Genomic DNA, 57671 nt, shown 5'->3' on the forward strand with positions numbered 1-57671 from the left:
TCAAGAATGCCTTTGATGACCATCGGGCCGTCCCAGAAGTCACGGATCCACTCTAGGTCTTTCCATGAAATCGACGGGTCGAAGTTGTCACCCAACCAACCGATGTAGTCTTCCAGTTTGGTTGGAGATCCGCGGTAAGTAGAGATATTGCCAAGATCGTGTGGTTTACCCAAAAGGCCAACATCAACGGCCCAACTAGGATGACGCATAGATTGAAATACACGACGAATTGCTGCATTTGGACCACTCATTCCTGAGTGCATGTCACGGTAGCGAGCGCCGGGTACTGGCATATCCACCGTGAAGACCAGTGTTGTTACGCCAGCCGCTTTGGCACGTTCCAATACGTTCTTCATGAAGCCACGATCTTTTAGTACGTAAAGTTGGAACCACATGGGGCGCTCAATCTTAGGTGCGACTTCTTCGATCGGGCATACCGATACGGTCGACATGGTAAAAGGGATGCCTTTATTGTCTGCGGCTTTAGCAGCTTGTACTTCGCCACGTCGTGCGTACATGCCTGTTAGACCAACGGGTGCTAAGGCAATCGGCATCGCTAGCTTTTCGCCAAACAGCTCAGTTTCCAAATTCAGATCTGACATGTCATTGAGGACACGCTGCTTGAGCGCGATCTCTGCAAGATCGGCCGTGTTGCGGCGTAGGGTATGTTCACCGTAAGAACCGCCGTCAATGTAGTGGAAAAGAAACGGTGGTAATTTCGCTTTTGCTGCGGCGCGGTAATCAGTCGATGCGGATATGATCATAATTTCAGTCCTAAATTCTTGGGATGTTGCCCTTCTATGAGAGCTTGGCTTGGGCTGCTTTAATTCTTGAAAAAGTAAGCGTTGGTTGTTTCTTAAACAGTGAAACAGATAAGCAATAAAATGGCGTTAATACCCGAGGGTGTTGATGTGTTTTAGTATCCATTCCGAAACTCATCAACTGTCTTATTAGACGGTGTTGCAGTCGGGGAATTGAGTATTAACGCCAAGTGCTTTTGTAACGACTTATGGTTTACATAAGCGCGTCTGTCATTTTGAAGCCGTAGATAACCACTAGGCCGATGATTCCTGTCATCACCAAGTAGTAGAACGTTGGGATGATTGTCTTACGTAGGGTTGCGCCTTCGCGTCCTAGTAAGCCCACGGTTGCTGAAGCGGCTACCACGTTGTGAATCGCAATCATGTTACCTGCTGCTGCACCAACGGCTTGAAGAGCAACAACCACCGCACTAGAGATAGTCAGAGTTTGCGCTACTTCGAATTGGAACTGGCTGAACATCATGTTTGAAACCGTGTTCGAACCTGCAATGAAGGCACCTAGCGCACCCACCGTGGCACTCAATGCTGGGAATGCGCCGCCAACGAGGTCTGCTGCAAAGTTTGCCGTCGTTACTGGCATACTTGCCAAATCTGCACCGTTTACACCAGAGTTAATGAAGATACGTACCATTGGGATGGTGAACACCAACACAAAGCCTGCACCAATCAGTGTCTTGCTCGACTCACCAAAGGCTTTAGCCAGTGGAGCTGCGCTGCGAGATTGCATTAGAACAGCAACCAGCGCGACGAAGACTAAGATGCCGCCCGGTAGGTACAGAGGTTGAATCGCTGTGCTGACGCCTGTCTCACCAAGGATGTTGCTGAATGAAAGGCTAACGCTCTTGAGTAGGCCTTTGAACTCAGGACTCACACGGCTAGCAACCAGAGTTACAGCTAGCAGCACGTAAGGTGCCCATGCCATCGCCATGCTCATCTTCTTATGATTGTGGTTGTTGTCGTCAAGGTCGATTTTCAGCGAACCTAGCCATTCTGCTGGCCACTTGTCTTCGCTTTCAAAATCCCATTTTGATTTAGGAACTAGGAAGCCACGTTTTGCCGCAGTAACCACAATCGCTAAGCCAACTAGACCACCAATCAGTGATGGGAATTCAGCACCTAGGAAGACACCCGTTAGTGCGTAAGGAATAGTGAAAGCCGCACCTGCGAACAGTGCGAACGGTAGGATATCTAAACCTTCAGTCCAGCTTTTGTTCTTACCGAAGAAACGAGTCAGCATCATTGCCATCAGCACAGGCATCATTACACCGACAGAAGCGTGAATCAGCGCGACACTTGACGTGATTTGTTGTAGGTAAGCATCCCAAGTAGAGCCGTGAGCAATCAAGCTTTCACCGATGTTGTGTGTATCCAAGCCTTTGTTCACACCTACGATAATTGGAGTGCCAACCGCGCCGAATGATACTGGCGTAGATTGGATCATCATGCCCATCAATACCGCAGCAAGCGCAGGGAAGCCGATAGCAACCAGTAGCGGTGCGGCAATAGCTGCAGGTGTGCCGAAGCCAGATGCGCCCTCAATGAATGAACCAAAACACCAAGCAATGATGATTGCCTGAACGCGACGGTCAGCGGATATGTCCGTGAAGCCGTTGCGGATAGTGGTGATAGCTCCGGTGTGTTTCAAAGTGTTTAATAAGAAGATAGCGCCGAACACAATCCAGAGAACCGACACGGTTATGCCGAAACCTTGGAATACAGAAGCCAACACGCGAGTGCTAGACATATCCCAAGCAAATAGGGCAATAGCAACGGTTAGTGCAAATGCCACTGGCATCGCTTTTTTCGCTGGCCAGTTCAGGCCAACCAATAGAATCGCTGCAACAACTATTGGCGAAAAGGCCAATAAAGCTAGTAGAGTTTCACTCATGGGTACTTCCTCGTACTGTTTTCAAACGTTCATGTTTGAAGTAAAGATCACGTTATGGTTTGTCGTCATTTGAATCGCTTTGGCCTCTAAACGGGAACCTTGTTTGGGCGACTCTTGTAATTGGAATGACTGTTTTTGTAATTGTTTTGTTAATTTGGCGTGAATTTACCCCTTTATTTTTTATTGATATAGGGAAATAATGAAAATAATTAATTCCAAAATTGGCATAATCAAATGCGAGCAGACGATTTGATCCTGTTTTCACAGGTAGTTGAACTGGGTAGTTTTAGTAAGGTGTCAGAACAAAATAACCTTACAAATTCGGTAGTTAGTAAGAGAATTGCACGCCTAGAGGAAGAAATTGGCGTGCAATTATTATATCGAACTACGCGTAAATTGACCCTGACCGAGGCAGGTAAGGCAATGTTACATAGCGCCAAAAATGTGAAGCAGGCGGCGCAAGAGGCTATGGACGCAGTTTCAGGCTTTGGTGAAAATGTCAGTGGTCATATCAAAATGTCAGTGCCTACTATCTCCGGAGATTTGATACTCGCAGACGCTGTTGCCGAGTTTTGTAATATGCACCCAGGTTTAACGGTCGATATGTCTCTGAACAATCGCTTTGTCGACTTGGTAGAGGATGGTCTCGACTTGGTGATTAGAACTGGATACCTGGAAGATTCCAGCCTAATTGCTCGTCATATATTGGATTCACAATGGGTGGTGTGTGCATCGCCATCTTATATTGCTAAAAACGGCAAGCCAATGCTGCCTAAAGACTTGGTGCAGCACAATTGCTTGCAATACGCCTATCAAACAACAGGCGCTAGCGAGTGGCAGTTTCTGCACAGTAAAGATGGCTGTACCGACAACGATAAATACATTGTGCGTGTCTCAGGCTCTTTCTCGACTGACAACGCAACGGCATTAAGAAAAGCGGCGTTGGGTGGACATGGCGTTGCTTACGTGCCGCGCTGTCTGGTTTATCACGATATTCGCAACGGTCAGCTGGTGGATATTTTCCCTGATTTGGTCGGGAAAAAGTTGGGCATTTATGCGGTGTACCCTTTTACTCGCCAGCCACCAAACAAAATTAAGCTACTGATCGAACACATCAGAGCGCGTTACCTGACGATTTCACATTATTTTTAATGTTATGAGTTTTCGCCATGTTTTGATGAGTCGAGTCATAGCGTTACAGCATATAAAAGAAGGATCATGATAACTGCGGGGGATGCCGCAGAGTAAAGCTGTCGATCTCACTGCTAATATCTATGCATTTACTCTATTCAATATGGGAATAGAGTCCCTAGATTCACTTTAGCGAATACTTGATTTTAGATAACTGGGTATTTGACTAAGACCAAAAAACCTCAAAATCTGCCTTAGATTTTGAGGTTTTTCATATATATGAAAACCAATCAAAACTGCATCATGTTTCCCTCACTTTTACACTCTGTTTTCCGTGATAGACCCCGCCATTATTGATGAAATGAAAGCGATTTCAAGCTGCTGTTTTACGCATTATTCAATCTAACTCACTGATATTTAATTAATACTTTTGGCTGTGAACTTTCTAAAAGTTTCATGGGTTTTAAGCTGATTTATCAGTGTGAACAGCGACTAACTTTTCAACGCTTTCATTGCTTAATATTTCCCTGTTCGATGAAAACTCAAAAAAATAATAGGGAATTACAATGCAAAAATTTAAGCTTTTGCCAATAACAGTCGCAGTGGCGGCTTCGCTTGCTTCACTCTCTTCTTTCGCTGCAGAGACGGATCTTGCTGCTTTGGAACAACGAATCCAAGAGTTGGAGTCTCAGGTTGGAGATATCAAGTACACTGATGACCAACAACAAGCGGTTCTAACTTCAGACACGAATGTACCAGACGGTATCGTCTTCTCTGGTTATGCTCGTTACGGCGCTCACTATAAAAGCGGTGATGAGCGTTATGTAGACATCGGTACAACAGGTCGCTCAGTTGGTCGTTTAGGTAATGAAGCCAATGGTGGTGAAGTTCAGTTAGCTAAACTTTTCCAAGCTGACAATGGCGCTATCTGGGACGTCGTATTCATGGCTGACCACTGGGAAGCAGACGCGTGGGCTGAAGACGGCGGTCTAAGCATGAAAAAAATGTACGCTGGTGTAACCAACGTCTTTGAAAGCCAGCCAGAACTTTACATGTGGGCTGGTCGCGACTTCCATCAACGTCCGCAACAAGGTTTGAACGATTACTTCTGGATGACACATGATGGTCAAGGTGCTGGTTTTAACAACTTAGACTTCGGTGGCGCCAAGCTAGACATGGGCTTTGTTGGTCAAGTGAAAGGTGGCCTAGTAAATGACAATGGTCGATACGCAGTGACCGCGAAGCTACACAGTATTGATGCTGGCATAGGTAATCTGGATTTTTACGCGAACTACGGTTTTGCATCGAGCGAAGCGGATACGTCTACGACGACTGAGTATGTATACGATCCAGTAACAGATTCAATGCAGCCTGTCGTGACTGCAGGTCAAAAAGTCAGTGATGAAACGGCATACTTAGTAGGTGCAACATTGGGCTTGGGTGAGTCTAACAAATTGGTTGTTAAGTACGGTGACGGTGCAGACTCATCTGTATTTGAACTGAAAGGTGATTACCAAACTTTGTACGCAAGTGTTGAAGGTAGCTACGCAGCGACAGACAACTTCATCATTGATTACTTAGTGTCGTACAAAGACAATTCTGGCTCAGATCTAGACCGTGAGAACACAGAATACGCGGGTATCGTTCGTCCACAGTACCAATGGGATGATGTTCACTCTACATGGTTAGAAGCTGGCTACGGCATGGTGGATTACGATGACGATGGTGAAGAGAACGCGTGGAAAGTAACGCTGTCTCAAAACGTTTCTCTAGGTGGTTTACCTTGGAGCCGTCCAATGCTTCGCTTCTACACAACGGTGGGTGATGTAGAAACGAAAGGTAACACAGTGAAGACAACGAATGTTGATACATTGTCGTTCGGCGCAATGTTTGAAGCTTGGTGGTAATCACCGATATAGAAAGCGCAGCTCTTTGAATTCGGCATATTTTCAAGGAGCGATACTTTCGAATATCCATGCTTGTTAAGGGCATACTTTGAAATACCTATGCTTTTAACGAGCAAGTAATACTGTCCATTTTAGCCCTAAAGGCAGATTGATTAGGGCACGTTATATAACTCCATTCTTGGGCACATTCTTTGTGCCCTTTTTTTCGCCACTAGGTTAAGGATTCACCATGAGACTTTCTTCCATCGTGTCTCGAGTTTATTTAGGTTTCTTCGTACTGATTGTGATCATGTTAGGTTCCGCATGGTTGAGCATCAGTAGCAATAAAGACATCACCACTCGAATCGAAAATATCACCCAGCAAGCAACTCCATTAATGCTTCAATCCTCCACGTTAACTATCCGATTTCTGGACATTAATCGCAGTATCACGCCCTATTTATCCGCCAATTACATTGATGAACTTGAGCCACTGAAGCAAATCGTCTTGAACAACATTGAACAATATCAGCAGCAATTGAACTGGTTCGAAGGCAAGGGTGAGATTGGTTCACAAATGGAAGCCATGCTTAACAACATCACTCAAACAGGTGTGTCGACTACCGATAAGATAGAGCGGGTATTAGAACTATATGTTGAGTATTTGGATAGCAAAGATCTCGGCTCGATGGGGCAAGCGCAATTTCAATCTGTGGTGGGACAGCTTAACAACACCTTGGTGAATCAACTCGCAAGTGCGAATTCAGATCAGACACAGAAGGCGGTAGAAGCCTTACTGGTGCAATTAAGTTTGATTGCAGCAGAAGCCAACGAGGCGTTTTCACTGCAAACGTCATCGGAAGTTCGTGGGGTAGAGCGTCGCCTGCAAAGTCGTAAAGAGCGATTCGAACAAGCTGTATCAGACTTGGCTAATCTGGACTCATCTTTGTTGCGTCGTAGTAAACAGTCTTTATCATTGCTCGCGTTGCATGCGTTTTCAGCTAATGGCTCAGTATCTATTCATAAAGAAACAGTCAAACTCGATGAGTCCATCACCCTTCAAAGACAAGAAACTGAACTGCTGATTGATCAGCAGTTAAGCTACTTTGATGAACTCTCAATGTACGCGGAAGACACGGCAACGCGCCTGTATCACGAGTCGATGGACTCTTCACAGCAAGCCCTTATGATACAGGGCGTTATTGCATTTGCTTCCGTGCTTATTGCTCTGTTGATTGGATTGAATATTGCAAAAGGGATTCGTAAACCAAGTAAGCTGCTGCAAAGTGCACTGGGCCAAGTTGCCAATAAAGACTTGAGCGTGATGGTACAGTATCAAGCCAACAATGAATTCGGTTTAGTCAGCAATAAAGTGAATTTGGTGATCAGCCATCTGACACAAATGATTGATAACATGCGCCAATCGTCGACACGCTTAAAAGAGGCGTCTTTGGAGAACCAAAGCACGAGCCGTTCTTTGAGTGAGGCGATGCAAGATCAAACCAATCAGACCGTGATGGTGGCAACTGCCATGGAGCAAATCGAGTGCTCAGTGACCGAAATAACTCAAGCGGCTAATCAAACGTTAACCCTGGTGACCGAAGCGGTGTCGAGTTCCAATCATGGCCAACAGACGATGGACAAAAGCGTCGAGTTGATGAGTAGCTTGGAACGCAAATTAGCAGAATCAACAGCGACTATCAACCAGCTTGAAAGTGATAGTGCCAGCATCGGTTCGATTCTTGATGTGATATCTGGGATATCCGAGCAAACCAATTTGCTGGCATTGAATGCGGCTATCGAAGCGGCACGCGCAGGTGAACAGGGGCGAGGCTTTTCTGTAGTAGCCGATGAAGTGCGTGTGTTGGCGGCAAAAACTAACGCCTCAACGCAAGAGATACACAACAAAATAGAGCAGTTGCAAACCAGTTCTAAGCTTGCGGTTGAGCAAATTAATCAATGTATGGTGGGGATGGTTCAATGTGTTGAGCAAACGGGCGAAGTGAATCACTCAATATCAACGGTGTCTGATCTGCTCAATGAGGTCGAGCAAAGGAGCCACCAAATCGCGACTGCGACCACGGAACATCAAGTGGTCGCCTCTCAAGTCACGCAAAACATCAGTCAGATACACACCTTGGCAGAGGACAACTCTCAACGATCTCAGGTTTTGCTCTCTCATGGTCAGCAGCTTGAAATTATGTCGCAGCAGCAATTCTCATTAACTCAAGAGTTTAAGCTCGCCGAGCAATCAGAAAACAAGGTTTAGAGACAACTCTAAGTTCTTCCACTGTTTCACGCCCAGCCTTTGCTGGGCGTTGTTGTTTCAAGTTTCTAGCTCTAGAAAGTGAATTCAACATGTCTATGAAATGTTCCCATACAATTTCGCATAGACATTGAAATCATAGGGTCAATTTTGCCTCGTATATTACCGTCTGCTGCGGGTTCATCACCGAATAGTGCTTTTTGAGAAACGGAGTTTAAGCGTTCTTGCTAGCTCCCGGGAAGTATGTAACCGAGCGCCGTTTTGATAAGGTAAGCAAGAATCCCATGAAACAGTTTCATGGCGTAAAGGTAATCTGTAAGCGCTTTCATGATTTCCAGAACTGACCTTTTTACCTCCAAGTTTAGTGTGATGTTACTCACGCCTACTGAGACTTAATTCCTTAATAATCGTTTTGTAAGCGGTTACAAGCTAATGAAGTATCGAGGTTCGAGTGGCGACAATTAAACACGTATCAGAACATGCAGGTGTGTCTCAAGCGACAGTGTCTAGAGTGATCAACGGCACCAGTAGAGTGAGTCATGACAAGAAATTAAAGGTTGAAAAAGCGATCAAGGAGTTGGGTTATCGCCCGAATTCTATCGCTCAAGCCTTAGCTTCAAGTCGTACCGGTAGTGTTGGCGTTGTTGTTCCAGAACTTGGTGGCTCTTTCTATTCAGGCATCTTGCATAGCATAGAAGAAAACCTACGCCGCTTTGGTTACCACGCTGTTGTTGCGGCGGGCTCGAACACCGAACAAGGGCAGCGCGAGTCGGTGGAGTTTCTGTTGGGGCGTCGTGTTGATGCTTTGATTCTTCATACTCAACTGCTCAGTGATGACTATTTAATTGAATTGGAAGAACAGGGGACTCCTGTGGTTTTAATTAACCGCTTCATCCCAGAAATGGCGATGAGTTGCATTGATATTGATAACGAAGTCGGGGGGCTACTCGCTACTCAATACCTTTTGCAAAAGGGACATACAGATATCGCGTGTATTACCGGGCCTTTAGATAAAGCAGACGCTAGGGGGCGTTTACAGGGGTATCGAAAGGCCTTGGAAGAAGCGGGTGTGCCTTACGATGAAGCTTTAGTCTCGGAAGCGGGCTTTACTGAAGAGACTGGCATCAGTGCTATGAAGAAGCTAATCAACCGTAAGTGTAAGTTTACGGCGGTGTTTGCTTCTAATGATCACATGGCATTTGGCGCCTTCGAAGTTCTGCATCAAGAGGGATTGTCTGTTCCGAAAGATGTTTCTCTTGTTGGCTTCGATAACACTATCTTCGCGCGCTATCTGACCCCTAGTTTGACCACCATTAATTTCCCTATTGAAGAGATGAGCATTGAAGCAGTGCAGCTCACTCTGCAAAAGCTAAAAAAAATCAAACATGACGTGAACTTTAAATTGCTGCCGACGTTGGTCACTAGAAACTCGGTATCGGATTTACTCGTTACCCTATAAAAACATTAAGGATAGAACATGAAATTTAAGACCTTAGCGCTCTCATGCGCGGTTGCTTTAGGATTAGGTACAACGGCTGTTAATGCGGCTGACAAAGAGATTCGTTTCGATGGCTTCCCTGATTTCGATAGCAGCCTGAAGGTATTACTGCCTGATTTCGAAAAGAAAACAGGGATTAAAGTTGATTACCTTATGAACAACCACGGTGACCACCACACAAAACTAACCACTAACCTAGCAACTGGCTCAGGTGCGGGTGACGTGATTGTTGTGGACGTAGAGAAAATCGGCCCATTCGTTGGTTCTGGCGGCCTAGTTAACCTGTCTGAAAACTATGGTGCAGATAAATACGAAGAACGATTCGCTCCATACGCATGGGCGCAAGGCAAAGGCGCTGACGGCGACATGTACGGCATCCCTGTCGATCTTGGTCCAGGTGTTATGTACTACCGCACCGACGTGTTTGAAAAAGCAGGCATCAATGTAGAAGACGCAATCAAAGATTGGGATTCATACATCGCTGCGGGTGAAAAACTGAAAGAGCAAAACGTACAACTTATCGCTTCAGCAGCCGACGTGGCACAAGCGATCATCTTCACAACAGTTCCTGAAGGTGAAGGTCTTTACTTCGATAAAGATGGCAACCCAGTGGTGACATCTGAGCGTTTTGTTCACGCTTTTGAAGTGGCAAAAGAGATTCGCGACAAAGGCTTAGATGGCCGCATTCTGGCTTGGTCTAACGAATGGTACGAAGGCTTCCGCAACGGCACATTTGCAACTCAACTTTCTGGCGCTTGGCTACTTGGTCACCTAAACAACTGGATTGCACCTGAAACCAAAGGTAAGTGGGCAGTAGAGAACCTTCCTGATGGCATCTACGGCAGCTGGGGTGGTTCATTCCTATCTATCCCAACTCAGTCAGACAACCCAGATGAAGCTTGGGCACTTATTGAATACATGACGACTGACCGTGAAGTTCAACTTAAGCACTTCGAAACGATTGCGGCTTTCCCTGCGAACGTAACGACGTATGACGATGAGTTGTTCCAAGAAGAGATGGAGTTCCTAGGTGGGCAGAAAGCGCGCCTTCTATTTGCTGAAGTGGCACAAAACATCAAACCAGTATCTCCAGCTCAAGGCGACCACGTAGCACGTTCTATAATTTTAGAGAACGCATTGATGGAAGTGCTTGATGAAGGTAAGGACATCGAGACTGCATTGAAAGAGGCAGAGCGCCTAATCAAGCGTCGTACGCGTAATCTTTAATTTGTTTTTATTTTGAGTAAGTGAGGAAGCGTGGATAACGCGCTTCCTTTTTTAAGAGGTCGTTACTATGAATCATACAGCGAGCACAACGATAGAACCTGCGGACAAAAGCCTTTTTTCTCGTCTGAATTTGAAAGCGCTTACACCGTATGGATTCCTTCTGCCGTTTCTGATCATTTTTTCTGTATTTGGGATCTTCCCGCTGTTGTTCTCTGTTTACCTGTCGTTCCACGAATGGAACCCAGTACAGGGCATGGACGCAATGCAGTTCGTTGGTTTTGAGAACTATCACATTGCATTGACTGACCCGTGGTTATGGCGTTCATTAAAGAACACATTGTGGCTAGCAATCACATCGGGTGTGGCTCAGCACTTAGTCGCAATTCCAGTGGCTTACATGTTGGTTTCAATGGGTGACCGTATGCGTCACTGGTTAACATCGGCGTATTTTCTACCGTTCATCACATCAACGGTCGCAGCGTCACTGATTTTCTTCAACATGTATTCTCCTAACTCAGGAATCATTAACCAAACGCTAATGGCACTGGCCGATAGCACGCTGTTTGGTTGGGCATTTGCTTGGGTTAACGATTTCCAACCAATCCGCTGGTTAGACGATGCCACTATGGTGAAGCCGTCTATCGCGATCATGGTTTTCTGGAAATACACCGGTTTTAACATCGTCCTTTACACCACAGGTTTAATGACGATTCCTAAAGATATTTTAGAAGCTGCTCGTATGGATGGTGCCAACGCCTTTCGCCGCTTCTGGAATATTTCACTACCAATGATTCGTCCATTTATCTTCTTTGCTATCACGATGACCATCATCGGTAACCTGCAAATGTTTGAAGAACCGTTCGTTCTAACGCGTGGTACAGGTGGTACGGGTCAATCAGGTCTAACTATCTCTATGTACCTCTACAAAGTGGGTTGGGAATGGTTAGAAATGGGCACAGCGTCAGCGATTTCATGGCTCCTGTTTGCACTCATCGCAACGTGTACCTTGGTTCAATTTTTATTCTTCGGTAAGAAAGGCTTAGGGGAACATTAAGATGTCGACATCAATTAAGACAAATACCTCACCACTAAGTGGCCTAATGCCAAGTGAACGCACCATGTACATCATGACTAAGATCTTGATGGTTATGCTCGGCATATTACTGATTGTTTCCGCAATCATTACGGTGTTCCCGTTTGTGTGGTCAGCACTGCTTTCAACACGTGACCGTTCGGAGATCTTCGGTTCAGGCATCAGCTTTGCGATTGGCGATAGCCTAATGGTGAACTACGCAAAACTGCTGGAAATCATGCCGTTTTGGAAAGCGATGTTTAACTCGATTTACGTGGCTTTCTTAGGCACCACCATCTCACTGCTGTTCTGTAGCATGGGTGGCTACGCGTTTGCTGTGTTTAAGTTCCGCGGTAAGAACGTGTTGTTCGGTATGCTGGTTGGCTCAATGGCGATTCCGCCTGTGCTTAGCTTGATCCCTTACTTCATGATCGTGAAATTCTTAGGCTTGCTAGATAACCACATGGCTGTATGGCTACCGTTCACAACCACGCCATTTGGTATCTTCTTGATGCGTCAGCACGTGATTGCATCGATTCCTAAAGAGCTATTAGAAGCGGCGAAACTAGATGGCGCAGGCGAGTTCAGAACGTACTGGAGCGTGGTACTGCCACTAATGAAGCCAGCACTTGCAACATTGGCTATCGTGCAGTTCGTCTTCTTCTGGAACATGTTTATGCAACCTCTTGTGGTGCTAAATAACCCAGACAATTATGTGATTACACAGGCGCTACGAAGCGTTCAAGGTATTCCGAATACGCCATGGGGTGCGGTAATGCTAGGCACCACAATTTCAATTTTACCACTCGTAATTACATACCTGTTCGCATCGAAACAGATGATCAGTGGTTTAACGTCCGGCGCAGTTAAAGGTTAGGTTTAAGGGTTATAACAATGAATAAATTTCAACTTCCAAGTGATTCAAAGTTACGCAGTAAGGAATTTGTATTCGGTGTCGCGACATCTTCATACCAAATTGAAGGCGGCGTTGAAGAGGGCGGTCGTACACCGTCTATCTGGGACACGTTTTGTAAGACGCCAGGTAAGGTAGATAACGGCGACAATGGTGATGTGGCATGTGATCACTACCACCTATGGAAGCAAGACATCGAGATGATTCAAGGCTTAGGCGTTGATGCTTACCGCCTATCAATTGCATGGCCACGTATTCTGCCGCAAGACGGTGAGGTGAATCAGCAAGGCCTAGAGTTTTATGAGCAGATCATCGATGAGTGTCATGCTCGTGGCATGAAGGTGTATGTGACTTTGTATCACTGGGATCTGCCACAATACCTTGAAGACAAAGGCGGTTGGCTAAAACGTGAAACGTCTTACAAATTTGCGGAATACGCAGAAGTCGTGAGTAACTACTTTGGCGACAAGATTGATGTTTACACAACATTGAACGAACCGTTTGTGTCTGCATTCCTTGGTTACCGTTGGGGCGAACACGCGCCAGGCATCAAGGGTGAGAAAGAGGGCTACTTAGCATCTCATCACCTAATGTTGGCACACGGTTTGGCGATGCCGATTCTTCGTAAGAATGCGCCTCATGCTAAGCATGGCGTGGTATTTAACGCGACTCCGGCTTACCCATTAACACCACAAGATCAAGGCGCAGCAGATTACTGCGAAGCGGAGAACTACCACTGGTTTATCGACCCAGTATTGAAGGGTGAATATCCGCAGTTAGTGGTTGAGCGTCAAGCGATGAACATGCCAATGATCCTTGAAGGTGATTTAGACATCATCAGCGCACCAGTCGACTACATTGGTATCAACTACTACACACGCAATGTCGCTCGCTTTAACGAGAATGGTGACATTGAATCAGTCAAGCAAACCGATGCTGAACACACTTACATCGGTTGGGAGATCAACCCACAAGGCCTAACTGATTTATTGGTAAGACTGGATGCTCGCTACGAAAATATGCCGCCTATCTACATTACGGAGAACGGTGCTGCAGGTAACGACGAGCGCGTTAATGGACAAGTGATGGATGATCAACGTGTTCGCTACTTCCAAGGTCATATCGAAGCGGTTCACAACGCAGTTGAAGCCGGTGTGAAAGTGGATGGTTACTTCGCTTGGAGTCTGATGGATAACTTTGAGTGGGCATTCGGTTACTGCCAGCGTTTTGGCATCGTCCACGTTGATTACACCACCCAAGAAAGAACATTGAAACAGAGCGCAATTGCGTACCGAAATATGCTTCTAGAGCGCGCTGAGGAGAACAGATAATGGCTAAAGTAGAATTTAAAAACATCAAAAAATCATTCGGTGATGTTGAAGTTGTCAAAGAATTTGATTTTACAGTTGAAGACGGTGAGTTCGTGGTTTTCCTTGGCCCATCTGGATGTGGTAAATCGACAACGCTACGTATGCTTGCGGGTCTTGAAAGCATCAGCTCTGGCGACATTGTGGTTGGCGGTAAGTTGATGAATAAAGTCGACGCGAAAGACCGTGATTTGGCGATGGTATTCCAAAGCTACGCTCTGTACCCACACATGACGGTGTACGAGAACATCGCCTTTGCGTTAAAACTGAAAGGCATGCCGAAAGCAGAAATCGACGTAGAAGTACTAAAAGCGGCGAAAATGCTAGAGCTCGACCCGCTACTGAACCGTAAGCCAAAAGAGCTTTCTGGTGGTCAACGTCAGCGTGTGGCAATGGGCCGTGCAATGGTTCGTACACCTAAGGTTTTCTTGTTTGATGAGCCGTTATCTAACCTAGATGCAAAACTTCGTGGCGTGATGCGTGAAGAGATCAAACACCTACACCGCGAGCTTAAAACTACCACGATCTACGTAACTCACGATCAAATCGAAGCGATGACTTTGGCGGATCGCATCGTGATCCTGAAAGACGGTTATGTTGCTCAAGTAGGTACGCCAACCGAGGTGTTCCAACGTCCTGCAAACAAGTTTGTCGCGCAATTCATTGGTAACCCGTCAATGAACATGTTGGAAGCAAAGCTGATTGAAAAAGAAGGCGAGTACTTCGTTGAACTTGGCGATGTTCATATCCCACTGCCAGAGCGCTTTAAGTCTCTAGCATCTAAAAACCTAGCGCTTCATTTTGGTGTTCGTCCAACAGACATCCATCTACGTGCTGAGCAAGTTGACCACGACCGTGTGCTGCCATTCCCTGTGAAAATCAAAGACAAGGAACTGCTAGGCGCGAGCATTCTTCTGAAAACAGAAATCGGCGGTCAACCGCTGATGGTTGAGACCCAAGCTGCTGAAGTGGATGTGAAAGAGCTGACGCTTTACTTGGATCTGGATGCTTTCCACCTATTCGATGCACTGAGTGAGAATTCGCTAGCGAGCTAGTCAATTACGAGCTAGCCAGTCAATTTAAGTCAGCTAACGAGCTGATACCAACCTACTTACGACAAATTGTTTTGGCTCCTCCTGATTTGGGAGGGGCTAGGGATAGTGATGATGAAATTCGGATATTTTGACGATAAAAACAAAGAATACGTAGCAACCACGCCATGTACACCGATTAAATGGTGTAACTATGTTGGCACATTAGATTTTGGTGGCATTGTCGATAGCAATGGCGGTGTGTTGTTGTGTAAGGGCGACCCGGCACTGAACCGTATCACCAAGTACATTGCACAACTGCCAAACTCAGATTTCAAAGGTTCGACCATGTACCTCAAGGTGCGTGACGAAGCGGGTAATGTAGAAGTGTTCTCACCCTTCTACACTCCGACTCTCAAGCCGCTAGATAAGTTTGAAAACCATACAGGCCTGTCTTACACCACCATCATTGCAGAAGCGTTTGGTGTGCGTTGTGAAGCAACGTTCTTCGTACCAAAAGCAGACCAAGTATTGCTGCAAGACATCAAAGTCACCAACATTTCAGACAAAGCGCTGCACGTTGATGTGGTACCGGTGTATGAATTCACGCACTTCGATGCGCTTAAGCAGCTATTGAATGCGGATTGGGTTCCACAAACCATGACACTGAAAGCACACCAGCAAGAATCGGGTCATACCGTGCTTGAGCAGTATGCCTTCATGAAGCGCGACTACGCGGTGAACTTGATGACTGCTGATCGTCCTGTGACATCATTTGATGGTGACCGCCAATCATTCCTAGGTCAGTTTGGCTACGGAACTTGGGCTGCACCGCAAGCGTTAGAAAACGATGAGCTTGGCAACACTGAGTGTTTGCGTGGCGATAACATTGGTGCACTTAACCTACGTCTGGGTTGGTTATCTCCAGAGCAGACAGAACGTACGGTCGTACAGATCGCACAAGAAGAGAGCCTAGAAGCTGCATTGCCTCTATTGGCTAAATATCGTGACCATCAAGTGGTGGATTCGGCATTCGCTGAACTGGCTGAGCACTGGGACTCTTACCTACAAGCGGTTCAGGTTGAAACGCCAGACCCGGCAATGAACTCGATGCTTAACGTACATAATCCACGTCAATGCCACACAACCAAAAACTGGTCTCGTTACCTGTCTTTGTACCAACTTGGCTATGGCGCTCGCGGCATCGGTTTCCGTGACTCTTCTCAAGATACATTAGGCGTGATTACTCACATGCCAGAAGAAGCGCGTGAGTTTATTGAGCGTCTGCTGTCGGTGCAAAACACCAACGGTTCGGCAATGCACCAGTTCTTCCCGTCAACCATGGAAGCAAACGCAGGTGATTCGCGTGAAGAAGAAGATCGCCCTGATTACTACGGCGATGATCACCTGTGGATCATCTACGCAGTGACTCAATATGTGAAGGAAACGGGCAATGCTGAGTTCTTGAATAAAGAGATCCCGTTCTATCAAAAAGACAAAGCGGGCAACCCAGTTGAAACGGGAACCGTGTGGAATCACCTATGCCGCGCGATTGAATTTACTTACACCAATACTGGAGAGCATGGCCTACCGCTGTTAGGTTTTGCCGACTGGAATGACACGGTGAACCTACCAACGGGTGCCGAGTCGATGATGGTGGCTAACATGTACGGCAAAGCACTGCTCGACATGTTGGACTTGTGTGAACTACGTGGTGAAGCACAACTGACGGCTAAGTTTAACGATCAGTACCAACAGATGCAGAGCACAGTCAATGAATGCGGCTGGGATGGCGAATGGTTTGTTCGTTACTTTGATGAGCAAGGTTTGCCAATCGGTTCTCATAAAAACGAGCAAGGACAGATCTACACCAACGGTCAAAGCTGGCCTGTGATTTCTGGGTTTGCTACTCAAGAGCGCGCAACACAAGCGCTAGACTCGGTCTACAACAAACTGAATACGAGCAACGGCATTAAGCTTTCAACTCCTGGTTACAACGGCTTTGATCCTCAGCTAGGCGGCGTATCGACGTACCCACCAGGTGCGAAAGAGAACGGCGGTATCTTCCTGCACTCTAACCCTTGGGTGATGATCGCAGAAGCGAAAATGGGCAACGGCGAGCGTGCTTACGAGTACTACCGTCAAATTAACCCAGCTTCGAAGAACGACGACATCGACAGCTTTGAATCGGAGCCTTACTGCTACCCACAAAACATTTTGGGTGATGAGCATAAGCAATTTGGTTTAGGCCGAAATGCATGGCTTTCAGGTACGTCATCTTGGACATACGTTGCGGGTACGCAATGGATTCTGGGTGTTCGCCCTGAAATTGATGGCTTGCTGGTGGATCCTTGTATCCCGGCTGAGTGGCCAGAGTTCAAAGTACGTCGTCAGTTCCGTGGTGCGACGTATCATATCTACGTGACTAACCCTAATAACGTGTGTAAGGGCGTGGTGGAAATGAAGGTGAATGGTGACCTGATTTCGGGTAACAAAGCACCGGTATTTACCTCTGGCGAGCATACGGTAGAAGTGGTTTTAGGCTAACAAAGAGAAGGGCGCTTTATGCGCCCTTTATTGCTCTTTCGTTTCTCTTTAGTGTTGTTTTATTTTGGTTGATAGACGGCTTGGCATTGCCAAGTGAAGGTTTGAGCTTGGTTCGGGCTAAGCGTCAATAAGCCAATTTGGTTATTGAATGCATTCGCTGGGCAAGTCATTGGTTCTATTGCAATACTTTGCTCGCTAGTCGGCGTGTACAGCTGAACGAATGGGTAGCTTGCATCTTGTTGATAGCGAATGGCTGCAGATGAATCTGAGCGTGTAAATGCAAGTTGGTTGGTTGTCTTGGAATCAAATTCAAAGCAATGATTTAAGCTTTGATTGGTGAGTGAATCACCCAAAGACAAACAGTCAAAGGCGTGTTTTTCACCATTGGGTAGGTCGTTTACATGTATGACTTCAGAGCACGGTGACATGGATAGTTCGCATTGTGCAAGCTCCGTACCCAGCGAAAAGTAAGGGTGCCAAGCATCACCGAATGGGAACGTAGTGTCACCAAGGTTAGAGACAGTTGTTGAAGAAGTAAGCTTACCCGTGATGTCGACAGTGAAGGTCACTTCAAGATTGAAAGCAAACGGGAAAGCAGGGTGCAAAGACGATGTTTGATACTGCAACGTCACGCTGGCTGATTCTTCTTTGGCAACGCTGTTAGTGATTGAAAAAGGTTGGTTGTAGAGCAAGCCATGTACGGCGTGATCAGACCAAGGAAAATTAGCTGGAAGTTGATGGTTTTGGTTATCGAAACTGTAACGGCCTAAGTTCAAGCGATTTGGAAAAGGGAATAATTTAGCACTGCGGGAAAAGAACGGATGTTGGTTGATCAGTTCATCATAATTCTGATAACCACAAATAAAAGAGAATGGACTGTTATTTACGATATATTTATTAATAACAGCACCAAATCCATTGATTATTTGAAGTTCTATACCATGTTGGTGGTTTATTAATGTGACCGAGTCAATATTTCCAAACTTTTCATTTATAATTTTAAACATGTTGATGTCTCCATTTTTGAAAGATATTAACAAGAAGAAAAAAATATTCAATGGCGGTTTTAAAATGAATAATAAAATTCCATATACAAGCTATTCAGGAAATTCAAAACACCTTTGCAAAAAAGGTGATGCAGTTGAATTTATTCAACCTTGGTACACGCCAATTTCTACCACACCAGAAAATACCGGCATGGCAGTGGGTGGTATTGGTAATACATTTACACTGACGCCAAATGGCAACACGCCAAACTTTAGCTTTATCCCTGGTATATTTGTTGATTGTTCAGAGCAAGTTGTTAATTTTAATGATTTTTATGCTTCAGTGATGGATGTGCCAACCATCGACACGCTGCAAGTCATTGATGAGCAAGATCTGGGCGTTCACCTGAACTTTTACCCTGCTTTGTTCGATGGTAAGAAGATTGATAATACAGACATGTCGAATGCGATTAACCACATTCGTTCGGCATTAAAAAATGGTGGCTTCTACCAAGAGAATAAAGCTAACTTTACAAAATGGAACATTGAGTTTTCAAATAAGACTCTATTATTGATTGACTCAGATTCATCTTCAATTATTTGTCAATTATATGTAGCCTTAGATTTCTTTAATGGTTTATTAATAAATGATACAGTTAAGTTATTATCACTTACTGCTGGTGATAATAATGATATGGATAGTCTCAATGGCAGTGATATAGATAGTGTCAACGGTAAGGATATCGAATATCAAGCTTTGTATCCATTAGCTGAATATAAATATAACAGTTTTGATGACATTAAAATAAAACGTAAAGTGGTTTCTCCAATCGTTAAAAACGACAAACGCCTGTGCTCTTTACCGATGCACTGGAATCACTTCGAATTAACCAATCATTCGGCGCAAACACGCGTGGTTACGCTTGCTCAGCCGCTACAAAACTTGATTGGCTCAACTTATCGCAAAGGTCGCGATGGCATTCAAGATTCGGCGTGTACCTTGTCTCAAAATCCAATCGCCCAGCAGCATCAAGCGGTTAGCGTAAACGGCGAAAACCACGGTTTTACGGGTGTCCAGCTCACTAGTCAGTCCCCGTATCAAAGTGATATTGAAGGTGAAGTGGTGTTTGGTGTTCAAGCGAATAACCACCTGACCGAATCTGGCAAGATATCGGTGTCTGTGAAGCCAACACTTTATACCTCTAAGGCAGCGGAGCAAACAGAGTTCGCACTGAGAACAGGCCGCACAAACGCTGAATTCCAAACAGGTATCTACACTGGGCGTGAAGCTCTGAGTGCATTGATTGTGGTTCAGGTTGAGTTGGAGCCGGGGGAGTCTGTTGATCTGCGTTTTACACAGGTGATGGCACACAGCAAAGTCATGCTTAATGGTTGGCGTTCAGAGAAGGCCTACACGCAATTCTATCCGCAAGCGAAACCTGCTCTGCCGATGTTAGAAGAGGTATTGCCAGAGCTAGAAGCGATTGAGCAACGAATTGTCGAACAACAAACGGCCTTCCTACAGCAAGCTCAACGCAAAATTTCACAGCCTGAATCGGCACTTCGATATGCGACGATGGCGATGAATTCACTATCATTCCTAGCCGAATCAACGGTATGGGATAAAGAAGACAAATTCCTGGTGAAGGAGTGTGTTGATTATCCGTTTTTTAACTCTCTGGATGTGTATTTCTACGGCTCATTTTCGCTTCTTTATTTATTGCCGGTGCTTGATGGCTGCGTGATGAAAGAGTTTTCGAAAGCCATTTTGGCCGAAGACTTTACTCAGCGCCGATACTGGGAATATGAAGCAACACCGAATGCTGAATTGATCGATGAGAAGTACCAAGGCGTGCGTGCTATTCGAGGTGCGGTTATTCATGACTTGGGTAGCCCGTTCGACATCCAGCCTGACGCGTACAGCTGGCACAACGTGAAAGAGTGGAAGGACTTAGCACCGAAATACATTCTGATGGTGTACCGTCACTATCAAAACACGCAAGATATTTCTGTAGTTAAAGAGTGCTGGCAGGCTGTGACTGAGAGCATCGATTTCTTATCGAACTTGGTCGCTGAGGGCGATGATTTACCGCTAACCCGAGGCACAGACGATACCTTTGATAACCTGGCTTCTCATGGTATTTCAATTTACTGCGCGAGCCTTTGGGTTGCTGGCCTTCAAGCTGCGAGTGAACTTGCACAATTGATGGGCGAAAACGATCTGGGTTCGGATTACCTAACACGTTCGAAAAAGGCATTAGCAACAGTTGAGCAAAGCTTGTGGGATGAGAAAGAAGGCTACTACCATTTCTTCGTGACGCCAGTTCAAGCCAAGCATCTAACGGGCGAAGGCTACCAAAACCTGGAAACCTTAGGCCTGACTTTGACGGGTGATACGATTGCTGACAAGAATACGCTCAATGCCTATCTCAATGAGACCGATACCTCCATCAACATCAGCAAGGTATCTCAAAGAGTCTCTAAGAAACGCTTACTGAGTGAGACCGCGCCTCAAGCCTTTACTCAAGAATATCTAGAACTAGTACCAGATTCAGACAACAGCTTTGGTGATGCACTGCTTGCAGACAGCTATCTCAAGCTGATTGGTTTGGAGGGCATTTTCCCGCAAGAGCGTATTCAACGCGCATTGGACTATGTTTATAAACATAACTTTGAGATCAACAGCCCTAAGCTGGGTGTGGCGAATATGACATTGGCAGATGGTTCACCATATGAGGCTTTTCAGGCACAAGATGTGTGGATTGGTGTGCAATTTAGTGTCGCAACAGCGTTGAGTTTAGCGGGCAAATCGCAGCAAGCAGAAACATTGATGGACACCGTGTATACCGCGCTGTATGACTATTCAAAAATTCCATTTGCCGCGCCAGAAGGGTTCAATTGCTCAGTCTCATTTGATGAGAAAGATCTTTCAGAGTCTTTTAAATTGTCACAAAATGATGCGAAAAAGTGGCTTACTGCACTTAAATTGCAAAAGTGTGTGCTGTCTGACGGTCGAGTTAGTCCTGACCTGACTAAAGACAGTGATAAATTTGTTAGTATGTTGCAAGGCGAAATTTCAGCGGAACAAGCCATGATTCTTCACAAATGGCTACTGAGCACCGGGTTGAAATACACCGCAGGTCGTTATTTCAGACCGGGGATGATCTTCGCCTACATGTATTAACTTAATGATACGAGTTTCAACGAAAGCTGTGGTATGCAGGTTGAAATAGGTGGGGAGCTTTCGGGCTCCCCAAATGTCACTGGATTAGGGTATCGAGATGCGCACTAAAACTAAAAAAACAACCGTATACGATGTAGCGAGACTCGCTGGTGTTTCCCCAAGCACGGTTTCTCGTTTTCTTAATCGAACCACTTATGTGTCGGATGATAAAAGCCAGAACATCGAGCAAGCAATCAAAGACACTGGCTACAAACCCAATTTTCAAATGCAAGAGAACATCAATCGCCGTTCATTGACAATCGGTGTATTGGTGCAACACCCTGACAGCCCTTACACCAGTCGTATTCTCAACGACATGGAGAAAACTTTGATTGCTCAAGGTTACTCTTTGGTGATTGCGACAGGACATTGGCAGAAAAAACTGGAATTACATGCACTGGAGTATCTGGCGAAAAGTAATGTTGATGGCATGATCATTGTGACCGGAAGCGTGAGTAAAGAAGATATCGCCAAATATGCACAAGACATCCCGGTCGTGGCGGTGGGGTACGACATTATTGATGACAACATCCGCACGCTCAACATTGATAATGTGCTGGGCGGCTACATGGCGACCCTGCACTTACTGCAACAAGGGCATGTGAATATCGCTCATATTAAAGGGCTTTCAAGTCAACCTGATGCGGGGAACCGCTTTGAAGGCTACAAGAAAGCGCTGCAAGAGGCGGGTATAAAAGTGATGCCAAAACTCGTCAAACAGGGTGACTTCAGTAGTGAATCTGGTTATGAGAAAACCGTTGAATTAATAGAGTCAAAGGTTCATTTTTCGGCTCTGTTCGCAGCCAATGACCAAACCGCTTACGGGGCGATTAAGGCGCTACACGATCACGGTTATAAAGTTCCAGAAGACGTGTCGGTGATTGGATTTGATGACTTGCCGACGTCTAAGTATTTCACGCCAGCCCTGACGACGCTGAGACAGCCGATTGAAGAGATTGGAGAGGTGTGTGCTCAGTCGATTTTGAACTTGTTATCTGGCGAGCGACATGAAGCTCGACTGCCACCGATTGACTTAATCGTCAGAGAGTCAACCAAGTCTTTGTATCGTTAATTGTGAAGTGATTGAATCGTAGGGAGTGAGATTTAAAGATAAATTATTTCCTTTCAGAAACGAAAAATGCCGCATCCATGCGACATTTTTCTTTTGGCGGCCAAACCAGTTTTGCTATATCCATTCTAGAGTGAAACCCATTCTACTCTTCATACTTGAAGCCGCAGCGTTGTTAACTGCCTAAGTTCACCCAAATCACATAGAGCCCCTATGCTCATAGGGCTGAACTTATTTGTTGCCTAGCTGCAACTCCAATTATTTTGAGTAGCGAGATTATTCAGAATGTATTTATAAGACGCTGTTAATGTTGATTAGTTCCCTCTATGCGGCATTTTTTTTCGATTTATTTTCTAAGTCGAATGACGCTGCGATCAGTTTCTTGGTGTAGTCGTTTTTCGGCGCATTGAAAATCTCTTCTGCAGCCCCTTCTTCCATCACTTCGCCCTTCTGCATCACCAGCACTCGATCCGACAGAGCTTTCACTACCGAGAGATCGTGGCTGATGAATAGGAAGCCGATATTGTGCTTAGCTTGAATGTCTTTCAGTAGGTCGATCACGGTCAGTTGTACTGAGCGATCGAGTGCCGAAGTTGGTTCATCCAGCAAAATGAAAGAAGGTTCAAGAATCAACGCGCGAGCAATCGCGATACGTTGTCTTTGTCCACCTGAGAATTCGTGCGGGTAGCGGTTAATTGAGTTTGGCTCCAAGCGAACCTCAATCAGTGCTTTGCGCGCTCTTTCTAAACGTTCTTGTTTTGACAAATGAGGTTGATGTACCGTTAAGCCTTCGGTGATGATTTCCCCAACCGTCATACGTGGTGATAAAGAACCATAAGGGTCTTGGAACACCATCTGAACATCTTTCTTAAGCTTGTGACGCTCTTTATCGGTCAATAAGCTGACGTCTTGGCCTTTGTAGACAATACGCCCGCTACTTGGCAGCAAGCCGATCAAAGCTCGTCCAAGGGTCGATTTACCGGAACCAGACTCGCCCACAATGCCTAAGGTTTCGCCTTGTTTCAGCTTCAACGAAATGCCTTTAACTGCTTCGAAGTACTGGTTCTTACTTTGGATAAAGTGAGATTTGATCAAGAACTTCACGCGAATATTTTCTGCACAAAGCAGTTCAGGTGCGGATGCCTCAACAGGAACCTTAGCGCCTTTCGGAATGGAGTTAATCAGCATGCGTGTGTAGTCGTGTCTTGGGTTTTCGAATAAGGCTTGAGTCACCCCTTCTTCAACCAGTTCACCTTTACACATCACCAGAACACGGTCGGCAAAGTGCTTCACTACACCGAGATCATGGGTGATGAACAAAATCGCCATGCCCATTTTGCCTTGAATCTCTTTGATAAGAGAAAGCACTTCCGCCTGAACCGTTACGTCCAATGCGGTTGTGGGTTCATCGGCAATCAGAATATCTGGTTCATTGATCAGCGCCATTGCGATCATGATGCGCTGTAACTGACCACCTGAAAACTCATGCGGATACTTGGTGTAAGCCAGCTCTGGCATAGGTAAATGCACCAGATTGAACAGCTCTAGTACACGCTGTTTTGCTTTTGATTTCGATACCTTTCGGTGACACATAATGGCTTCTGCCACTTGAGTGCCGACACGCAGGTATGGATTCAAAGATGTCATTGGCTCCTGAAAGATCATGCCGATTCTATCGCCACGAATCGACTGCATTTCTCGCTCAGTTTTGCCAAGAATCGATTGACCTTCAAACTCGATATCTGATTGTTCATCGATAATCGCGTTATCAGGCAGCAAACGCATCAGCGCGTTGGAAGAGACGGATTTACCTGAACCTGATTCACCAACAATGGCTAAGGTTTCGCTTGAGTTAAGGGTAAAGTTAATCTTTTTGACCGCATCAATGATTCCATCATTGGTTTTGAAACTTACGGAGAGGTTATTAACTTTAAGAATGGCCCGGTCCGACATGATATATCCTTATCAATTTAAGACATTAGGTGAAGATTGAACTTCTGACGTTGTTTTTAGTTGCCCAAAATGGTGATGAGCACGTTGAATTTGTTCTAGTTCGAGCATCCAATGCGAACTGCGCTGAGCACTGCAAAAAGCAATTAAGTGATTGAGCAGGTCTTCACTCTGCTTTTCCAATAGCCCATAGGTGCGTTGAATCAGATCAGTGCTTTCAAGCGAGATAAATTGCATCAGTGCATAAGATTGATTCAAGGTGTCGAAGGCTTGTTGGTGCTGCCCTAAACGGTTGAGAATCTCAGATTGAGCAACACTCGCATCTCTCAACCCGGCAAGCAGGCAGGCAAATTGGCAAGGCTTGATATCGCTTTGGTATGCTGCATCTTGTATGTGATGAGGAAGTGATGTTAGAACATCACCATACAGGCGCTGTGCTTCAGGCCAGTGACCTTGTTCCATTAACTGTTCAGCTTTTAGGTAGTGCATCCAGCATCGTTCAATTTCCATATCCACATCCTCAATTCATAATATCTGAAAATGTTAATGATATTTATTATCAATTGCAAATTAAAATCATTCACATGTTAAGTTGATGAATTAAATGACGGGCTATTCCTAAAAATGACTTAAATTGTGTGTTATTTGTTCAGTTGAACAGCTGTGTAGCGTAAGTCACTAAATTTGTAGGAAATTACATCTACACTGATTTTATCTACACCTAAGTAATGAAGGACTAAGGAGGCGGCGATGGCGATGCAAAGACTCAATACAGAACAGCTGTATCAGGTAGCAGAACTCGAGAAGTTACCATGTAAGTCGACCAAAGAACTGGCTCCAATTGACGAGATCGTCGGGCAAGAACGTGCTCAAAAGGCCGTTGAGTTCGCGATGTCAATCAAGGAAAAGGGTTACAACATTTATGCGATAGGGCGAAATGGTCTGGGTAAACGCACCATGATCTTGCGCTATCTAAACCGACACCCTCAAGAGGTTCAGGAGCTTTTTGATTGGTGTTATATCGCGAACTTTGAAGATATTCGTACACCTAAGGTACTCAAGTTACCAAGAGGCGTCGGTAGTAGCTTAAAGCAAGACATTGAAAAGCTGATGCGTAAATTGCTGAAAGGTATGCCTCTAGCATTTGATAACGAGATGTACTTTAGCCGTGCTGACAGGCTTAAAAACCAACTGGCAGCTAAGCAGCAAGCCGCGTTAGAAAGCATTAGCCAAGAAGCGAAAGACAAGGGCATTAACCTGACGATCACCACTCAGGGTGATTACCAATTTGTGGCAATGAATGGCGATGATCTTCATACCGAAGAGAGCTTTGATCTGCTTTCGCCGGAAGAACAAGATCAATTTGATAAAACCATTGATGGGTTGGAAGTCGGGCTGCGAACCATTTCTCGTGAATTAACGGAACTTGAAGAGACGTACACTGAGAAAATTCAAAAGCTAAATGATGATACGGCGCGAGATGTGATTACTCACTTTATCAAGCAGTTAAAGCAGGATTACAGTCAATATCCAGAGATCAAGAAGTACCTAACGGCACTGCGTAAAGACATTGTCGATAACGCTGACATCTTCTTAGAAGAGAGCACAGAGCAAGCAGAAGTTGCAACGGCCTCTTTGGATAAGAAAATGCCGCGTCGCTACAAGGTTAATGTGATTGTTAGCCAGAAGGAGGAGGCGATGCCGATCGTGGTAGAGGAAAACCCAAATTACCACTCTCTGTTTGGCCATGTGGAAACAGCGACTTTTAAAGGTACCGTATTTACCGATTTCTCCTTGATTCGCGCAGGTAGCTTGCACAGAGCAAACGGCGGCGTATTGTTGATGGATGCGGTCAAGGTGCTTGAGCAGCCGTACGTTTGGGAAGGCTTGAAGCGAGCGCTACGTTCACGTCAATTAAGCTTCACTTCATTAGAAAAAGAGGTGACCTTAACGGGGGCAGTATCGCTTGATCCTGAACCGATTCCATTGGACGTTAAGATCATTCTGTTTGGTGATTACCGAACTTACCAACTGCTGCAACATTACGATGCGGAGTTTGGTGAACTGTTCCGTGTGACAGCCGATTTTGAAGATGAGATGAAGCGCACTCCCGATTCTGAAATGCATTACGCGCGCTTTATTTCGAGCATCGTACATGACAACAACATGTTGCATTGTGACCGCAAAGCGATTGCTCGCATCATTGAGCACAGTTCTCGTCAGGCGGGTGACCAAGGTAAATTGTCTCTGCACTCGGCACACATTGCCAATCTGCTTCGTGAGTCAAACTACGTTGCGAGAGGCTCAAAATCGAACCTGATTCGTGCAACGCACGTCGACCAAGCGTTATCTAACCAACAGATGCGTGTTGGACGACTGCAAGACAGTGTGATGGAAACCTTTACTAATGGCACAACGCTGATTCATGTCGATGGTCAGGCGGTTGGGCAAGTGAATGCGCTTTCTGTACTTAGTACGACGGATCATATGTTTGGTGCGCCGAACCGAATCACGGCAACCACCGCTTACGGTGATGGTGAAGTGATTGATATTGAAAGAAACGTAGACCTAGGTGGCAGTATTCACTCGAAGGGTGTGATGATCTTGTCGGCTTACCTTTCTTCTGTGTTTGGTAAAACGGCCAAAGTACCACTCACTACTAACATTACCTTCGAGCAGTCGTATGGTGGCGTCGATGGTGACAGTGCGAGTATGGCCGAGTTCTGTGCGGTGGTATCTGCATTTTCTAAGCAACCAAACCGTCAAGATATTGCGATTACGGGTTCGATGAACCAGTTTGGTGAGTCTCAACCCATTGGTGGTGTAAACGAGAAAATTGAAGGTTTCTTTGATGTGTGTGAAATCAAAGGGCGTTCAAACGAACAAGGAGTGATCATCCCGCGTTCAAATGTTCACAACCTGATGCTGCGTAGCGACATCGTAAAAGCGGTTGAAAAGGGCGAGTTTAATATCTGGGCGATTGACCATGTAACAGAAGCGATTGAGCTGTTCACAGGCAAAGCCGCAGGTGAGGCAAGTGATGAGGGTAGCTACCCAATTGATACTATTTTTGGTATCGCTCAAGCGAAACTGAACGCACTGCGTAAATAGCTAAATACAAAGTTTAATAGCTAAACAAATAAATAGCAGCCAAAACGCAAAAGCCATCGTTTAGAGTCGATGGCTTTTTTATTGGTTGAGGTTTGGCTCGCTAGGAGCCATTTGTTTTTGGTCAGCTTACGGTATTCGGAGAAAGTCGCGTCTTAAAAGGCGTTAACCGTTTCGTAAGCAGAGCTTGGTGCCATCGAACTTTAATTTTGCCAACAAGTGCTTAGCGTTGGCTCGGCCAATATCATCAAATTCGACACCGTATCGAGCGTAGTGCGTCGATTTTTGCAGATTACAAATGATGCCCCTCAATGGCGGAATCAGCGGGCCATTGTAGTTTTCAGGCGTAATCTCAATCGACACTCGATCGGCAATCTGAATCGCGCGAGAAGTCGGTGAGGTCACAAAACGACAACCACTTTTCGATAAGTCTCTTATCTCACAGTTTGCTCGTTGGTCGTTGAAGATGATTCTTGAAGCTAGATTCACTTCATATCGGGTCTCTTTACGCAGTTGAGTTACTTGCATCGTACTTGGTGTAGATAGCACTAAAATCGGAAAGGGTTCGCCAATCCTATGGTGAATTTGGCTTCTAAAGTGGATAAGCGCCCCTTCACCTCGCAGAGAATACGCACGAGCGGTCATCCAAAAGCCTTCTTGAAAGAAAAAGTTCAGATCTTCATTGGATACCTCGGGAACCTCAACCACAATACAGTTATCACTGTGCGTACCGATAAACTTGGTGGTGGCGAGAAACTTCGTGCCAACGGGAGTCGAGACATTTAATGTCAGTTCACTGCCGTGCTCAATCATGGCCAGCGCATCAGTGCTATTGATAGTGGAAACAGTGCGATTACGAGGGTCTTGAAGTGCCTGATTATGCTCCAAAGGCTTCTTCAGGGGTGCGTTCATTATATGTTCTCCATGCGCCAACATGCGTCTGTTAGTTATATTGGTAACTTGCTAACAAGGGGTTATTACGTGCTAGATTGGGTAGACGTACTCACATAGATTTATAGAGTACCTTCTATCATTGCTGATTTTATATTAAGCCGATTGCACTGAATTATTTACTGTGTTTGTAAGTACTTAGTTTTATTTATATGCACTTGCGTTAGTCTATTACAAGGAACTCATACTTCAAACTTTTATTGTTTGTCGTATCCATTATTTGCAGGAGTTGAGAATGCAGGCAGTAAAATGGGATCAAGAAGTGAACCAGATCACAGTTGAGCTAGAACCCAACCAGTTCGCGGTTGTTAAGTATCAAAAGGACGGAGATGTACTACATATCACGTCGACTCGTATTCCTGATGAACTGCAAGGCAAGGGCTTTGGTAAGATGATGATGGAGTCGGTATTGCCTGAAATTGAACAAGCGGGCTTCAAAATTGTGCCGGTTTGTAGTTATGTGGTTCACTACATGAATAGGCAGCCACAGTGGTCACATCTTCTATCCGATAAAGCATAACAACGAGTAATATGTCTCAATCAATACCGTCGAATAATCGAGCTCAAGCTACAGTGAGCTCAAGTCAAAATCAGCCTGAGCTTTATCAAAAGATAGCGACCTGGTTGGGTTGTTATGAAGGATTTGATGTCGAAGTGATTCAACGCCTGTGGGGCGGGTATGGCGAGTTAGTTCGCTTGGTCTTTGCTAAAGATAATAGCGCTTCGATGAACAGCGTTATCGTTAAACATGTCGCGCTGCCAGATAAAGCGGAACACCCTAAAGGCTGGAATACTAAACTCTCTCATCAACGCAAAGTTCACTCTTACCAAGTGGAAACGGCATGGTATCAGTCCTTCACTCAACAATGGGACGATCGTTGTCCTGTTCCTGTTGGACTGCATTGTGAGCTACAAGAGAATGAGTGGCTTATCGTGATGCAAGACCTAGCAGATATAGGTTTTCCGTTAACCTCTCAGTTTGATGTACCTGTTGTTTCTGACTATCAGGCATCTAGTTACACACGAGAAGAGCAAAAACAACGCGATGCTTGCCTTAAATGGCTCGCTAATTTTCACGCAAAGCACATCAATATCAATCAAGAACAGTCGTCGTCATTGTGGCAAGTCGGTACATACTGGCACCTAGACACTCGCCCCGATGAGCTGAATGCTTTGGCTGATGTCCCACTGAAGAATCAAGCTAAGCACATCGACCGTTTATTAAAAGAGTGTCCATATCAAACCTTGGTCCATGGTGACGCTAAGCTAGCCAACTTCTGTTTTGATCTAGAGAGCGAAAACGCCGCTGCCGTCGATTTCCAATATGTGGGTCACGGCTGTGCGATGAAAGATGTGGCTCTATTTATGAGCAGCGCAATTAGGCCGCAAGATTGCCAAGAGTACGAGCAAAAGGTATTAGATATTTACTTCCAACACTTGAAAGATGCACTCGCGCACTATCAGCCACACCTTTCTTTCGATGATGTTGAAGCCGCATGGCGACCAATGTTTTACGTGGCATGGGCTGATTTCCAACGTTTCGTGAAAGGTTGGAGCCCTGAGCATTGGAAGATCAATTCTTACACTGAACAGCTGACTCAAATGGTCATCCAACCGTTAGAAAAAGCCAAGTAACTGGGGTGCAATAAGTAAACCAAATAAAAACGCCCAATCATTGATTGGGCGTTTAGGTCATTGAGTGATTGTCTAGTTTGTCAGGTTGTCTGGCTCTGCTGTGCGGGCTGCTACAAGCTGATTAGCAAGTTTGAGCTTGTTATTGAAACCTTCTTTATCAATATCTCCCATCACACGCGCAGGCTCTATTTCACCACTATCGGGGGAGTAAAAGAAAATAGCGGGTGGGCCGAACACATTTTTGTCGTTAAGCCATGCCATTTGTTCTGGTGAGCTTTCAGTCACATCAAGCTTTATGGCCTGCCACTCTTTCAGTTTTTGGCTCACTTGTTGGTCATTGAACACATTTGTTTCAATCACTTTGCAAGAGACACACCAATCCGCATAAAGGTCGACCAGTACTTTCTGTTTAGCGTTGGCAGCGGTTTGTATCTGTTTCTTTAGCTGATCAATCGAGTCTGTTTTCTCAAAGGGAGTAGCCGCAATAGGTTGAGCTGATTCTCGGTTTGCAAGCGGGTTGAGAGGATCGGAATTTCCTAGGAAATAACCCACAAACAGAATCAAGCCATAGCTCAGTGGCAGCAGAGCGGAGAATTTGCGAGTGCGCGCCCAGCCCGGTTGTGCCGCTTCTAAAGCGCCGAAATGGACACCTGTTCCAATAGTAAGTAGTGCCCATAAGATCATGATGATCGAAGGATCAATAAAGCGGCTTAACAACACGATAGCGACCGCCAATAGCAGCACGCCAAACACTTGTTTTACGGATACCATCCACGCGCCACTTCTTAGCAACAGACGTCCACCACTCGCTCCAATCGCTATAAGTGGAACGCCCATACCTAGTGCCATAACGAACAAAGTCGCTCCGCCAAACATCCAATCTTGAGTCGTTGAAACGTACAGCAATGCCCCTGCTAATGGGGCACTGACGCAAGGTGACACAACCAAGGCAGATATTGCGCCCATTGCGAACACGCTGGCGATCTTGCCACCGCCCAACTTGTCTGAACCGTTGTTGAGTTTTTGCTGCAGTGCGGCTGGTAATTGAAGTTCATAGAAGCCGAACATTGCCAATGCAAGCAGAACAAAAATCGCTGCAAAGCTACTTAACAACCAAGGTTGTTGCATCGCGGCTTGCAGGTTGACCCCTTTTGCCAATGTGGTGACTAGGATTCCAGTCATCGCGTAACTGGTTGCCATACCCAGAACATAAGAGCTAGAAAGTGCCGCACCTTTCTTACCTGTCATTGCTTTTTCGCCACCGATGATACTGGCTAAAATTGGAATCATCGGCAGTACACATGGCGTGAGGGACAAGCCCAAACCGAGCAAGAAGAACACAAGCAGCGCTTGTAACTTACCGGCTTGGGATAGGAACGAAGATAAGCCATTGGTGTCTTCACTGATCTCACCTAGGGTTTGAACCAGAGAGTTTGATTGCTCCTCAATCTGGGCTGCAGCTAAGGCTTCGATCATAGGTAGATCGAGCTCTAACTTTTGTGGCAGATAGCAAAGCCCTTTATCTGCACAGCCTTGGTAACGCACGGTGAGCTTGCCACTTCCTGTGTAAGGCACGGTAACGGTAAGCGGTTCGTGAAAGACAACTACATTACCGAAGTTAGGGTCTTGTTTTTCTTCACCTGGCAGAGAGTATTGAGGAGCTAGTGTCGATAATGAGGACTCTTCTTTAAACGAGAAGCGAGATTGGTAAAGATAGTACCCCGGGTGTGTATCAAAGCGGATAACCGCACCTTGGTCCGTGGCTTCCCATGTAACGGGGAAGGCTTCTTCAACCGGAAGAAACTCGTTGTCTTGAGCATGCAAAAAGCTGCTAAACAATAGAATTAACATGAGTAGATAGCTTTTCATGAATGCAAAAACTCCGTGTTTTGGTGAATGTGTAATTGATCGTCGATGTAAATAACGGCGCTCTCTTCCGGCACTGAAATGTTTGGGTTGAGCGTCAAGGAAGTGCTAAGTACACCTGCTTCCAAAGTGGAGGAAGCTATTGCAGTAACCGACAAAATCTTCTTTTCCACGTCCTGTTTCGACAAAATATGAGACGTGGTTCTATCGCCGAACTGCATCTGACGTTCACTGTGGGCTGATGTGGTCAGCGCCGCGTCGGTAATCGGAATGGCAAAAAAAGGTGTCTTGTTGTCTCTTGGATCCAGAACCGCAATGTTAAATGGCGAACCATCTGGCTTTGTACCCAATGCATAGATATCGCCGCCAAAATTCACCAACATTGAAGTTGCACCAAGTCGCTTACCTATCTTTACTGCTTGATCGACCGCGTACTCTTTGATGACGCCACCAAAATCGAAGCGGGTGCGTGAATCTGGAACGTGCAGCCTTGTCTTTTGTTGATCGACTTTTCTTTGTCGAACGATTGTCCCTTCTAGAAACATTGTCTCTTTTAGCTCCCAAGCCTGCTTGCCCAGTGCGGAAGAGAGAGCTTGAAACGCATGGCTGTGTGACATCTTCGGCTTCTGTTTTAAAAGATGCTTGATGCTGCCAACGGTGGTATCAAATGTGTCAAATGTCAGTTGGCTTAATCGATCGAGATGCTCAAAAACTTCCGCAGACTCCGAATCGAGTTCGACTTCACTGGTTGTGCGCTGATTAATATGTCGCGTTAGCCATGAATCATCGCTGTAGAAGTTATATTTGCCCTCTAATCGATGTGTGTTCTGCTCTATCTCATCAGCGATGTCTTTTGCGCACGCCTTTGGAAAGTGAGTCAAATCAAGCGATAAGATCTGTACTTCGCAAGGTACTGTCATGGCATGAAAGCGATGGACAAAGGGCAGTTTAGAATTCATAAGTTGCTCCAATCGCCCACCACTGTGCTTCAAACCCGTTGCTCTGTTCGTAGTAAGCCGCAAGCGCATTTAAACGCACGGTTTTATGGACCTTAACGCTCGCGCCAAGCTCATAAGCATTGGCGGTGAAGTTACCTAGGCGAAGGTCAGAAGTCGCGTAACCTGTCGAAGCAAAAGAAGGATCTGCGCTACTAGGATCGCGATAGAAATCTGCCGCATCTTGCGTATACCAGAAATAACCGGGTGCAAGGGTTAGCCACTCACTGACACGCCAAGATAATTTTCCGCCCAACTGATGAGACATCACGCCCCAGTCATCTATGAACCATTTGTATCGAGGTCGGATTTTTATACTGTCTGACAAAGAGTAAAAGGCCTGAAGATTAATACCGCCAGAGACTCGGGTATCGGGTCTAGAGTCTTGCCCCAAGAACACTTCGTCATCATCGATTTTGCCATCGTCGTTAATATCGACTTCGCGAAGAACCGTTAAATAGTGGTTGCTCAAGTAACCGCTACGGTAGCCTGCATAAGCGGTAAAAATGCTGTACAGATTTGGTGTAAAGGTTTGAGATAACCCCGCTTCTAAGCTGCCTGTGAAAATGTCTTCCCAGCTCTGGCTGTTAGAAGAGCCTAAAACGTATTTGCCAAATGCCTGAGTTTGGTCGAAAAGAGCAGAGCCCCCTAAGCTGTACGAACGGTTTTTAGCGCTATCAGCATAAATCAAGCCTTTACCATTGATACCAATGCTTTCGTAGTCTTCTTCTTGAGATACGTTACCGCCAAAGGTCCATTCATTACGCAGCCTGTCACGGTAGGTGGCACTCAAGCTGAGTGCTTTTCTTGTGTCTTCTAGGCCGACCTTCTGGACCTCATAACTGTCACGGTGAGGATCGTAACCCGCACGGATGACCTCATTAGTTTTATTCTGGGCTTGCTGAGTTTTCACGGCGCGATTTATCTTGTCGGCATCCGAACCTAGAGGTGTCGTAGGGCCCCAAGCTGGAGAAGCACCTGAAACACTGTCGTAGCTTATTTCTGCGTTTAGGGTCCAATCTAAGCCGATACTTTTTTCAATCGAAACCATGGTGTCATTGGCTGATACTCTGTCATCGTATTCCTCATAGCTAAGGTAATGAACAGAGACATGATCTTCAGCTAATGCCACATTAGCCACTGCCGCTGCACTGAGCAGCGTAATTGGTAGTTTTTTCATTTTGTTCTTATTTTGTTTTTGAAGTACTGAATATTTTTTATTGATTGAGTGTTTTTTGTCGATTTAATGGTTAGTTACAGCCACATCCGCCACCGCCAACACCGCTGCCACCCACAGAGCCTTGTTTGTAGGCGAAGACTTTTTCGGAGAACACATCGAATTCCGGTACTGGACCGCCCGGTTTCATCTCTTTTTGAGCTAGCGTTCCTTTCTCCCAAGGCTTTACCGGCTCAATGCCAAGAAATTCATCGACAAACGCTAACGCTGAAGGCTTGTTAGTCTCTTCTGGCGCTTTCTCTTTGATAACCAGCTGCTTTGCCTTTGGTGTGACCATGTCGATGTTGCGTCTTGTTGCGCTCTTGGTGGTTTGGTTTGAGTGCGTGCCGCTACTGGAGTAAACCGTGCTGGAGATGATCTCTTCTTCTACGATGGGACCATCGCTGTTAGTGCTGTTATTACTGGCTTGCTGCTCAACGGGCTTTTTTCCCAAACCACTAAGGTCGAGAGCTGCGTTGGCGGTCATTGGAATAGCAAGTAGCCCAATAAGGGAGGCTTTGATTAGCATTACAGTTGCACTCCCATCTTGGTGAGGTCGTCAGTAATGACGTCGCCAATGTGGTTAATGGCACCAAAGCGAATCTTGATAACCTTGCCTTGGTAGATGTAATAAAGTGCAGGCATACCGATAGGTTTAAACTCAGCGATCAATGCTTGCTCTGGATCGTTCACTACTGGGAATTCCAATCCGAGCCGCTTTTGAAACTCAAGGCCAACTTCAACATCTTCATCGACATCAACGCCTTTGAACGTCACGCCAGTGCCTTTAAGTTCTTTGTAGAGTTGGTTTACTTCTGGAAGCTCTTCTCGGCAAGAAACGCACCATTCAGCAAAGAAGTCGACAATGGTGAGCTCCTCGTTGTTGAGTTGCAGTTTCTTGATAACGTCTTGCGATAAAGAATCGCCTTCTTGATAAGCCAATGCAGGTAAAGAAAGGCACAGCGCCAATAACGCTAGGGCTCGTGTAAACATGTGTTTCTCCATATTGTTTTTAATTTATCTGTTTTAAATTCGATGCTTTTGAATCAAGCGCTTTGTTTGAATTAGCGAGTGAGTCGGATGCTTGCCGAGTATTCAACCGCCAAAATGTCGGAGAAGTACTCGTTAAGTTGTGTCGTATTGGTGGCACTGAATACGCGTAAAGGATTTCCTGCACAGTTCTCGAATTGAGTAATTCGAGATGGGCTGACGCCATAGCCGATGAAATTCATTTCAATGCCGTATTGCTTGATAGCCGTAGTGCAGAACCCAGCGTTCACCAGTTGATTGAACGCGTCTCCTTCGTCAGCGCCATCGGTGAATAACACCAGTTTTCTTCTGGTTTCGGGTACCGTGCTTACGTTTATTCCCCATGCTTGTTGCCAACTTGGGATAAGCTGCCTCACTCCCCATACCAAACCTTGATAAGAGCGAGTACCGCCATTTGCTTTTAGGCTGTTTATCGAGTTTTGGACGCGGGAAAAGACGTTGGTCAAGGGCAACATTGGTGAGTCTTGATTGCAGTCGCTTAACCACTTACTTGGCGGTGTAAACTCCACCGGTCGCTCTGAATGCAGCGACGCGAGGTTATCTACGGTCAGCGCCGCAGAGAAATCGCCATTACGATAGCTAAGTCCATCGATACAGTAGATTCCGGCCGCTTCTTTGGATAACCAGGGCGGGCGATGTGTTGCCACCCCAGAGTCAAAAGGAACGATCGAAATGCTTACTGAATCTAAATCGTTAGCGTTATTGCTCTGAGATTGAATTGTATTCAAGGCATTCGACAAAATAGATTTTAGTGACTGTATGTTTGAGCTCATGGAGCCAGATACGTCGAGTACCAATACCAACTCTGTTGGAATCGCAGAGTGTTTGCTTTCAACCCCCCCCTTAAAGCCACCACCTGTTGCAGTCACATTTTGGTCGTAGCGTTCATAGCTGAAATGCGGTAGTAGCGGTGTAACGGAGTAACCTAGGCTAATTCGGCAGCCTTGGTTTTCTGGCGTTAATCCACTCACACCTTTCAGTGTTGGGTGATAGTAATCTTGGTATACTCGCATCATTCTCGGAGTCGCCTCATCAGCAAAAGCACAAGCCAGTGCGGCAGAATCAGCGGCTTGCGCGGCTCGATTAGAAACCATCACTTGCGCCGATATCATCAAAGTGCCGACGGCGATAAATAGTGCAGGGAGCAGCAGTGCCAAGAAAGAAAGGGTGATCGAACCTTTTTGCTGACGGGCTAGGCTGCTAAACATTGACTTAACCATAGTGCTTACCTATCACTACAGATGAGCTCTTTAGGCTTTTTGGAAGATCGAGCCGTTCGTAGTCAAATGGTGTCTTTACGCATAAGGTCAGCTGAATCAAAGTTGATGGTTTTCCATTCAATGCAGGATCACCGTTGCCTACAACAAGCATGTCCGTAAGGTCCTCAATAGGTGGATCACTTTGGCAGTTGCTTCCCGCATAAAGATATTCGTATTCCCACGTCGAAGCGGCAGTATCAAAGACACGACTTTCAAGTAAAAGCCCAATATCGCCACGAGCAATGCTACTCGGCAGATAACGTTCAGCGAGCACGAGTAATGGACCTTTAAGAGTCTCGGGTAAACCATTCTTACCTTGCTCAGGTTTGAGTTGAGTTGAAGAAATCGCATTCACTAGGTTGTAGGTAACATTGTCTAACTGAGTCTGCATACTGAATAAGCGGTAGATAGCAACGAACCCCCACAGAATGATCATCATCGCGAGTACGACAAATGGAAACTCAACAGCAGCTGATCCCGCTTGTTTTCTCGGGTGTGTTTTATTAACCGTCATAGCTCACCAATACCTTTTTTTCCAAGGTTGTCATTTTCCCGCTACGTTCTAAAAACTGGGTCGAAAGGCTCGGCAGCAGAGCGAATGAGAATGCGTAGGACACCGTGTACTCCCCCAATACTGCTTTGCTTATCGGTGCCGCTTTCCTGTTAACTAAGTCCGGTAGGTTTTCAACGTATAAAGGTTGAGACAACTTGATCTTGCTGCGATCGAGCAGTGGGAACTTGTCGATAGTGTCGATGAAAACTTGGTTTGCTATGGGACCAACTGGTCGAATTTTGACTTCTCGAGCTCCTGCATGAACGGCGACATCGAAGATGATGCTGACTAGCAGCAGGCGGCAGATCTCAAAGACCCCTATTATCAGCAATAGAAACGGTAGGGTGATCATTAGAAACTCAACGCTATTCGCACCTTTCTGACGAGAGAGCATTATTGTTCTCCTCGATCAGCGTGAGCGGCTAGGGCTTGATAATACAAGCTATTGTTAGCGTATTCCGGTTGCGATAAGTGTTCACGAGCGATCGCTTTTGCAGACTCGCTGTCGCCAGAAAGCGCGTAAGCCAACGCAAGGTTAAGCTGGAGTTTTACGCTAGCTTCACCTCTGACAAAGATCGGGTGCAGAATACGAATCCCTTGATCTGGTTTACCATCGAGTATCCAAGCCATAGCGAGGTTGTTTCGGTATTCGTTGCTTGAAGGCATTAAGCTAAGGGCATTTGAGTAACACTCTCTTGCCTTGGAATACTGTTTATTGAGCGAGTAACTGACTCCTAAGCTATTTTGAGCAACGTCATCGGACGCCTCCAGTTGAACAGACTCTTCAAGAGCTGAAGTCGCTTGTTCAAGCTCTCCTAAAGCTAACCATGAACGACCTAGCTCACGGTAAATCGCACTGGATTGATTAAGCTCGATACCACGCTTTAAGTAATGCAGTGCTTCGTCATAACGACTGGCTTGATTGGCTGCAGAGCCCATCAACAGCAGTAACTGCGGGTCATTGGGTTTCGATACCAACATTTTTCGGTAGAGATCCATGGCGCTCTCTGGCTTACCGTTCATTAACGCAACTTCTGCCACTTTCATGTTTTCGGCGGTATCTTTTTCAACGTGGTTAGTGGATTGACAGCCGAACAATATCAGCGACAAAAAGAATAACGGGATGGTTCTCATAAGCCCCCCAGAGTTTGTGTAAGAGACAACATGATTGGCACAACGATGATGCCCACCACAGGTAGCATGATGAAAACCACCAAAGGGAATGACATTTTGGCTGGTATTTTCCCCACCCATTCTTCCAGTTCTAAGAAGTGGTATTGACGGCTATCCGAAGCGATCAGTTTGAGGGCGTCAGCGATAGGCGTACCGTATTGCAGCGCTTGGTTCATGGTAGTGACAACGTTGTTGATGTCAGACAGTTGTACGCGTTTGTCTAAGTTGTTGAGTGCCGTTTGTGGTGAATCAAGAACCGATATCTCAGTTGCTGTGAGCAGCCATTCGCGTGACAATGCTGGAGAGATAGAACGCATCTCTTCACCGACACAGCGAAATACCGCTTCGAGTGTTAAGCCAGATGCAACACACACCACCATTAGGTCGACGGCATCGGGTATTACTCGGCTGATCTGCATTCGAACTTGGTTCACACGCCATTCAAGAATACGATCGAATAGGATGCCGACCACGATGCCGATAGCGATACACTCTGCCGCCGAATTCATCGTTAGCACTTGGATGCGAGTGGCATACCAAGTAACAGTACCTGCGGCCATGGTGAGCAACCTAAGTCCTAAAAAGTAGATCTCTGCATTAGGGTTCAGCCAGCCAATCAGAACGAGCTTTTGACGTCGAGACTTCTCACCTTGGAAGTGCCACTTACTCGACGTGTTTTTGTACTTTGAGGAATAGCTTGATACGCGATTCAGTCGCTCAGCCACAACGTCTCGTTTGAACGAAGATAGATGTGCGATCAGCGTGAGAAGAACAGCTAATCCCAACAGCAGCATGGCAAAATACATCATGATGAGAACCTCTTATTACGAGTCAGAGCATTCAAAATTAAGGTGCCGATGCTGATGCTAATCAATGCATAGGTCAGCACTCGTTGACCTAGTTCAGTGTTAAACAGCTGCTTAATCATGTAGGGCTCAATTAAATAGATGCCACCTAGCAACCCAATGGGTAAGACAGAGAGAAATAACGCTGTGATGCGAGGCTCTGAGGTTAGGCTCTTCACCTTCTTTCTCATCGCTCGGTTGTCATGCATGGTTCGGCTTAAGCTATGAAGAATGTCGCGCAGTTGACCACCATTCGACTGGTTAAGGATCAGTGCAACAGAGAAATAACGAAAGCTGCTGTAAGGAAGACGAATGCACGTATCATCGAGACTCTGACGAAGACTAAGGCCAAGCGCGAGATTATCGCGAAGGTAAGAGAACTCTCGTCCTAGCAAACCAGGTTGCGTTTGTGCCACTTGATCAATCGCTTGTGGGATGGATAACCCTGCTGATACCGCTCTAGAAATTAATCCAAGGACGTTGATGATGTCTTTTTCAAACTCTTCTACTTGTCTCTTTCTGCGATAAAACACAATGGCGCAGGTACATATGAGCCACAGCCCAACCGCTGCAAGTAATCGAAGGTGTACTGGAAGCTCTGGCACTAACAGGTAACCAGCAACTGGCAAACCAACAACCATTGAGGCGATAAAATACTTATCCCAAGCAGGTAGCAAAGCATTTATTCGCAGGAAAAACGCATGCAGTTTGTTGGTGCGCTGGTGGCTCGACTTTTTGATAGAAACGTCTGCAGGGCTTGCTTTGTATGAACCAGATACCAAGGACAGTCGCTTATTAACAATGGCTTGTTTTGAGTTGAGCTTTATTAGCCAAACCGTAGCCAGCAGCGCAGAAATAGTAAGAACAAAAATCATCCGGCTTCAAGCTCCATTGCCACCCTTAGTTGAGCGTCTAACTGGTGATATTTCGCTTTTTCGTTGAAGCTTGGTACGCACTTGGCACTCTTATATTCACCAATTAGGTTGCCTTGCTGGTCTTCCGATAACGTTTTAAAGGCGAACAGTTCCTGAGTGACGTATTGCTCGCCCTCTAACCCTTGCACTTCGGTTATTGAAACAATGCGTCGCTTACCATCGCGCATTCGTTCTACTTGGATAACCACATCAATGGTGTTTGCGATTTGGCGACGCAGTGAAAATAGAGGCAGTGTCGCCTGGCTCATCATTAGCATGTTCTCCATTCGCACCAGTGCGTCCGTTGCAGAGTTGGCGTGAAGTGTACACAGCGAACCATCGTGGCCTGTGTTCATCGCTTGCATCATTTCAAAGGCTTCATCGCCACGAACTTCGCCTAAAATGATGCGATCTGGTCGCATACGTAGCGAATTTCTCACTAACTCTCTTTGAGTAATCGGCGTTAAACCTTCTGCATTGGCTGGGCGAGTTTCTGCACGTACCACATGGGGTTGTTGCAGGCGCAGTTCTGCTGTGTCTTCAATGGTGATGATGCGCTCTTGAGGTGAGATGCTGAAAGACATTGCATTAAGCAGGGTGGTTTTACCTGCACCGGTACCACCCGCAACAAGAACGTTGAGACGAGAGCGAACGATAATATCAATAAGCTTAATCATCGAATTCGACATCGCACCAAACTGTGCCAATTGGCTCAGTGTCAGCTTCTTTTCATTGAACTTACGGATAGAGATGTAGGTTCCATCAAGTGCGAGCGGTGGGATCATGACATTGACACGGCTGCCGTCGTCTAGCCTTGCATCAACTAATGGATTCGATTCATCGATTCGTCGACCTACTTTGCTCACGATACGTCGCGCTAAGTTGAGAAGCTGCTCTTCATTACGAAATTGGACCGTGGTTTTTTGCAGTTTTCCTGAACGCTCGACATAAATTTCACGGTAACCATTGACCATGATGTCAGTGACTGTTTGGTCTTCAATAAGAGGTTGGAGTGGCCCCAAACCTAAAAATTCATGTAGGAGCTGCTCTACAGAATGAGTCACATCCTGATGACCGAGTGGTAACTGTTTAGAGATTACAATTTCCGATACCATCTCTGAAATTCTAGCTTCAAGATCGGACGCACTTAAACTCACAACAGCCGATGGATCGATTGCCTTGATGATCTCTTCATGAATCACATGATAATGATCACGTAGCGAGGGAGCGGATGTTAACGTTTCACGTAATCGAGCTTGGCTGACTTCAATAGGATCAACCGTGTTTGCTTTTTGACCAAACATTATGCACCTCGCTTCCAAAAACGGCGGCTGCTTTGCTGCGATTCACCTGTGATTAATTCAACTAAAGCGTTGAACGCCACTTTCACTTTTCTGTTGCCTTTGTGGGCAGGTTGACCAAGTGATGACTTGCTTAAAAAGTGGTTCGGGGAGAATGGAATGAGAACGTCTACCGGTACACCTAACGACTTTTTCACATCGTTAACTGAAATCATTGAGCCTGAATCAGACTTGGTGTGATTGAGCACAACAAGCGTTTGGGAGTTGGTTTGATTCTGAAGTCGTTTGATGATCTGGCCGGCATTGCGGATAGAGCCGAGTGTAGGCTCAACGACAATCACTCGGATATCGGCACTTTTCAGTGCGTCAAAGCCAACTTGATCACGCAAAGAGTAAGTTGGGATATCCACTAATAGGTAGTCTGAGTTTTGTAGGCAAAACTTAGTAAATTGGTCCAATGCACTCTTTTGTGGCCAGAATGGTGTGGCATCTAAAGGTAGATAGCCAGTAAAGAGAGTGTGCTTTACAGATACGCTGATCCCACTACGTTCGAATACTAACGGGTCTAGTCTCTCTGGGTATTGTAAAAGCTCGATCAATGCTGAGTTCCCTTCAACATTGAGTAGCAGATCCAAATCGCCCATTGAAAAGTCTAGGTCTAGACAAGCCACTTTCTTATCGAGCTCTGCGAGTTGTTGAGCAAGAGTTGCAGTAATGGTACTGCTGCCTGAACCGCCTTTCGCACTGACAACCGAGATGACTTTTTCATTTCGTTTTTCGCTGTTGTTTTGTAAAGCCGCGAAAGAAACGTGTTCCAGATCTTGTGGAGTCACAGGAGGCACTAGGTAATCACTCGCGCCTGATGCCAGCATGCCACGGTAGATGAAAATTTCATCTGAGTGGCCAATAGCGATAACTTGACAACCTGTACGCTTAATTAAGCGCTGTACTGCTTGTTTCGACTCAGCCAGCTCACAATTCAACACATCGAGAAATACTGTCTTAATACCATGCTTCAGCACGTGTCGCACTACGTCGTCTTCTTGATTTGAAGAGACTGTGATGTTGTGGATACCAAAGTCATTCAGTGTGTGCGTAAGCGCTAGGGTATCGAGTTGCTCAGACGCTGCGATCAGTACCGTTAACTGGTGTACTTGATTCATAGCGCACCTCCTTGCGTGGTCGTCGAAGAACCATTATTTGTCTGTTGGTTTTGGGCTGGTGGAGCAAAGTAGTTATCGATACTAGAGACAGCTTTCTGCCCTTGAGCACCATTAATCGGCTGACCGACGATCAGGTCTTTAGGGTTGGCTACCATTTGTGCAAGCGCGTTGGCATTTGCACACCCAAAATTGCGCTGAGTGCGGTATGCGTTGAGCGTGGTTCTTGGCGTTTTACCCGCGTCACAGGCTGTGACTTTAGCTCGGTAAGACTCGACTAAAATAGTGATGTCGCCTTTACCTTCTGTTGATTCGTCTGATACCCAAATTTGTGATGGATAGAGGCCTGATTCGATAAGATGAAGCCTTACTTTCTCTAGTTGACGTTCACCTTTCTGAGTCGTTTTTTCGATTTTGACCATCAAGCTACTCGCGCTGCCTCGACGAGAGATAAAGTCAGAAATATCCGCTTTTTCCTGAGCCGACAGCGTTTTTCCTGCAAGTGTCAGAGAGAACTTGTTAGTCACAGAAATCACATCGACTGATGGTTGCTGAGTGGTTGGCGTAGGTGCGCATCCCGCAAACACAAATAGGGCAGGGAGCAATAAGGATAATTTATTCATGATGTCCTCAGTAATAGAACCCGTTGTCACCCAGCAAGCGAGGCTTGTGGTTGTCGGTGTATGTGTCTTGGTCGTGTGTTCTTTTTCGTTGAATTCTTGGCCATGCCAGAAGACGTTCTACATCGCTTAGTGGAATGAGACCGTCGGTTGGTAGCTGCATCGAATCTGAACGAGTTGGCTGTACTAGGTAAGCCGTGACAATGATGATCAACTCTGTTTCTCGGCGAGTGAATTCAGTTGAACGGAACAGGCTTCCTAGTACAGGTACTTCACCGATAAGCGGCACTTTTTGCAGTTGTTCAATGTCTTCTGACTTCAATAAGCCGCCCAAGGCAAAGCTCTGTCCACTGGCTAATTCGATGGTGGTAGCGGCACTACGGGTAGTAAAAGAGGGGAAGTTAGTCCCGTTTACCACTTGTTGGTTTTCGATGGAGACGTTACTGACCTCTGGGTTCACCTTTAAACTGATACGATTTTGGCTGAGCACCGTTGGTGTAAAGTTCAGTTTTACCCCGAAGTCTTTGTACTCGATTTGAGTGGTATCAGCCGTAATCAATGGTAATGGGACTTGACCACCCACCAGAAACTCAGCGTCTTCGCCGGACATCGCCGTCAAGTTAGGCTCAGCCAGTACAGACATCATGCCATTTGTCGCTAATGCATCAATCAGTGCGGTAATGCTTGGTTTACCCCAGCTGCTGACATTCGGCAGTTTAGAGAATGAAAACTGTCCAACACCACCTGCGATAGAGCCCCACTTGATCCCCAATTTGTTAGAAACATTTCTCGAGACTTCAGCGATTTTCACTCGAATGTTGACCTGGTTTGGCATAGTGACAACCAATTGATTAATCAGCTCATCTTCATTGGATTGCATTGGCTGATCTTTAGTCGTCGTATTGCTAGTACCTGCATTGTTTTGAGTGTTTGAGCTTTCTTGTTGCTGGGTTTGGTCAATAATAGGAGACAGGTAGCCTTTCGCTAAGGACACGATATTATGCGCCATCATAGGTGAAGGCACTTGCCCTTTTAGCCATAACTTTCCACCCAGAGATTCCGCGTTTACGGACGCTTCTGGGAACTTGTTTTTGACCAATTCATTGAATTCGCGACTGTTGTGAGTCACGCGAATCTTATTGGTATAGATGACGCGTTCTTGCTCGTTCAAAACGGTGATAGTGGCACTGCCAGCTCGCTTACCAAATACCATCACCTTGGTGTTGGTTAAGGTTTGGTAATCAGCAATATGGGTGCTAGATATGAAAATTGACTTCGCTTTTTCTGGTAAGCGAATCATTTTTGCCTCATTGATTGTCACATCAAGTGCAGATGCTGTTGATGTAAAAGAGAGGCACAGGCTTGATAGTAGGAGAATCCCCCACCAACGACAGGTACTAGCCATTGTTATCAGCTCCGGTTTTATTGTTGATCGTTTTGTTGTCGGCTCTAAACTCCACCAAACCGACGTCAGGCAATACCTGAGTAGTGTCTGGCGAGATGGCTTTCAGCGTCGCTGAATTGGCATTCTGAGTTTGATTTGGGTCTTCGTTTTGCCCGCGTAAGACGAGCGTTAACTTGCCTAATTGTTTAGCCAAAACAACTTGGTTTGCTTGCTCGGGGGTTACCTCTAAAGAGACACTGCTGTCGTCAGGGATACCGTTTTCATAATGATTAGATTCGCGGGCCTTTTGATAAGACTCAGCCGTTTGTTTGTCATTAAATGCCAAGACTCTCACATCATGAGCAATCGTTGTGACATACAAACCCTGCGATGAATTGCCATAACGAAGCAGCTCACCATCTTGTGAACCGAGCAGGAGAATATCTACGCGGTCGCCCGGCTCAATAAAGCCCGAATTTGATGTCACCTGATCAACAGGCACTGAGATAGCGCGATAACCTGGTTGTAGCTTTAATGAAAGCGAGTAGCCGCCTTCTGGCTCGGTAATATCCGCTTTCGACAATATCGAGTCTTTGACGAGCTTGGTACGTGCAAGCCCCGACATAGAGTGATCAGCAGAAATATCTTCCGGTGTCACATGGTCGATGTAGTTCTCCAACTCTTGCTGTGGAACTTCTTTCCATCGGAACGAGTTTGGTGTATAGGCTTGACCTATCTCTATCGTGCGAGTTGGAACCAGCACTTTGACCGTTTGCTTAACGGCTTGTTTAGAAGAGGTGGTCGCAGACTCGCTATTGGTTTGGCTCAACAGTAAAACGGATATTCCGAGCACCGAGCAAAATAACGACAGCAACATGAGTCGCTTGGCAGTCATAACTATTCCTTTAATTTGCAATAAACGGGCTTACTCTGAGGCTTGTTGTGCGTCTTTTAGTTTGTGGACTACAGTACCGTAGGCGTCACTGATTGCTTTTGTTAGCTCACCGTTCTCACCGCCAACAAAATTGAGTAGTACGACTGCCATTGCTGCTGCGAGAATGGCGTATTCGATTGCGGCTGCACCGCGTTGCTTTTTCTTGTTCAACATTTCTTGTTTCCTAGATGAAAACAGCCTCAGCAGAGGCTGTTGTAGTAATTAATAAGAGATTTGGAGTGCCTATTTGGCAACGAGTCGGTATAGGTAGCGGCCGTCGTAACTTTCAGTACCCACGTCTCTTTCATCCATGGTTGTCATATTCAACCCGACGACACGACCATAAGGAGCGGCATCACTGGTGATATAAGAACCACGGTTCGAGTAGCCACCACTCGTCACGTTATTAAATTTAAAGACATCGGAATTGATAGGTAGCAGCCCGTACAGTTCTGCTTTTGATGGGTAGCGCCAGTTTGCTTTACCACACACCTTTTGTGTATTTCGTGTTGAAATTAAAGGTGTTACCTCTACGTACTTCTTGAAACGACTGTTGTCTCCGTTGGTAAACAGTTGCCAAACGCGCTTACTGTCAGCGTCTTGCGCGCAAATTGCATTTTGGCGATCGACAACGACGTTCCCTTGCATATCTAGGTACTGGTATGTGTTTACCTTCTCTCTAACCAGACGCCCTAAGATGACGGCATCTTCAGTACCACCGACTTCCGAACGACGGACATCTTGGTAGCTGCGTTCAGAGCTGTAGTTTGTGATGTATTGTTTGGTGTCCTTTGCTTGATTCGACCAGTAGTAAAAAATCACGCCACCGTAATAGCTAGATTTGTCATACTCAGGATCCAGCCCTCGGTGATGAGGGAATGCATCGGTATCGATTGTTATGGTCGAGTTTGAGCTAGAGATTGCTTTAGTTTGTAGTGAAAGTAGCTGAGACAGCGCTGGTACTTGCCAATCATTGAAGCCACATAAGTTCGCATTATTAGTGCTTTCCAGCAGGCCGTTACTGCCTAATACACTCGCTACACCAGATGCCGAAGCGTCATAAGCAAGATCGTCAGCACCATTTGGTCGACCGTCTTTGAGCAGTGTCCAAACTCGGCGTTTGCCTGTGATGTTAGTGTCTTCAACACAACGCCAGCCTTGTTGGTAGGTGGTGCTTTTTGGTAGGTAGTTGCCTAACTCGTCCAATTTAGCGAAGCGGCTGCTTACCATTGCGTCAGCTTGAGAAACGCTAAAGCCATTGTCTTTCGCCAGTTTCAGTCCATCTTTTGCTAGCACTTTTGATTGTACTAAGTTGTGGGTTTTGGCCGTCGTATTCATCTCACTGACAAACTTCTGGAACAATGTAGTTAGGGTGGCAAACTCTGAGCCTAGCGTTTGTGTTGATGTATTCAGCTCGCTTACGAACGAATTAACCATGCTATATTGATGCTCTAGATCTGAGATAGCCTTGTACAGGTCTAAACTTGCCTGGTGAATATCCTTAGCCAGTGATGCAGAGCTTAGTGCGTTGGTTGAGCTGGATAGAGTTACGGATTTTTGCTGCATGAACGTCAATTTTTGAGCAAATTCAGAACCAGAGACTAATGCGCTCAGTGCAACGGTGTTTTGCTCTAATTTAGCGACTTGTTCCTTATACGCTTTGACTTTGTTAATGAATTCAAGGCTCTCAGCATCAGTTCGGCTTTGAGCAACAGAGGCCTGAAATTCAAGAGCTTTCAGCTTTAGCTTCGTATTCTTAAGATCATCTGACCATGGTTGGGTTAAAGCCTGCAGTTCTACTATTTTAGCTTGAGCTTCCGTTTCTAATGCAGCATAACCTTTGCTCTTAGACTGGTTGGCGGTTAACCAGGTTTCTAGATAAAGCTCCGTAGCGTTAATTTTCGTATCTTGTGTACTCAGAAAGGCGGTTATTTCAGTCGTCGCGCTATCTACACCAGTGAGTAACTCTGTACCTGATGGCAATTGCCATTTAGCGTATGCGTATTTTGAATAATATTGCTCAACAGATTCTTGGCCTTTGCTGATAGTGACAGCGACGCCATTTTTATCCGCTAATACATTCACTGACTGATTTGATACCAAGTAACCACTTCTTAGATTTGATGGCAGTGTTGCAGGATCTCTCTGCGACAACGTGATTACTTCACTGGTGTCTGGAAGTGTCCAACCCGCAATACCACAATCATCCAGTTGTGCGACTTTATCGAATACAGTATTGATGTCTGCAGAGAATCGTTCCGCCCAAAACGTCGGTTCCCCTTGCCCTTTATCATCGTATTCAGCAATACAATTGAGCGAGTACGTATTCCATGAGCCACCATAACCAAAGTCAGCAGCTTGAGAACGAGTTTTCATTGGTACGAATTTTAGGCCGACAAAGCGGCTGCTTGCTGCTGTTGCCCAAAGCGTGTCGCTGGTTGAATTTTCTACACCTTCTTTCGCATGTGCTTTTAGTCGGATGCCAACACTAGCCTTGTCATACGCTTCAGGACCAATGAACTGCGGGTTTGAAACAGCAGGGTGCCAAGTCAAGCCTTTGTCGTTGGTGAACTCATAGTATTCGGCTTCATCAAAGCGAACAGATTGACCATCAACGTTGGCCGTTAAGTAGTCCCACTCAAAACCATTGGTCTTGATTGGGTTTGAGCCAGTGAAAGTGTTGGTAATCTCAGGCGAGGTTGGTGCTGGAATCTCAAACACTTTGGTGAAGGCTTGTGTGGGTAATGCTGCTACGCCATGAGGCATGCCATTCGTCGGGTTTTGAGCGACGCGTATTTGAACCTCACCGATATTCTTGTCGATATTACCGATCACAACCGGTTTTGCGGTGACTTTAGTCCAAGTAGAACCTGAGTCGAGCGTGACTTCGAAATGCTCTGGTTGTGTGAATTCGCCAAAGTATGTCCAATCTAGCGTGTTGTCCGTATCGTTAACCACTAGGCCCGTTGGAACATTGGGTGCTGATGGACGAACGGTAAACGCAGCATCATTTGTCAGCTCTGATCCACTAGGACGACCGGTAATTGGATCTCGTTTGACTCGCACTTGAATTGAGTTAATAGCGTAAGCTTGATCGCTTAACTGATAAGGTTTCTGAGTAACTGTTGCCCAACCAGTGTTGAGTACATTGATCTCGTAATTCGCAGCTTCTGAGAAGCCTGTTACGAATGTCCAATCAAATGTGTCTAACCCATCGTGAGTGATTGGAGATGTTGGTGCCGATGGCTTGTCAGGTGTTACCGAATATGGCTTATCTGAGCACAGCGTTTCACCAGGATCATGTTGAGGATCTGTTCCTGCTTTCACTCTCACACAGACTTGCCCCTTAGCAAACGTCTCATCTGGGACTGCTTGTGGGTTGCTAGTTACCGGGCTAAATGTAAGACCTCTGTCTAGTGAGTATTCGTAGAAGTCATTGCCTGCAAACTTTGTAACTTCTGTCCACGCAAACGTGTTTTCAGCATCATCAATAATCGGCAGGGTTGGCGCAACAGGCTGGTTTTCTGAGCGAGTGAAAGCCGTACCAATCACTAGTGAATTGCCTGCAGGGCGAGCATCTTTCAAATTTGATTTTACACGGATAGAGATGCTGTTAGCGGCAAGTGAAACGTTGCCAACCACATATGGAAGTTCAGTGACAGTATTCCAACCGTTACCTAGATTAATCTCGTAGAAAGATGGCGCATCATATCCAGAGACCCAAAGCCAGTTGATCTGATTGGTGCTGTCGTTTGCAAAGTCCAGCGCAGGTTTGACTGGTTGCGCTGGGGTTACTGTCATTGGTTTGTCTGAAATAGCACTTAAGCCGGTCGGATGACCTAGGGAGTCATCCTTCGCGACACGTACTTTTAGATGTCCAACTGGAATGTCTAAGTCTTGAATGCGTTGAGGTTTTTCAGTTGCTTTTACCCAGTTAGCACCGTTATCTAGAGAGTACTCGTAGAGAGATAATTCATTAAAAGAATCGACCAGCGCCCAATCAAATTCATTGCTCGCGTTGTCCACTGTGACCCAAGCGGGTGCTGCCGGAACTGTCGTTAGCGTAAATGCTTTGCTTGAAAGAAGCGGTTTACCTGCTGGAGTATTCCGTGCACTAGAGGCTGCGACTCGAACCTGAATAGAGCCTTTATCGAATGCCTGTTTTCCAACCACAATCGGTTTGCGAATGACAGTCGACCAGGTGCTACCGGAATCTAAGGAATATTCGTAATCTGTGTTTTGGTTGAATCCACGCACAAACTGCCAGTTGAAAGTATCTGATGCATCATTGACTTTACCGTGTTTTGGCGCTGGTGGCTTAACCACGATTTCACTACCGTCGATATCTTCTTGCGAGACTTTGAGCTGCTCTCGGTACTCCTTGCCGAGTTGCTGCAGAGCACTGTCTGTCCCAGACGCACCGTGTGAAAGTCGATCCGTTTTGGCTTTGAACTCGACCAAATCAAGATCAGCGAGCTTGTATATTGCACCTTTACGGGCGTTAACTTGGTCGACACCTGCGTCTACTGAAGCTTTTTGGGCTTCTTGCAGTACGCGAGTCACACCGCGCGCAAACATGTGCACTTCACGGCCTTTTACCGAATTTGAAGCAGAGTAATCACCCAATGCTAGGCTTTTGTCGATCCCTAGGTCGTTAGCAACAAGCTCAGTTGCATCATCGAAACTGATACCGCTGGACTTTGACACACTGGCAATCAGTGAGGTAACTGGGCTTACGACGTCCGAGTTGTTACTTGGTACTTCTAAGGTAAACCCAGACTCAATTGCTTGGTTGGGGGTATCCATATCTACGGTTATGCCTGCTACGGCTTCAACCAACACTTTGTATTGAGCCACATCATCGTCGACATCAAGTTGGAATTGTCCTTTGGCGTCCGTTGTCGCAATGTCTCCATCGGCAGAATCACACATCGCATTGCCATTTTTGTCTAAACAGACCTTGGCTTTGTGCAAATAACCATCTAACGCTATACCTGAAATATTCGAGGATTTTGGCTGAGTTTGTGACTGGCTAAGCTTGGGAGCTGAGTCTGCACCACCACAAGCAACAAGCATTGTAGAAACGAGTGAAACACCCGCCAATTTGTATGGATTCCTTACCACTTGAACTCCAAAGATTTATAAATTACCCGCTAGAAAGGCTGAGAATATTAATTTAAATGATAGTAGTTATCAATATCATTTGATCTTTTATTTGGTTAAGTGATTTAATAGCAAAATAAAATACTACTCATACAACAATAAACTAGGTGAATCGGTCGAAAAAATGCGCAATAAATTTTTAGTATGCAAATTGTCACTAGCTATATCTAGTGCCCTAATGGTCGCAGGGTGTGGGGGGAGTTCTGATGGAGAGAATCCAGTTGGAGCGACCACTTCAGGCCATGCTTTTCAAAGTTCATTAGTATGTGCTGATGCAGATCTGAATGGTGTATGCAGTGAGCAAGAAAAACTCATTACAGACGTTTCCGGGTATGCACAACAGAGGCAATATGATGGTGCAATTTTAACCGCTTCTCCTGGTATGGAGCTGGTGACGCCTTTCACTACTTTGATTCATAGCGAGATGATGTTTAATCCAACGATTAGCAACGATATAGAACAGGCTAAAGCATCGCTTCAAAGTAAATTAGGTGATCATGTCGGTGTGAATTTTGCCTCACTAGACACAACATATGGACCTAAAGATAAGTCTAATGTGTTGCTAAAATCGCTGAAAAAGGCACAAACTGACGGAAAGCAAGCTGCATACACAAATATTGCCCATGCTCTCGACCTCATGATCGAGCATAAAACGTTGGACCTTTCAGGCGTCGATGTCGCGGGGACTGCTTCGAGGCACTTGCAAATAGAGGATGCTCTGGTTGTTCGCGGTTCTCAATCGGTGCCAGAATTGTCTGGTGCCAAATCTATCGCTCTGAATCCAGCGAGCAGTCAGGTAGTGTTTCTAACGGCGAATGATGTCGTGATGCAAATCGATAGCTCTTCACGTAATAAGCCAGTGACTCTTGATAATGGTTTGGCGTCCCAAGCTAATTCTGGCTTGATTAGTATTCGTTCTCATGACGACGATTACGACGATCATGATGACGATGACGATGACGATGACGATGACGATGACGACGATGATGACCACCATGGAGGCGGAACTGGTGGTGTAGAGATACCGGTAGAGTCTAATGAAATCATTCAGTTAGTACCTACATTGAATGGTAGCCAAGCCTATAAAGTTTATAAGCCTACGTCTTACGCCTCACCGACGGAGAGTGATATTTGTAATAGTAAAGGTGCCAACGGCATCTTCTTATCGAGTCTAACGAGTACCAATAATAATAGTGGTGCAAAGGCGTTTAAGATTGATAGCTACAGTAGCCGAAGCGGAGGAACGCTGCCGCCAATTCCTACGCCGAAACCTAAACCTGCTGAAACTCCTGATTCTAGTCAATCATGTATCAACGATAACTTTACAAAAGTGATTCCACTGCTGCAAAGCGGCTCGTTATTGGCAGTTAAAAATACTGGTAGTTCGATTTACTCGCAGCAAGAGGTTAGATTACTAAGTGCTGACAAGTTAGCGATGAATAATTGGCGCCACGCACTCAAGTCCTCTTCGCCTCAGATCATGCCATCTTACGACCAAAGTGAAGCTTTGATTGTTTATAAGAATTATTTTTCGAGCGCCAATTTAGCGGCTGAGGTTATTAACACAACTAACTTATCCACCAAGATGACTATTGATAAGTTGAACCTGAAAACAGCCAATATTGTAGCGAACCAGCAAATTTTGTTGGGGCTAGACAGTAACAAGCTTGAATGGGTTTCAAACTCGATTCAGCAAACGGTACTCGGGGAGTTGGATGTCGATTCCACCATCAGTAAGATAGCAACATCGAAGGATGGCAAAATAAGTGCGGTTGCTACAGCGAACATTCTCTATATCGTTGATAACACGAATAGAACCTTGATAGTGAAAGAGGTGTTGAGCAGTTCGGCAATCAACTCTTTGTATGTATTGGCTGAAAAAGTGATTGCGCTGACTTCTTCAGGGGTGGATTACTATCAATTCCGAAATATTAGTGGTCCGGCTCTTAAAGTTGGCAGCCAACTGGTAACAAAAGAACTCCTTAAAAAATGGGAAGACAGTGGAAACTCAAGCTGGAACTCTACTAACTTGGGCTACATTCTTTCTCAAACAGGAACGGAAAGTAGCATTTCTGATAAATTCAAAAATGTTAACCTTTCATTCTCTCCTTCTAACGCAACAACCTCGAGTGGCATCACAGGAGTGAACGTTAGCGGCTTAGAACGAGGTGAGTGGTTAACCTTTTATAAAGCCCTTTAAAGGCATTCAATCAATAAAGAAGGGAGGCTAACTCCCTTCTTTACTCAGGTACTTGCTACATATTCTCAGCCTGTTTCAATCGGCTTTGACGCCAGTAATTGAGCGAGGAGATAGCCGCTAAAAAGATAACGACGGCGGTCATCACATGTATGACTGACTCCGATGTCCCTTCGTACGCATTACTGCCTAAATCAATCGCTGCAGAAACGATAAATAGGCGAATAGCCGTCACCAGTGATGCTGCGATTCCTGTTAGATCTGGAAAAACTTGCATCGATTTAGCAAAGAACAATCCAATCGATAACCCTGCACCTATTGAAAATAAGCACATCGTCCCTGTTAGGATGAATGGTGAGTTAAGTTGTTCAGACGGCAATAAGAAAAAGATGAGCGTGGTGGTAAATATTAAGCCAAGCCCAGTACTTTTTAATTTATCAATGCCAAACCTGTCGATTAAGCGTGCGTTGTTCAAACTCACCAAGACGAATGTGCCCAGTGTTGCCATTTGGAAAAACGGGAACTGATCAGGGCTGACTTCTAATTGCTCTATATACAATAACGACATGTTGGAAACATAAATCATGTAGGCGGCAAGAATTAAGCTCGTCACTAGCGTGTTGTACCAAAAGGCTGACGAAGACAATACGGTTTTATAGTCGCTTGCTATTCGCTTAGGCGCGACCTTCTTCCGTTTATCTTTACTCAAAGATTCAGGCAAGAAGAAGAAACATTTGGTCGCAGAAAGCAGTACTAAAATGGCGATAAAGACAAAGTTTGCTTTATAACCCATATGGAGGCTTATACAGCCGCCAATAAGAGGTGCAAAAGCCATCAAGCTGACCACTAAAGTATTGAGATCGGCAATCAGTTTGGCGGCGGGTTCTTCATCGAACAGATCAAAGATCATTGCGGTACCAACGATTACACACGCTGAACTGCCGAAGCCTTGGAGCAGTCGAAACGCTAATAATTGCTCGATACTTGAAGCAAAAATGCAGCCTATACTTGCAGCAAGAAAGACACTAAAACCAAACATTAGTATCTTTCGGCGACCAAAATGATCCGATAGTGGTCCATAGAGTAAGGAACCAATACAGATGCCGATAAAGTTATAGCTCAGAATGCGCTGCACCATAACCGCGTCAGTGTTGAAGTCGTTCAATATATCGGGAAATGTGGGTAGATAGATATCCGTCTCCATGGCAGCACCAAGGAATATGAATACCATTAAAAATCGAAACCACTTCCCCTCATGAGAGATGGGAAACATAGTTAATCCAATGAGTTATTATTATAAAAGTCAGAAGCGCAGACGCTGCAAGTGCAGGTAGGCTTAGAATGAAATTTTGATATTGGGATGCGCGTGGTAGAGAGGAGTGTTACGCAGGGTTGTCATTCCCGTCACTTGGTTGTGATCAAGTAGGTTGTAAATGTAACATAATGTTTCATCATTTCAAGGTGTCGATTGCTGTTTTCACGCTCCCCTATGCAAACGATGAAAGTCATGTCCTTTTAACCTCTTCAGAAGTGTTAATGATTTGTTACTCGGCATAAAACCGGAGTATGATACTGGATTACTATTTAGGATTTGTCTGCTATGAGTGCATCGAAGGCGAGCTGGAAAACGCCGCAAAACTTTTTATTACTGATTTCGATTGTTGTACCTATCGCGTTTTCGAGCTGGATGGCTCTGCTTAATAACTTCGTGATTGAGAAAGCGAACTTTGACGGTGCTGATATAGGCTTGCTGCAAAGTGTTCGTGAGATACCCGGCTTCTTAGCGTTTACTGTGGTGTTTGTTTTAGCCTTCATACGTGAGCAACGCTTCATGTTGATATCGCTAGCGATGCTGACCGTGGGCACGGCGATTACTGGTTTATTCCCTTCGCTGACAGGCCTTTTGCTTACCACCATTTTGATGTCGACGGGTTTCCACTATTTTGAAACGCTGAAGCAATCTTTGTCACTGCAATGGCTAAGCAAAGAAGAAGCGCCAGAGATGCTAGGGAAAATGATCTCGGTGGGTGCCTTAGCATCTTTGCTAACATACGGTTCTATTTGGGTGATGTTGGAGCAGTTAAAGCTCGACTTTGCCTGGGTATATGGCATTACTGGCGGCCTAGGTTTTATTCTGGTGCTTGTGATGACTTTTGGCTTCCCTGAATTTCAAACGAAGACCCAGCAAAATAAGAAGTTGGTGCTGAGAAAGCGTTATTGGCTTTACTACGCGTTGACCTTTATGAGTGGTGCCAGAAGACAGATATTCACGGTATTCGCAGGCTTTTTGATGGTTGAGAAGTTCGGTTACTCAGCCGCTGACATAACGCTACTGTTCTTAATTAACTATCTGTTTAACTTCTTGTTTGCTAAGCGTATCGGTAAGTTCATTGGTGTAGTGGGTGAGCGTAAAGCGCTTATCTTCGAGTATGTGGGTTTGATTGGTGTGTTTGTCGGTTACGGCTTGGTGCAAAGTGCAGAATGGGCGGCAGCATTGTATGTGGTCGATCATCTATTCTTTGCTCTAGCTCTAGCAATCAAAACCTACTTCCAGAAGATTGCCGACCCTGCTGATATGGCTTCCACCGCGGGCGTGTCTTTCACTATCAACCATATTGCGGCGGTTGTTATTCCTGTTGTATTCGGTGTGATTTGGCTCTCTTCGCCTGCGACTGTGTTCTACATTGGTGCAGCAATGGCGGCCGTTTCTTTGGCGCTGTCTTTGAATATTCCGAAGAAGCCAGAAGAGGGCAACGAAGTACGAATGTTTAGCTGGCGCTAATGTCATGGTCACCTAACGCGAGATAAATAAAAAGCTCCAATAGCGATATTGGAGCTTTTTTAGTTTCTGCTGTTCGCTCGTCTAAACGATTTGTTGCTCTAAAGAGTCAGCAAAGCGCTTCTTATAACTGCGTAACATGCTAAAGCTGACGATTGCCGTTAGAGTTTCCGCGAATAGAATACTTGCCCAAATCCCTTGTTCTGGGAACAGCTTTGGCAGAATGATGATACCCAAAGCCACGAACACAAAACCGCGAGCAAGAGATATTAGTGTTGCCTGTTTTGGTTTGGCAGTCGCTTGAAACAGGTTGGCAATCACTAAGTTGATTCCCATTAGCGGCACACCAAAGAAAAAGAAAGTGAGTGCGGTCGCGGATAGCCCAATCAAATCACTTGAAGCTCCCAGATAAAGCGTTGCGATTTGAGGTGCGAACAGATACACAATCCCCATAAATACTAGGCCACTGCCGACCGCACTTTTTAATCCTAAGCGGAAGATTTCTTCGATGCGATTTGGCTGGTTCGCACCATGGTTGAAGCTAATGATAGGCTGACAAGCTTGAGCGATACCGACCATCACAAATAGAGCAAAGACCCCGATGTTGGCCGTTAAGCCATAGGCGATAATATGATTCTCACCAAACTGATGCAGCAACACGTAGTTGAAGAGCAAGATCGTCATAGCGGCTGTGACTTCAATGAAGAAAGTTGGAGTGCCAATCTTCAGGATGCTTGGTAGTTTATTAAAACCAATACCTTTTAAACTCAGCGTTAAGGTGCCTTGTTTGCGTACAAAGTGACTCAATAAAATACACGCGATGACACCCTGTGCGATGGCTGTGCCGTAGGCGGCCCCTTTCATGCCCCAGCCCCATTTTAGGACAAAGAAGTAATCCAATACGAGGTTGACCACAGCACCAATCGACATGGCGTAAGTCGCCAGTTTTGGGTTGGTATCGTTACGCACAAAGCATGACATAACCCAAGCTAACGAGTAGAGCACGAAGAACTGCAGCATTACCGATAGGTAGTCGTGAGTCAGCTCAGCCATGTATCCAGAAGCCCCCATCAGCGCAATAATCTCATCGAGCCAATACAAGGCAATGCTGACGGTCACCGTGCTAAATAGAGCGGTGATCAACATCGATTGATTAAACAGAGTTTGCCCAGAGGTTACGTTGCCTTTGCCCACTTCAATAGACATCAGCGCCGCACCACCAATACCAACCATCATGGCAATTGCAGTGAATATTGAGAAAGCAGGGATGGTGAGAGCGATAGCGCCCAAGCCATCAGGACCGACACCATGCCCAACGAACCAAGCGTCTCCCATTATGAAAAGAGATTTGATCACCATGCCGGTTAGCGCTGGCCATAGGTATTGATAAAAAGACTTAGATATTGGATCGGTTTTTAGGTTGATGGCCATTCGAATAAGCTCCCAACAATTTGGATGTACCAAAATGGATGAAATAAAGAGGGAGCATTATCGGAACTTAATGGAGGCTAAAAAAGGGATTATCTGCGTATTATATTGCACTATCTGCACATCGGCTTCGAAACTGTGCCGGTGACTCTTTCATCTGTCCGCGATAAAAACGGCTGAAATAGGCCGGATCTTCGAAGCCTAGTTCAAAAGCGATGGTCTTGATGGTCTTGGTTGAGAAGAGCAGTTCTCGATTCGCTTCTAA

At 45.6% G+C, this 57671-nt stretch carries 44 protein-coding genes (2 of these 44 cut by a window edge); 17 read left to right on the top strand and 27 right to left on the bottom strand.

Features of this window, described 5'->3' with window-relative positions:
• Both lldD and CWO13_RS03670 read right to left on the bottom strand, forming a co-directional pair.
• Positions 1–764, bottom strand: partial view of an FMN-dependent L-lactate dehydrogenase LldD gene (lldD, locus tag CWO13_RS03665; RefSeq protein ID WP_010432610.1) — the 5' portion only. Its footprint begins 376 nt before the window's first position; the window shows 764 of its 1140 coding nt (coding positions 1–764); its start codon is at positions 762–764; its stop codon lies off the left edge, out of view.
• Between the two features lie 250 nt (positions 765–1014).
• A complete protein-coding gene (locus tag CWO13_RS03670) occupies positions 1015–2709 on the bottom strand; it encodes an L-lactate permease (RefSeq protein ID WP_102478989.1) in 1695 nt (564 codons plus the stop codon).
• A gap of 234 nt (positions 2710–2943) precedes the next feature.
• Between CWO13_RS03670 and CWO13_RS03675 the strand changes: the two genes are divergently transcribed.
• From CWO13_RS03675 to CWO13_RS03725, 10 genes are all read left to right on the top strand, one after another.
• The gene (locus tag CWO13_RS03675; RefSeq protein WP_108082546.1) at positions 2944–3861 is read left to right on the top strand and encodes a LysR family transcriptional regulator; all 918 of its coding nucleotides are present in this window, start codon (positions 2944–2946) and stop codon (positions 3859–3861) included.
• Positions 3862–4406: 545 nt separating this feature from the next.
• Entirely contained in the window at positions 4407–5747 is a 1341-nt protein-coding gene (locus tag CWO13_RS03685; protein ID WP_102478990.1) for a carbohydrate porin, read from the top strand.
• Positions 5748–5976: 229 nt separating this feature from the next.
• Entirely contained in the window at positions 5977–7995 is a 2019-nt protein-coding gene (locus CWO13_RS03690) for a methyl-accepting chemotaxis protein (RefSeq protein WP_108082547.1), read from the top strand.
• Positions 7996–8443: 448 nt separating this feature from the next.
• The gene (locus CWO13_RS03695) at positions 8444–9451 is read left to right on the top strand and encodes a LacI family DNA-binding transcriptional regulator (protein ID WP_048660655.1); all 1008 of its coding nucleotides are present in this window, start codon (positions 8444–8446) and stop codon (positions 9449–9451) included.
• 18 nt (positions 9452–9469) lie between these two features.
• On the top strand, positions 9470–10717 hold the full coding sequence (locus tag CWO13_RS03700) for an ABC transporter substrate-binding protein (protein ID WP_102432085.1): 1248 nt from the start codon (positions 9470–9472) through the stop codon (positions 10715–10717).
• A gap of 67 nt (positions 10718–10784) precedes the next feature.
• Positions 10785–11771, top strand: a complete 987-nt coding sequence (locus CWO13_RS03705) for a carbohydrate ABC transporter permease (RefSeq protein ID WP_017068577.1) — start codon at positions 10785–10787, stop codon at positions 11769–11771.
• A gap of 46 nt (positions 11772–11817) precedes the next feature.
• Complete coding sequence (locus CWO13_RS03710) at positions 11818–12666, top strand: carbohydrate ABC transporter permease (protein ID WP_017061568.1); 849 nt, start codon at positions 11818–11820, stop codon at positions 12664–12666.
• 17 nt (positions 12667–12683) lie between these two features.
• Positions 12684–14033: a GH1 family beta-glucosidase gene (locus CWO13_RS03715; RefSeq protein ID WP_102432084.1), complete on the top strand. Its 1350-nt coding sequence runs from the start codon at positions 12684–12686 to the stop codon at positions 14031–14033.
• A complete protein-coding gene (locus tag CWO13_RS03720) occupies positions 14033–15124 on the top strand; it encodes an ABC transporter ATP-binding protein (protein WP_019826228.1) in 1092 nt (363 codons plus the stop codon). The genes CWO13_RS03715 and CWO13_RS03720 overlap by 1 nt, the downstream gene beginning before the upstream one ends.
• Positions 15125–15232: 108 nt before the next feature.
• On the top strand, positions 15233–17647 hold the full coding sequence (locus CWO13_RS03725; RefSeq protein ID WP_108082548.1) for a GH36-type glycosyl hydrolase domain-containing protein: 2415 nt from the start codon (positions 15233–15235) through the stop codon (positions 17645–17647).
• Between the two features lie 59 nt (positions 17648–17706).
• On the opposite strand, the gene CWO13_RS03730 is transcribed toward CWO13_RS03725, so the two are convergent.
• Positions 17707–18654, bottom strand: a complete 948-nt coding sequence (locus tag CWO13_RS03730) for an aldose 1-epimerase (RefSeq protein ID WP_108082549.1) — start codon at positions 18652–18654, stop codon at positions 17707–17709.
• Between the two features lie 64 nt (positions 18655–18718).
• On the opposite strand from CWO13_RS03730, the gene CWO13_RS03735 reads away from it, so the two are divergent.
• Both CWO13_RS03735 and CWO13_RS03740 read left to right on the top strand, forming a co-directional pair.
• Positions 18719–21817: a GH116 family glycosyl hydrolase gene (locus CWO13_RS03735; protein WP_108082550.1), complete on the top strand. Its 3099-nt coding sequence runs from the start codon at positions 18719–18721 to the stop codon at positions 21815–21817.
• Between the two features lie 97 nt (positions 21818–21914).
• Entirely contained in the window at positions 21915–22928 is a 1014-nt protein-coding gene (locus CWO13_RS03740) for a LacI family DNA-binding transcriptional regulator (protein WP_048660661.1), read from the top strand.
• Between the two features lie 321 nt (positions 22929–23249).
• Here CWO13_RS03740 and CWO13_RS03745 read toward each other — a convergent pair whose 3' ends face one another.
• Both CWO13_RS03745 and CWO13_RS03750 read right to left on the bottom strand, forming a co-directional pair.
• Complete coding sequence (locus CWO13_RS03745; RefSeq protein ID WP_108082551.1) at positions 23250–24878, bottom strand: ABC transporter ATP-binding protein; 1629 nt, start codon at positions 24876–24878, stop codon at positions 23250–23252.
• A 12-nt stretch (positions 24879–24890) separates the two neighbouring features.
• A complete protein-coding gene (locus tag CWO13_RS03750; protein WP_048663875.1) occupies positions 24891–25385 on the bottom strand; it encodes a hypothetical protein in 495 nt (164 codons plus the stop codon).
• A gap of 240 nt (positions 25386–25625) precedes the next feature.
• On the opposite strand from CWO13_RS03750, the gene CWO13_RS03755 reads away from it, so the two are divergent.
• Positions 25626–27986, top strand: coding sequence for a Lon protease family protein (locus tag CWO13_RS03755; RefSeq protein WP_102433284.1), 2361 nt, complete (start codon positions 25626–25628; stop codon positions 27984–27986).
• Between the two features lie 162 nt (positions 27987–28148).
• Here the strand turns inward: CWO13_RS03755 and CWO13_RS03760 are convergent, their stop codons facing one another.
• Positions 28149–28895 (bottom strand): flagellar brake protein, encoded by a 747-nt coding sequence (locus CWO13_RS03760; protein ID WP_048663874.1) that lies wholly within the window; start codon positions 28893–28895, stop codon positions 28149–28151.
• A 274-nt stretch (positions 28896–29169) separates the two neighbouring features.
• Between CWO13_RS03760 and CWO13_RS03765 the strand changes: the two genes are divergently transcribed.
• Together CWO13_RS03765 and CWO13_RS03770 are read left to right on the top strand one after the other, a co-directional pair.
• Complete coding sequence (locus CWO13_RS03765) at positions 29170–29454, top strand: GNAT family N-acetyltransferase (protein WP_048658906.1); 285 nt, start codon at positions 29170–29172, stop codon at positions 29452–29454.
• Between the two features lie 11 nt (positions 29455–29465).
• Positions 29466–30569 (top strand): phosphotransferase, encoded by a 1104-nt coding sequence (locus CWO13_RS03770; RefSeq protein WP_108082552.1) that lies wholly within the window; start codon positions 29466–29468, stop codon positions 30567–30569.
• Positions 30570–30641: 72 nt separating this feature from the next.
• On the opposite strand, the gene dsbD is transcribed toward CWO13_RS03770, so the two are convergent.
• The 18 genes from dsbD to CWO13_RS03860 all read right to left on the bottom strand — a co-directional run bounded on the left by dsbD (position 30642) and on the right by CWO13_RS03860 (position 50915).
• Positions 30642–32438: a protein-disulfide reductase DsbD gene (gene dsbD / locus CWO13_RS03775; protein ID WP_108082553.1), complete on the bottom strand. Its 1797-nt coding sequence runs from the start codon at positions 32436–32438 to the stop codon at positions 30642–30644.
• A complete protein-coding gene (locus tag CWO13_RS03780) occupies positions 32435–33394 on the bottom strand; it encodes an FAD:protein FMN transferase (RefSeq protein WP_108082554.1) in 960 nt (319 codons plus the stop codon). Before CWO13_RS03780 ends, dsbD begins: the two co-directional genes overlap by 4 nt.
• Positions 33384–34610, bottom strand: coding sequence for a DUF3570 domain-containing protein (locus CWO13_RS03785; protein ID WP_108082555.1), 1227 nt, complete (start codon positions 34608–34610; stop codon positions 33384–33386). The genes CWO13_RS03780 and CWO13_RS03785 overlap by 11 nt, the downstream gene beginning before the upstream one ends.
• Before the next feature lie 70 nt (positions 34611–34680).
• Complete coding sequence (locus CWO13_RS03790; RefSeq protein WP_108082556.1) at positions 34681–35175, bottom strand: DUF4266 domain-containing protein; 495 nt, start codon at positions 35173–35175, stop codon at positions 34681–34683.
• Complete coding sequence (locus tag CWO13_RS03795) at positions 35175–35639, bottom strand: TlpA family protein disulfide reductase (protein ID WP_102433278.1); 465 nt, start codon at positions 35637–35639, stop codon at positions 35175–35177. Before CWO13_RS03795 ends, CWO13_RS03790 begins: the two co-directional genes overlap by 1 nt.
• A 71-nt stretch (positions 35640–35710) precedes the next feature.
• The gene (locus CWO13_RS03800; protein ID WP_102433277.1) at positions 35711–36916 is read right to left on the bottom strand and encodes a vWA domain-containing protein; all 1206 of its coding nucleotides are present in this window, start codon (positions 36914–36916) and stop codon (positions 35711–35713) included.
• The gene (gene tadF / locus CWO13_RS03805; protein ID WP_102433276.1) at positions 36909–37469 is read right to left on the bottom strand and encodes a tight adherence pilus pseudopilin TadF; all 561 of its coding nucleotides are present in this window, start codon (positions 37467–37469) and stop codon (positions 36909–36911) included. The genes CWO13_RS03800 and tadF overlap by 8 nt, the downstream gene beginning before the upstream one ends.
• Positions 37459–37902 carry a TadE/TadG family type IV pilus assembly protein gene (locus CWO13_RS03810; protein WP_102433275.1) on the bottom strand — a complete coding sequence of 148 codons (444 nt, stop codon included), beginning with the start codon at positions 37900–37902 and terminating at the stop codon, positions 37459–37461. Before CWO13_RS03810 ends, tadF begins: the two co-directional genes overlap by 11 nt.
• The gene (locus tag CWO13_RS03815) at positions 37902–38642 is read right to left on the bottom strand and encodes a tetratricopeptide repeat protein (RefSeq protein WP_102433274.1); all 741 of its coding nucleotides are present in this window, start codon (positions 38640–38642) and stop codon (positions 37902–37904) included. The genes CWO13_RS03810 and CWO13_RS03815 overlap by 1 nt, the downstream gene beginning before the upstream one ends.
• Positions 38639–39490: a type II secretion system F family protein gene (locus CWO13_RS03820; protein WP_102433273.1), complete on the bottom strand. Its 852-nt coding sequence runs from the start codon at positions 39488–39490 to the stop codon at positions 38639–38641. The genes CWO13_RS03815 and CWO13_RS03820 overlap by 4 nt, the downstream gene beginning before the upstream one ends.
• Complete coding sequence (locus CWO13_RS03825; RefSeq protein ID WP_102433272.1) at positions 39487–40401, bottom strand: type II secretion system F family protein; 915 nt, start codon at positions 40399–40401, stop codon at positions 39487–39489. The genes CWO13_RS03820 and CWO13_RS03825 overlap by 4 nt, the downstream gene beginning before the upstream one ends.
• A complete protein-coding gene (locus CWO13_RS03830; RefSeq protein ID WP_102433271.1) occupies positions 40398–41744 on the bottom strand; it encodes a CpaF family protein in 1347 nt (448 codons plus the stop codon). Before CWO13_RS03830 ends, CWO13_RS03825 begins: the two co-directional genes overlap by 4 nt.
• Complete coding sequence (locus tag CWO13_RS03835; RefSeq protein WP_102433270.1) at positions 41744–42904, bottom strand: P-loop NTPase; 1161 nt, start codon at positions 42902–42904, stop codon at positions 41744–41746. The genes CWO13_RS03830 and CWO13_RS03835 overlap by 1 nt, the downstream gene beginning before the upstream one ends.
• Positions 42901–43524, bottom strand: coding sequence for a CpaD family pilus assembly lipoprotein (locus CWO13_RS03840; RefSeq protein ID WP_102433269.1), 624 nt, complete (start codon positions 43522–43524; stop codon positions 42901–42903). The genes CWO13_RS03835 and CWO13_RS03840 overlap by 4 nt, the downstream gene beginning before the upstream one ends.
• 7 nt (positions 43525–43531) lie before the next feature.
• Complete coding sequence (locus CWO13_RS03845; RefSeq protein ID WP_102433268.1) at positions 43532–44926, bottom strand: type II and III secretion system protein family protein; 1395 nt, start codon at positions 44924–44926, stop codon at positions 43532–43534.
• Positions 44919–45800: a Flp pilus assembly protein CpaB gene (cpaB, locus tag CWO13_RS03850; RefSeq protein ID WP_102433267.1), complete on the bottom strand. Its 882-nt coding sequence runs from the start codon at positions 45798–45800 to the stop codon at positions 44919–44921. Before cpaB ends, CWO13_RS03845 begins: the two co-directional genes overlap by 8 nt.
• A 30-nt stretch (positions 45801–45830) precedes the next feature.
• Entirely contained in the window at positions 45831–46013 is a 183-nt protein-coding gene (locus CWO13_RS03855) for a Flp family type IVb pilin (RefSeq protein WP_102433266.1), read from the bottom strand.
• Positions 46014–46082: 69 nt separating this feature from the next.
• Entirely contained in the window at positions 46083–50915 is a 4833-nt protein-coding gene (locus CWO13_RS03860; protein ID WP_108082617.1) for a DUF1566 domain-containing protein, read from the bottom strand.
• 265 nt (positions 50916–51180) lie between these two features.
• Here CWO13_RS03860 and CWO13_RS03865 point away from each other — a divergent pair, with 265 nt between their 5' ends.
• A complete protein-coding gene (locus CWO13_RS03865; RefSeq protein ID WP_108082557.1) occupies positions 51181–53202 on the top strand; it encodes a hypothetical protein in 2022 nt (673 codons plus the stop codon).
• A gap of 55 nt (positions 53203–53257) precedes the next feature.
• Here the strand turns inward: CWO13_RS03865 and CWO13_RS03870 are convergent, their stop codons facing one another.
• Positions 53258–54472, bottom strand: coding sequence for a multidrug effflux MFS transporter (locus CWO13_RS03870; RefSeq protein ID WP_102433264.1), 1215 nt, complete (start codon positions 54470–54472; stop codon positions 53258–53260).
• A 327-nt stretch (positions 54473–54799) separates the two neighbouring features.
• Between CWO13_RS03870 and CWO13_RS03875 the strand changes: the two genes are divergently transcribed.
• Positions 54800–55981 carry an MFS transporter gene (locus tag CWO13_RS03875; RefSeq protein ID WP_102433263.1) on the top strand — a complete coding sequence of 394 codons (1182 nt, stop codon included), beginning with the start codon at positions 54800–54802 and terminating at the stop codon, positions 55979–55981.
• 81 nt (positions 55982–56062) lie between these two features.
• On the opposite strand, the gene CWO13_RS03880 is transcribed toward CWO13_RS03875, so the two are convergent.
• The gene (locus tag CWO13_RS03880; protein ID WP_108082558.1) at positions 56063–57409 is read right to left on the bottom strand and encodes an MATE family efflux transporter; all 1347 of its coding nucleotides are present in this window, start codon (positions 57407–57409) and stop codon (positions 56063–56065) included.
• 100 nt (positions 57410–57509) lie between these two features.
• On the bottom strand, positions 57510–57671 hold the 3' portion of the coding sequence (locus CWO13_RS03885; protein WP_102433261.1) for a helix-turn-helix domain-containing protein. The gene runs 681 nt beyond the window's last position; only the last 162 of its 843 coding nucleotides appear in the window; the start codon falls outside the window, past its right edge; it ends in the stop codon at positions 57510–57512.

Source organism: Vibrio sp. ZF 223 (assembly GCF_003050585.1).
Lineage (GTDB): Bacteria > Pseudomonadota > Gammaproteobacteria > Enterobacterales > Vibrionaceae > Vibrio > Vibrio crassostreae.

Coding starts and splice junctions, on each gene's coding strand:
- CWO13_RS03670 (WP_102478989.1), bottom strand. CDS start 2,709: ATGAGTGAAACTCTACTAGCTTTATTGGCCTTTTCGCCAATAGTTGTT.
- CWO13_RS03675 (WP_108082546.1), top strand. CDS start 2,944: ATGCGAGCAGACGATTTGATCCTGTTTTCACAGGTAGTTGAACTGGGT.
- CWO13_RS03685 (WP_102478990.1), top strand. CDS start 4,407: ATGCAAAAATTTAAGCTTTTGCCAATAACAGTCGCAGTGGCGGCTTCG.
- CWO13_RS03690 (WP_108082547.1), top strand. CDS start 5,977: ATGAGACTTTCTTCCATCGTGTCTCGAGTTTATTTAGGTTTCTTCGTA.
- CWO13_RS03700 (WP_102432085.1), top strand. CDS start 9,470: ATGAAATTTAAGACCTTAGCGCTCTCATGCGCGGTTGCTTTAGGATTA.
- CWO13_RS03705 (WP_017068577.1), top strand. CDS start 10,785: ATGAATCATACAGCGAGCACAACGATAGAACCTGCGGACAAAAGCCTT.
- CWO13_RS03710 (WP_017061568.1), top strand. CDS start 11,818: ATGCCAAGTGAACGCACCATGTACATCATGACTAAGATCTTGATGGTT.
- CWO13_RS03715 (WP_102432084.1), top strand. CDS start 12,684: ATGAATAAATTTCAACTTCCAAGTGATTCAAAGTTACGCAGTAAGGAA.
- CWO13_RS03720 (WP_019826228.1), top strand. CDS start 14,033: ATGGCTAAAGTAGAATTTAAAAACATCAAAAAATCATTCGGTGATGTT.
- CWO13_RS03725 (WP_108082548.1), top strand. CDS start 15,233: ATGATGAAATTCGGATATTTTGACGATAAAAACAAAGAATACGTAGCA.
- CWO13_RS03730 (WP_108082549.1), bottom strand. CDS start 18,654: ATGTTTAAAATTATAAATGAAAAGTTTGGAAATATTGACTCGGTCACA.
- CWO13_RS03735 (WP_108082550.1), top strand. CDS start 18,719: ATGAATAATAAAATTCCATATACAAGCTATTCAGGAAATTCAAAACAC.
- CWO13_RS03740 (WP_048660661.1), top strand. CDS start 21,915: ATGCGCACTAAAACTAAAAAAACAACCGTATACGATGTAGCGAGACTC.
- CWO13_RS03745 (WP_108082551.1), bottom strand. CDS start 24,878: ATGTCGGACCGGGCCATTCTTAAAGTTAATAACCTCTCCGTAAGTTTC.
- CWO13_RS03750 (WP_048663875.1), bottom strand. CDS start 25,385: ATGGAAATTGAACGATGCTGGATGCACTACCTAAAAGCTGAACAGTTA.
- CWO13_RS03755 (WP_102433284.1), top strand. CDS start 25,626: ATGGCGATGCAAAGACTCAATACAGAACAGCTGTATCAGGTAGCAGAA.
- CWO13_RS03760 (WP_048663874.1), bottom strand. CDS start 28,895: ATGAACGCACCCCTGAAGAAGCCTTTGGAGCATAATCAGGCACTTCAA.
- CWO13_RS03765 (WP_048658906.1), top strand. CDS start 29,170: ATGCAGGCAGTAAAATGGGATCAAGAAGTGAACCAGATCACAGTTGAG.
- CWO13_RS03770 (WP_108082552.1), top strand. CDS start 29,466: ATGTCTCAATCAATACCGTCGAATAATCGAGCTCAAGCTACAGTGAGC.
- dsbD (WP_108082553.1), bottom strand. CDS start 32,438: ATGAAAAGCTATCTACTCATGTTAATTCTATTGTTTAGCAGCTTTTTG.
- CWO13_RS03780 (WP_108082554.1), bottom strand. CDS start 33,394: ATGAATTCTAAACTGCCCTTTGTCCATCGCTTTCATGCCATGACAGTA.
- CWO13_RS03785 (WP_108082555.1), bottom strand. CDS start 34,610: ATGAAAAAACTACCAATTACGCTGCTCAGTGCAGCGGCAGTGGCTAAT.
- CWO13_RS03790 (WP_108082556.1), bottom strand. CDS start 35,175: ATGCTAATCAAAGCCTCCCTTATTGGGCTACTTGCTATTCCAATGACC.
- CWO13_RS03795 (WP_102433278.1), bottom strand. CDS start 35,639: ATGTTTACACGAGCCCTAGCGTTATTGGCGCTGTGCCTTTCTTTACCT.
- CWO13_RS03800 (WP_102433277.1), bottom strand. CDS start 36,916: ATGGTTAAGTCAATGTTTAGCAGCCTAGCCCGTCAGCAAAAAGGTTCG.
- tadF (WP_102433276.1), bottom strand. CDS start 37,469: ATGACGGTTAATAAAACACACCCGAGAAAACAAGCGGGATCAGCTGCT.
- CWO13_RS03810 (WP_102433275.1), bottom strand. CDS start 37,902: ATGCTCTCTCGTCAGAAAGGTGCGAATAGCGTTGAGTTTCTAATGATC.
- CWO13_RS03815 (WP_102433274.1), bottom strand. CDS start 38,642: ATGAGAACCATCCCGTTATTCTTTTTGTCGCTGATATTGTTCGGCTGT.
- CWO13_RS03820 (WP_102433273.1), bottom strand. CDS start 39,490: ATGATGTATTTTGCCATGCTGCTGTTGGGATTAGCTGTTCTTCTCACG.
- CWO13_RS03825 (WP_102433272.1), bottom strand. CDS start 40,401: ATGATTTTTGTTCTTACTATTTCTGCGCTGCTGGCTACGGTTTGGCTA.
- CWO13_RS03830 (WP_102433271.1), bottom strand. CDS start 41,744: ATGTTTGGTCAAAAAGCAAACACGGTTGATCCTATTGAAGTCAGCCAA.
- CWO13_RS03835 (WP_102433270.1), bottom strand. CDS start 42,904: ATGAATCAAGTACACCAGTTAACGGTACTGATCGCAGCGTCTGAGCAA.
- CWO13_RS03840 (WP_102433269.1), bottom strand. CDS start 43,524: ATGAATAAATTATCCTTATTGCTCCCTGCCCTATTTGTGTTTGCGGGA.
- CWO13_RS03845 (WP_102433268.1), bottom strand. CDS start 44,926: ATGGCTAGTACCTGTCGTTGGTGGGGGATTCTCCTACTATCAAGCCTG.
- cpaB (WP_102433267.1), bottom strand. CDS start 45,800: ATGACTGCCAAGCGACTCATGTTGCTGTCGTTATTTTGCTCGGTGCTC.
- CWO13_RS03855 (WP_102433266.1), bottom strand. CDS start 46,013: ATGTTGAACAAGAAAAAGCAACGCGGTGCAGCCGCAATCGAATACGCC.
- CWO13_RS03860 (WP_108082617.1), bottom strand. CDS start 50,915: ATGCTTGTTGCTTGTGGTGGTGCAGACTCAGCTCCCAAGCTTAGCCAG.
- CWO13_RS03865 (WP_108082557.1), top strand. CDS start 51,181: ATGGTCGCAGGGTGTGGGGGGAGTTCTGATGGAGAGAATCCAGTTGGA.
- CWO13_RS03870 (WP_102433264.1), bottom strand. CDS start 54,472: ATGTTTCCCATCTCTCATGAGGGGAAGTGGTTTCGATTTTTAATGGTA.
- CWO13_RS03875 (WP_102433263.1), top strand. CDS start 54,800: ATGAGTGCATCGAAGGCGAGCTGGAAAACGCCGCAAAACTTTTTATTA.
- CWO13_RS03880 (WP_108082558.1), bottom strand. CDS start 57,409: ATGGCCATCAACCTAAAAACCGATCCAATATCTAAGTCTTTTTATCAA.